The following is a 56,518-nucleotide window of genomic DNA, read 5'->3' as shown; positions in this document are numbered from 1 at the left end:
CGACACCGTGGTCTGCGTGATGCATCCACGCGAGTTCATGGCCTGCCACTACCTGATCCCCGACATCGTCGGCGCCGGTCTTGCGGCGTGGTCGCAAGGGGCGCGCTCGGTCGGCAACGATCTCAGGCTGGAACACGAACAGGCGCTGCAGGACGTGGCCGCCGGCCTGCGCTTCCTGCGCGAACAGGGCTTCAAGAAAATCGTGCTGCTGGGCAATTCCGGCGGCGCCGGCCTGTACGCGTTCTATGCGCAGCAGGCCGGCCTGCCCGCTGGCGAGCGCGTCGCCCGCACACCGGGCGGCAAGTCCAGCGGGCTGGATGAACTGGACATGCCCGAAGTGCACGGCCTGGTGCTGGTGGGCCCGCACCCGGGCCAGGGCTCGCTGCTGCTGAACTGCATCGATCCGTCCATCGCCGACGAGAACGACGCGCTATCGGTAACGCCGGACCTGGATCCGCTGGCGCCCGAGAACGGTTATCGGCCCAAGGGCCAGGCGCGCTATGCGCCGGAGTTCGTCGCCCGCTACCGCCAGGCGCAGCGCGACCGCGTGGCGCGCCTGGACGCGCAGGCGCGGCAGATGATCGCCGACCGCCTCGCGGCCCGCGCCGACGTCAAGAGCGGCGCCGACGCCTCGGCCGAACGCCGGCGCCAGGCCGCGCACACGCCGGTGCTGGTGGTCTGGCGCACCGACGCCGACCTGCGTTGCCTGGACCTCAGCCTGGATCCTTCGGACCGCCACCCGGGCTCGCTCTGGGGCAAGGATCCGTACGCGTCGAACTACGGCGCCGTCGGCTTCGCCCGCTTCTGCACGCCCGAGAGCTGGCTGTCGACCTGGTCCGGCCTGTCTTCCCACGCCAGCATGGCGCGCACCGCCGGCGGCATCAGTCAGCCCACCCTGATCGTCGAATACACGGGCGACCAGGCCTGTTTCCCTTCCGACGTGCGCGCCATCCACGACGCCATCCCCGCGCCGGACAAGACCCACCTGCGCATCCGCGGCGATCACCACGGCCGCGCGCTGGTTGAAGGCGAAGAACCCGGGCGCTACGCGGCCGGCCGCGAACTGGCCGCCTGGCTGCGCCAACGTTTCCTGTAATCCGAATGCCGACGGAGCAAGTCATGACTGCAACTCCCAAGACCCCCGCCCCCCTGCGCCTGCACGGCGTGGACCATACGGCGCGGCCCACCTGGCGCCTGCGCGAAACCGTCGCCTTCTATCGCGACATCCTCGGCCTGCCGCTGGTGCATGTGATCTCGGCGCGCGGCTGGGGTCCCGCCACGCACCCGGACTTCCTGCATTTCTTCTTCGACAGCGGCCAGGGCAGCACCATCGCCTTCTTCTACTACCTGGGTTCCGACGAACCCGAGGCGCTGCGCGGACGCAGCCGCATGCGGCCGCTGCCGGAAGACCACGTGTTCGACGCCACGCATACCGCCTGGCTGGTGGAAAGCGAGGACGAGCTCAAGGCCTGGAAGCAGAAGTTGCAGGATGCCGGGCTGGAAGTCTCGGTCGAAACCCGCCATGAAGTGATCGAATCCATCTACGTGCGCGATCCGAACGGCTATTTCATCGAATTCACGCGCAAGCTGCGGCCGCTGGGCGAAGTCGACTCGATCGACGCCGCCCTGACGCTGCAGGCGGCCATGCAGGCCGAGGCCGATGCGGAATCAGCCGGCGGGCGCATCCAGCACATCGACGACGTCTGGGCGCGCAAGGCGGCGCTGCTGGAAGACCGGCTGGAGCTGGCGGATGGCGGCGTCGAACCGTCCGTGCGGATCTTCGTGCCGCGCGTCGAAGAGTTTTCATCCCTGGTCGAGGACGCCTCGGGTCGCGAAAACTGCACCGTGGTGCCGGGCGAGCATTTCGACTGCATCGTCTCCGACGGCCCGGTGGAATTCCAGCGCAAGGCCCTGGGACTCAAGCCCGCCGTCTGGTATGGCTTGTTCACCGGCGGCGTCAGCGGCACGATCGACGTACTGGACCGGGACCGCGTGCGGATCTCGGCCGCGCGGCACTGAGACACGGGCCTGGAGGAGACCATCATGCGAGATATACGCCACCCCATAGAGGGCGTGATCTACCACCACCCCGAGCGGGCGCGCCAGTACTTCGCCAGCGGCGCCTGGGAACCTTCGACCGTCGGCGCGGCGCTGCACGCCACCGCCCAGCGCTGCCCCGAGCGCACCGCGCTGATCATCGACGAAGGCAGCCTGAGCTTTCGCGAGCTGGACGAACAGACCGACCGGCTGGCCGCCGCGCTGCTGAAGCTGGGCCTCGCGCCCGCGGACCGCGCCATCTTCCAGATGGGCACCACGCTGGAAACGGCGTTGGCCCTGCTTGCCTGCTACAAGGCGGGGATCGTCCCCGTCTGTTCCCTGCCGCAGCACCGCGAACTGGAGATCGGCCAGTTGTCGCGCCAGACCCGCGCCCGCGGCTATTTCGTGCAGGCCGACTTCGGCAAGTTCGATCTGCCCGCCTTCGCCGCCGGCATGCTGGCCGCCAGCGACACGCTGGAGCACCTGGTCGTGGCGCGCGGCGACTCGCCGCATGGCGTGTCCCTGCACGCGCTGCTGGATGCGATGCCGCTGGCCGAGGCCCGCCTCATCCTCGCCGAGCAAGGCCCCGGCTGCGAGGACGTGCTGAGCTTCCAGCTGTCGGGCGGCACGACCGGCATGCCCAAGATCATCCCGCGCTTCCATGCCGAGTACCTGGGCCATTCACTGGCATGCGCCCGGCGCTACAAGATGCAGGACGACGACCGCATCATCTGGGCCCTGCCCTTGCTGCACAACGCGGCCCAGGTCTATGTGCTGATTCCCGTCATCGCCATGGGCGTTTCCGCGGTGCTGATGCCGCGGGTCGACGTGCCACGCATGCTGGAACTGATCGAGCGCCACCGCGTCACCCGCGCCATGTCCATCGGGCCGATAGCGCCGCAGATCATGGCCTTCGCCGACCTGGCGAACTACGACCTGTCGTCCCTGCGCCTGTTCATCACCATGAGCGCCGCGGACCGGCTTGAAGCGCACCTGAACGTGCCCTGCTCCAACCTGTTCGGCATCACGGAAGGATTGCTGCTGGGCTCGCCCGCCGACGCGTCCGAGTACGAACGGCACCATACGCAAGGCCGCTCGGGCTGTCCCGAGGACGACATCCGCCTGCTCGCGCCGGGCACCGAGGAACCAGTGGCCGAAGGCCAGATGGGCGAACTCTGCTTCCGCGGCCCCGCCACGCTGCCCGGGTTCTTCGACGCTCCCGCGGCCAACGCCTCCGCGTACACCTCGGACGGCTATTACCGCACCGGAGACATGATGACGGCGCGCGTGGTCGATGGCGCAACCTGCTACGCCTTCGAAGGCCGCCTGCGCGACAACATCAACCGCGGCGGCGAGAAGATCGGCTGCGAGGAAGTCGAGGCGCTGGTGGGCGCGCATCCCGCCATTTCCGAAGCGCGCCTGGTGGCCATGCCCGACCCCTTCTATGGCGAAAAAGGCTGCATCTTCATCATCGTCCGGCCCGGCCACACGGCGCCCGGCCTGACGGAGCTGGCGGACTTCCTCACCGGCCAGGGGCTCGCCAAATACAAGTGTCCGGAACGCATCGAGCAGATCGAAGCCTTCCCCGTCACCAAGGTCGGCAAGCTCGACAAGGCGGCCCTGCGCCATAGCGTCGCGGAAATGCTCAACCAGGAAGCCGCCAAGGCCCGGGAGAACGGCAATGACCAGCACTGAATACGTCCTGAGCGAAACGCCTTTCATCGTGCGCCGCCGCGTCAAATGGGGCGACTGCGATCCCGCGGGCGTGGTCTACACCGTCACGTTCGGCGAATACGTGCTATCGGCCGCCGAACTGTTCTACGGCCACCTGTTCAATGGCACGCCGCAGCGCATCAAGGATGAGCACGGCTTCGGCACGCCGACGCGCGCGCTGTCGTTCGACTTCCAGGCCTCGCTGTGGCCGGACGAGGAATTCGACATGTGCGTCAGGGTCGAGGAAATCCGCACCCGCACCTACACCCTGCACGTCGCCGGCAGCGTGCGGGGCCAGCCCGCGTTCGACGCCAGGCTGACCCCGATCTGCGTGGCGCGCGGCGAACGGCGCGCCATCGAAGTACCCGCCGCGCTGCGCGGCGCGCTGCAGTCATATCGGCAAGCCTGCGCGCAGGCCGAAGCAAACAGGAGTGAAGCCAAATGAAGATCGCTGTCATCGGAGCGGGCCCCGCCGGCCTGTACTTTTCGCTGCTTGCCAAGAAGCATGCGCCGCAACATGAAATCACCGTTTACGAACGGAACCCGCGCGGCGCCACCTACGGCTGGGGCGTGGTGTTCTCGGACATCGGCCTGGCCTTCCTGCGCGAAGCCGACCCCGAATTCTTCAAGGCCTTCGTCGCGCACCACGAACGCTGCGACTACATGGAGATCATCCACCAAGGCGCCCGCGTCCAGGTCCAGGGCAACCATTTCTCGCGCACGGCCCGCATCGACATGCTGGAAGTCCTGGAAAAAGCCTGCCTGGAGGCCGGCGTCCAGATCCTGCACGAACAGCAGATCGACGACGTGGAGCGGCTGGCCGCGGAAGTGGACATGGTCGTGGCCGCGGACGGCAGCAACAGCGCCGTGCGCAAGCAGTACGCCGAACACTTCCGGCCCAGCTTCGAACGCCGCCGCAACAAGTTCGCCTGGTACGGCACACGCCAGCGCTTTCATCCGGTATCGCTGATCTTCCGCGAAACGGACCACGGTATCTTCATCGCGCACAGCTACCAGTACAGCAAGGACCTCAGCACCTTCCTGGTGGAAGTGGACCCGGACACCTGGCAGCGCGCCGGCCTGGACACGGCCAGCGAGGACGCAAGCCGCCAATATTGCGCCGAGGTGTTCCGCGCCGACCTGGGCGCCAACGAACTGCTGGGCAACCGTTCCCTCTGGTTCGAGGCCAACATCGTGCGCAACGAACGCTGGTCGCATCGCAACATCGTCCTGCTGGGCGATGCGCTGCGCACCGTGCATTTCTCGCTCGGCTCCGGCACCCGCATGGCGATGCAGGATGCGATCGCGCTGCACCAGGGGCTCACGCAACATCCCGACGACACGCAGACCGCGTTCGCGCACTTCGAGGCGCAGCGCCGTCCGGCATCGGCCAATTTCCAGACCGCCGCCGCGCGCAGCCTGGACTGGTACGAGAACGTTGCCGACAAGATGCACCTGGACCCCGTGTCCTTCGCCTACGACTACATGCGCCGCACGGGCCAGGTCAGCCACGACGACCTGCGCCAGCGCGACCCCGGCTTCGCCGCCGCCTACGAGGCGCTGCACCCGGAGGCGGCAGCGGTGTCCTGAGCCACGCACCCTTTTGCTGTAAGTACCCGGCCGCGGCGCATCCGCGCATGCGGCCCCGACGATAAGCGGCGCGGGGAAGCGCCGCAAAAACCATCCATGGAAAGTGGAGGAGACATGAAAAATACTCTCTGGTGCATGGCGCTGACCGGCGCCCTGGCCTGCGCCTCGGCACAGGCCCAATCCGACAAGTACCCCGAACGGCCGGTGCGCATCGTGCTGCCGTATTCGGTGGGCAGCGGCCCCGACGCCGTCGCCCGCATGCTGGGCGAACAGCTCACGGCGGCCTGGAAGCAGCCGCTTATCGTGGAGAACAAGCCCGGCGCCAACGGCTGGCTGGCGATCGGCGAGGTCAAGCGCGCCACGCCCGACGGCTACTCGCTGGCCGTGGTGGACAACACCCACATGACGCTGCAGCCGCAGCTCTACCGCAATCTGCCCTTCGATCCGGTCAAGGATTTCGTCCCTGTGGCGCCGATCTACACCACGCATTTCTTCATGGTGGTGTCGGCCTCGTCCCCCTGGAACAACGTCACCGACCTGATCGCCGCGGCCAAGGCCCAGCCCGGCAAGCTGACCTACGGCACCTGGGGCATGGGCAGCGTGGCGCATGTGGGCACCTCCATGTTCCAGACCGCCACGCAGACCAGCATGACGCACGTGCCTTTCAAGGACCTGGCCCAGCTCTACACGGCGGTGGCCAATGGCGAGGTCGACTGGGCTTTCGGCACGGCCGCCACCGTGCAGAACCTGTACCAGGCCAAGCGGGTCAAGCTGCTGGCGCTGGCGGCGCCGTCCCGCCTCGGTTCCTACGCCGACGTGCCCACGGTCAGCGAGGCCGGCGGCCCCAAGGACTTCGAGTTGAAGACCTGGGTCGCGGCCTTCGCGCCCAAAGGCACGCCGGATGCCGTGGTCAAGCACATCAACGCCGCCATTGCCCAGGCCGTGGTCACGCCCGCGGTGCGCAAGCGCTTCGAGACCTATGGCTTCGACGCCTGGCCGCAGGATGCCGCCGCGCTGGCCCAGGCCCGCGACGCGGATTCGGCGCGCTTCGCGGCCGTGGTCAAAGAGGCCAATATCTCGCTGGACTGAAGCGCAATCCCGGAGCCGCCCGCGGCGGCCCCGCTACCCTTCCGGCGCCTTGGGCGTGGCCGTCAGCCGCTGCGCCATGAACTCCAGGAACTCGCGCGCCAGCGCCGGCAAGGTCCGGCCCTGCAAGGTCAGGACCTGGATGCTCCGCTGCCGCATTTCCGGATTGCTGAACGGCACCGCGACCAGGCCTTCGCCGTCGCGTTGTCCCAGCACCGTCAGGTAGCCCGACAGCGCCACGATGTCGCTGCCCGGCAGCATGGGCAGGAAGGCCGCGGAATGATTGGACACGTAGGCCGGCTCGATGTGCAGCCCGGCGTTGGCGCAGGCCGCGTCAAACAGCTGCCGCACCGTAGTGCCATGGTCGCCCAGCGACAGCGGCACCTTGGTCAGGTCGCGCACGCCAAGGCTGCGGCGGCTGGCCAGCGGATGGTTGCGGCACATGACCGCATAGACCGGCGCGCGCACCAGCAGTTCGGTCTTGAGCCGGTCGTCCTGCGCGGTGGTGTAGCGCAGCGCCAGCTGCGACAGGCCCTCCAGGATCTGGCGGCTGACCTCCTCGGGGCGCTCCACGTGCAAATGGAAACGGGCCTCGGGCCTGACCCGCTTGAACTCGGCCATGCACATAGGCAGGAAGCGGTGGGCGAAACCCTCGGTGCAGGCCAGGCGTATGGTCACGTCGCCCAGGTGGCCGCGCTGGCGGATCTCGGTGGTGACGCGCTCGGCTTCCAGGGCGGCGGCATTGGCGTAGGCCGCCAATTGGCGGCCGGCTTCGCTCAGTTCCATGCCGCGCGCCTGCCGCTCGAACAGCGCGATACCCAGCCCGTCCTCCAGCTTGGCGATCTGCCGGCTTACGGCAGAAGCCGCCACGTGCTGTGCCGCCGCGGCGCCCGCGATGGAACCGCAGCGCGCGACCTCCAGGAAATACCTCAAGCCCAGCGAAATCATGGCGGCCCCTCTTATCCATGCCTTTATGGCAATGAAAGAATGCTAATTATCTAATTGTGGCATGTAGCGAAGCGTAATAACTTTGTGCCTCCCTCTGCATCCCATCCCAGGCACCGAAGTGACACGCGAACAAGCCCTGCTCCAAGCCGTTCAAGCCTACGACAACGGCGACCTGCATGCCGCGCTGGCCCGCCGCGTCGCCTACGCGACGGAAAGCGAAGTGCCCGACCAGGCGCCGGCCCAGCATGCCTACCTGAACGAAGAACTGGTTCCGCTGCTCCAGCAACTGGACTTCGCCTGTGAGGTGCACCCCAACCCCTCGGGCGCCGACCTGCCCATCCTGGTGGCGCGCCGCAACGAGCAGGCCGGTCTGCCCACGGTGCTGATGTACGGCCACGGCGACGTGGTGCGCGGCAACGCCGCCAAGTGGGAAGCCGGCCGCGATCCCTGGCGCCTGCAGGTCGAAGGCGACCGCTGGTACGGACGCGGCACCGCCGACAACAAGGGCCAGCACAGCATCAATCTGGAAGCCTTGCGCCAGGTCATCGCCGCGCGCGGCGGCAGGCTCGGTTTCAACACGACCTGGCTGATCGAGACCGGCGAAGAAGCGGGCTCCCCCGGACTGGCCGCCTTCTGCGAGGCACAGCGCGAGGCGCTGGCGGCGGATGTCTTCATCGCCAGCGACGGCCCGCGGCTGAGCGCGCAGCGTCCCACCCTGTTCATGGGCTCGCGCGGCGCGGTGAACTTCGAACTGAAACTGCGCGCGCGCGAACGCGGCTACCACTCGGGCAACTGGGGCGGCCTGCTGGCCAACCCCGCCATCGTGCTGGCGCACGCCATCGCCACGCTGGTCGATGCGCGCGGCCGAATCACGGTGCCCGGCCTGCGCCCGCCCCCCATCCCGGAGGCGGTGGCCGGGGCGCTGGCCGACCTGGAAGTCGGCGGCGGCGAAGACGACCCCGACATCAACGCGTGGTGGGGCGAACCCGGGCTGAGCGCGCCCGAAAAAGTGTTCGGCTGGAACAGCCTGGACGTCCTGACCTTTGGCGCCGGCGATCCGGCCAAGCCGGTCAACGCTATACCGCCCGAGGCCGTGGCCTGGTGCCAGCTGCGTTTCGTGGTCGGCACGGACTGGCGCGCGCTGGAAACGCACGTGCGGGAACACCTGCGCGCGGCGGGCTTCGAGGACGTGCAGGTGCGCATCGGCATGCAGGCCGGCGCCACCCGCCTATCCCCCGACAATCCCTGGGTGCGCTGGGCCGCGGCCTCGCTGGAACGCAGCACCGGCAAGCGGCCGGCGCTGCTGCCCAACCTGGGCGGCTCGCTGCCCAACGACATCTTCGCCGACCAATTGGGACTGCCCACATTGTGGGTGCCGCATTCCTATCCCGCTTGCGCCCAGCACGCGCCCAACGAACACCTGCTGGGCAGCGTCGCCCGCGAGGGGCTGGCCATCATGGCTGGCCTGTACTGGGACCTGGGCGATCAGGGCAGCGCCCTGCGCCAGGCGGCTGCGCGCCCGTCTTCCAACGCCAACTGACCGGAATCTCCGACATGAACGTCAAACTCCGCGCCGCCCTGGCCGCCGCAAGCCTTGCCGCCGCCGCGCATGCGGGCGGCGTCCAAGCCGCCTATCCTGAACAGGCAATCAAGATCGTCGTACCCTTCACGCCGGGCGGAGCGACCGACGCCGTGGCGCGTCTGCTGGCCAACAAGCTGTCCGGCAAGTTCGGCCAGCCGGTCATCGTGGAGAACCGCCCCGGCGCATCCACCGTGATCGGCGCGGAAGCGGCGGCGCGCGCGCAGCCTGACGGCTACACCCTGATGCTGTCGGGCAGCACCACCTATACCGTGCTGCCGGCGCTCAAGCCCGGGCTGCCCTACGACCCGCAAAAGAGCTATGAACACATCGCCATCGTCGCCATGGCGCCCGTGGTGCTGCTGGCCAAGAACGGCCTTGCGGCCAGCACTGCGCAGGAAGCGGCGGCGCTGGCCCGGCAGCAAAGCGCCAAGGGCGGCCTGATGTACGGCACCTTCGGTCCCGGATCCGCGCCACACCTGGCGGGCGAGATGTACGCCGAGGCCGCGGGCGCCAAGATGTTGCCGGTGCCCTACAAGGGCAGCGCGCAGCTGGTCACGGCCATGATAGGCGGCGAGGTCGACCTGGGCGTGGACACCGTGTCTTCCGCCGCGCCGCAGGTCCGCGCCGGCAAGATCCGCGCGCTGGCCGTGACGGGCGAACGCCGCATGCCGCAACTGCCCGACGTGCCGACCTTCGCGGAAGCCGGCATGGCGGACGTTTCTTTCGTGGGCTGGTACGCGCTGGTGGCGCCGGCGCGCACGCCGGCCCCTGTGGTGGATACCCTGAGCCGCGCCGTGGCGGAAATCATGGAGGATCCGCAGGTCCGCAAATCGGTGGCGGACCTGGCGCTGGATCCGGTCTATCTGCCCGGGCCGGCATTCAAGGCGCAGATCACGAAGGAACTGCACACCTTTTCCGAAGTAGCGGCCCGCGCCGGCATCACGCTGGACTAACCGCGGCAGCTTGACGCCTGGCCTCAGTCCGGTTGGGTGCGGGTGATCTTGGACCCTTCCAGGCCCATGCCCGCCATCAGCCCCTGTCCGCCGAATGGCACGGCATAGACATCCTGGCTCAGGGTGGTGGTGGTAATGCTGGCGGCATAGCTGTCATCCACCACGACCAGGCTGGGGCCGGCGCCAAGCGACCAGCCGTCGCTCTGGTCCAGGTACCGCATCGCCGGCTCGTTCATGAAGAACAGCGCATAGCTGAACTCCTGCGCGCCGGCCTGAAGACCGAACGATACGGCCGATATGTTGTAGTAGGCCTGGACCTTGCCGCGACGGATGAGCGCGCCGTCGCCGGTTTCCGCGCCGACCAGCAGGCCGCCCTTCAGAATGCGGGGAAACACCAGCACGCCCACCGCCTTGTTGCCCAGTACACGCGTCTTGGGTTCCTGCTGGTACAGGCGATCCAGCGCACTCTGCGCTTCACGGCTGAGCTCGGCCGCGGACTCCGCCCTGGCCTGCGGGGCCAGGAAGATACAGGCGACCCACAAAAAAAGGCTGGCCCAAAGCCAGCCGCGGATACTCATAGGCAAAACGGACGCGCGACGCATACAGCCCCCTGATCTCAAAAGGAAAAGGACGGCAAGCGCCCGACGCGCTCGCCCCGACTTGCCGGATCAGTATTGGCAGGCGCCGATGCCTTGTCAAGATACACATGCACCTGGCCACAGCGGCGGCATCAAACCCTGGGCGGCGTGGTCTCCCTTTCCGGGTGGCGATGCCGGCCCAGGGCTTCGATGAAGGCGGTCACGCTCTTGGCGGCGGCCGCCGCGTCCATCCTTAGCAGTCCGCCATCCGCCGTATCGGCGGACAGGCCCGCCGCGGCAAACAGCTGCACGCCCTCGCCCATGCCCATCAAAGTCTTCCCGTGGCGATAGGCGTCGCGCAGGAACTCCAGCGCGCGTCCGTCCGATTCCAGGCGGGCCACCGCAGCCTCGCCGCCCGCCGCAACCACGCCATCGAACAGCGCCGAAGGATGGTTGTCCAGGGAAGCATCGGCATCCAGCGTGCCGCCCCCGGCAGCCGGGACGGGCCCGATGCGCTGCCCGACGAGCCGCACGATGGCGCCCGCCGCGATCAGCCCCTGGGCTACGGCGGACACGCTCTTGCCATCCGCGCCCTCCGCCACCAGGATTGCGACCTTGCGCGTGGCGATGCCGCCATCCCCAGGGCGCGCGGCCAATGACAATGCCGGCGACACCTCGACTTCCGGCTTGGGCGGACGCTCGATCGCCCGCGGCAAGGGCGCGGGCAAGGCCATGCCCAACTGGTCGGCCACGCCCTGCGCCAGTTCTTCGGACACGTTGCGCAGCGACGCGACCATGCGCTGGCGCACCGCCGGCACCGTGACCTTGCTCAATTCAAAGGCATAGGCGTCGGCGATGTGGCGTTTTTCCCAGTCTGCCTGACTGTCGTAGAACAGCGTCGCCTGGTTGTAATGCTCGGCAAATTTTTCAGGATGCCCTCGCAGTTCGTCGCCCGTCTCCGGCTCCGGAAACGACACGAAGCCATCCATGCCGGCCTGGAACGGACAGCCGCCGGCAAGCGAGTTGGGCTCGTAGGCCACGCGGCCGCGATGGATGGCCTGGCGATGCATGCCGTCGCGCTGGTTGTTGTGCACGGGCGCAAGCGGCGCATTGATCGGGATTTCATGGAAGTTGGGACCGCCCAGCCGCGAAATCTGCGTGTCCACGTAGGAATGGATGCGCCCGGCCAATAGCGGGTCATTGGTGAAGTCCAGGCCCGGCACGATGTGGGCAGCGCAAAAAGCGACCTGCTCGGTCTCGGCGAAGAAGTTGTCGGGATTACGGTCCAGCACCATCCGCCCCACCGGCACGACGGGCACCAGTTCCTCCGGCACGATCTTGGTGGCGTCCAGCACGTCGAAGCTGAAGCCTTCGGCCTGCTCCTCGGTGAATACCTGCACGCCCAGCTCCCACTGCGGGCCATTGCCGGCGTCGATCGCCTCCCAAAGATCGCGGCGGTGGAAGTCAGGATCCGCGCCGGATACCTTCACGGCTTCATTCCAGACCTGCGAATGCGTGCCAAGTAGCGGATTCCAATGGAATTTCACCAGCCGCGACTCGCCCGCGGCGTTGACGAAGCGGAAGGTGTGCACGCCAAAGCCCTGCATCATCCGGTAGCTGCGCGGGATGGCACGGTCCGACATCAGCCACATCAGCATGTGGGTGGATTCCGGCATCAGCGACACGAAGTCCCAGAAGGTGTCGTGCGCGGACGCGGCCTGGGGCATGCCATGATGCGGCTCGGGCTTGACGGCGTGCACCAGGTCCGGAAACTTCATCGCGTCCTGGATGAAGAAGACCGGCATGTTGTTGCCGACCAGATCCCAGTTGCCCTCGTCGGTATAGAACTTCACGGCGAAACCGCGCACGTCCCGCGCCGTGTCCTTGGAGCCGCGCTCACCTGCCACCGTCGAAAAACGCACGAACACCGGCGTGCGCTTGCCGGCTTCGGCGAACAAAGAGGCCGCGGTCAGGTCGGTCAGCGGCTTGTAGCATTCGAAGTAGCCGTGAGCCGCCGAACCGCGCGCATGCACGATGCGCTCGGGAATCCGCTCGTGGTCGAAATGCGTGATCTTCTCGCGCAGGATGAAGTCCTTGAGCAGCGCCGGCCCGCGCAAACCCGCCTTCAGCGAGTGCTGGTTGTCGCTGACGCGCACGCCCTGGTTGGTGGTCAGCATCTGTCCGCTTGAATCCGCACGCACGCGTTCCAGCCGGCCGTCGGCCGCGTTGATGCCGGCCGCGGCCGCGCCCCCGGTCTTGGCCGAGGTCTCGGCTTCGGACAGCGAACTGGCCGTCGCGGAAGGATCCGCTGCCGCGACGTGCGCGCCGGCATAGGGGCACCGCGCCCCTGCTTCACCGTACTCCGCCGCCTTGCCGGCATTGTGGGGAATCGCGGCGGCCGTATCACCCACGGCCGCGGCGCGCTTGAGCGCCGGATGGCTGGGCTTGCCCGCGGGTCCGGACGCGGGGCCGCTGTCCGTATTCAGGTAGGCCGTGTCCACGGCCGCGCCTGCGCCGCCCTTGCCTGCTGCTTTCTTGGCTGGCATCGCAATCTCCTAGTGGCTCAACATCTTGCCGCGCGCCTGCTCGGCCCGCGATGCGCCGATGGCGGTCTCCACCTGCTTGACCTCTTCGGGAGGCGGCAGCACCGCCGGCAATCCCAGCGACTGGATCCACAGTTCGCGCGACCAGCCCTGCGTGTGATAAAGGTGGTGGTCCTCGTCGGTGGCCACGGCGTCATACGCCTGCTTCAATACCTTGGCCTCGTCGCCGCTGTGCTGCTCGGCAATCACGCCGATCAGGGACCAGTTCGCGTGGTCCTTGGTCTCGGCCAGCACCACGCATTCGGTGGCGACCAGTTGGGCCGCGTCCGGATCGCCCGCGCTGATCGCCATCTTCATGGCCTTGACCAATGCCTCGCCGATATGGCGCACGACCTGGCGGCCCGGCGGCTGCGCCTGCGGATCCAGCCGCAGCTGCTCGAATACGGTCAATAGCACCCGGCGATGCGTGCGGGTTTCTTCCAGGTAGCCGAGCCATTCCTTTTTCAGGTCCTCGTTCACCGCGCAGGACACGGCGGTTTCGTACACGGCCAGGCCGCCTATTTCGGTTTCCAAGGCCTGGTACAGCAATTCCTCGATCTGCGAGGCGTTTGCAGCTTTGCGTTTCATGTGGCGCTCCTCTTTCATGTCTTGCGGGCATCCGCGCATGCCCGCGGCGGATATGCGGATGGAGCGCCTACCCAGCAATCGCCGTGCCCGGCCCGCGCGATGGCAGTTGCCTGCGGCAGCTCGGAGCGGATGCCGCTTGCGCGGCAAAAAATACAAGGCCGACGGCAGGGACAACCTCGTCCCCATTTAGACTAGAATTGGAACCATTCTCAATAAAATCAGACCGCCCGGCTCGCGGCGGCGCCAACAAGAAAGAGGCTCGTCCTGAAATCCGGTTTCCGCCTATCCATGGCCTGGCTCCATACCTGGGTCGGCCTGTGGTTTTCCTGGCTGCTGTTCGCCATCTTCCTGACGGGATCGCTGGCCGTCTTCTCCGAACCCATCACGCACTGGATGACGCCCGAGCACCGGGAGGCGGAAGCGCAGGCTGCGCAAAAGGAAAGCGTTCCGGTGGACCGCGCGCGCCGGCTGGAACTGGCGGTGGACTATATGGCGCGCAACCATGCGGGCGCCGGCATGTGGGAAATCTGGCCGGTGGACCGCTTTCACGACAACGGCCTGACGGCCTATTGGTTCGACCAGAACGGCCAGTACGCGGATGCCGAACTCGACCCCGACACGGGCGCCGAACTGGCGGACCACCACGACGCCGAAGGCCGCGCGACGATGGGCGGCACGCATTTCGTGAACTTCCACTACACGCTGCACGACGCCGGCCTGGGGCTGTGGATCGTTGCCTTCGCCAGCATGGCGATGCTGGTCGCGCTGATTTCCGGCGTGGTCACGCACAAGCGCATCTTCAAGGACTTCTTCACCTTCCGCGCCAAGAAGGGCCAACGGTCCTGGCTGGATGCGCACAACGCCGTGGCGGTGCTGACCCTGCCTTTCCAATTCATGATCGCCTACACGGGCATCGTGATTTCGAGCGCGATACTGATGCCCGCCCCCGTCACGGCCACCTACGGCCCGGGTCCCCAGGCCAGCCGCCTTTATCTGGCCGAACTGTCCGGCGAGGAGCGTCCCTCGCGCACGGGTGTGACGCTGGCCATGCCGGCGCTCGAACCCATCGTGGCCCGAGGCGAACAGTTGATCGGACAGACGGCGCGCGCCATCGTCATCAACAATCCCGAAGACAGCTCCATGCGGATCGGCGTCTACGGCTGGAACGAAGACGCCGACACCTTCCACAACATCAGCGCCACCACGGGCATGGCGGAGTTCTCCGCCAGCGGCGAACTGCTGCGCCTGCGCCCGGCGGGCGGCGTGCACGGCGGCGCGCCGGCGCTGGCGTTCCAGGTGATGAGCGACCTGCACATGTCCAGGTTCGGCGGGCTGGCCGTCAGCTGGCTGTACTTCGTCTGCGGCCTGGCGGGCGCGGCCATGATGGGTACCGGCGCGCTGCTGTTCATGGTCAAGCGCCGCGCCAAGCATGGCGGAGAATTCGGCAGCGCGACGGCGCGCATGTACCGGCTGATAGAAGGCCTGAACGTGGCCGCGCTGGCCGGGCTGGCGATCGCCTGCATCAGCTACCTCTGGGCCAACCGCCTGCTGCCCGTGGCGCTGGAAAACCGCGCGCTATGGGAGTTGCGCTGCTTCTTCCTGGTGTGGGCGCTGACCCTGGCGCATGCCTGGCTGTGCAGCCCGCGCCGCGCCTGGATCTCGCAACTGGTCCTGCTGTCCGCGCTGTGCCTGCTGCTGCCGGCGCTATCGTTCGTCACATTGGGCGACCATCCGGCAGCGCAGATCGCACGCGGCGATTGGGAGAGCGCGGGCGTCGAACTGACGTCCGCCGCATTCGGCGTACTATCGGGCTGGGCGGCCCTGCTGTTGTGGCGACGGCCCGCATCCGCGCCCATCCGGCGCAATCCCCGCAGTGACGCAGAGGCGGCCGCATGAACACCAACGACCTGTACGCGATTTCCATGGCGCTGCTGCTGACCTATTCAGGCATGGCCTGCCTGAGCCTGGCCATGCCGCGCCATTACGACCAGGTCTGGGGACGCGATCCCTCCGCCGGCCATACCCGCGTGCTGCGCGGCGCCGGCGTGCTGCTGCTGGCGCTGGCGCTACTGCCCTGCGTGGGACTCTGGGGCAACACCGTAGGCGTGGTGGCCTGGCTGGGCTGGCTGTCGGCCGGCGCGCTGCTCTGGGTCGGCATGCTGTCGTGGGCGCCGCGTCCGGCAGCCCGCACCGCGGCGCTGGCCGTGGCGATATCCCTGGCCGGGGTCGGCATCGGCTTCTGAAGCGCAGGTTTGACGCGCATCAAGCAAGCCTGATATCCAGGCGGTGCCGGGCGGCGCCCGCACCATATGTGGTGGTAGAGTTTTCACACCCTACTACATATGGTGTCAGTCATGCATATCCAGCACATCCTCAAGCGCGACGGCCGGGTCGCGGAGTTCGACCGCGACAAGATCGCCCAAGCCATGGCGGCGGCCGGCAACAGCACGGGAGAACTGGACCTGGCAGGCGCACAGGCCTTGACCGACACCGTCATCGCCGCACTGGAAGGCAACCCCTGCCCGGGCGTCGAGACCATCCAGAACCGCGTGGAAGAAGCCCTGGTGCAGGCCGGCCATTGGCGCACAGCGCGCGCCTACATCGTGCACCGCGAACAGCACGCCCGGCTGCGCGCGCTGCGCCACACGCTGGTGGACGTGGAAAGCGCGATGGAGGAATACCTGGACCAGCGCGACTGGCGCGTCAACGCCAACGCCAACCAGGGCTACAGCCTGGGCGGCCTGATCCTGAACGTGGCGGGCAAGGTCACCGCCAACTACTGGCTGTCCAACGTGTTCGCGCCCGAGGCCGGCCGCGCCCACCGCGAAGGCGACATCCACATCCATGACCTGGACATGCTGAGCGGCTATTGCGCCGGCTGGTCACTGCGCCAGCTGTTGACCGAAGGCTTCAACGGCATCCCCGGCAAGGTCGAAGCCACGCCGCCACGCCACATGTCCGCGGCCATCGGCCAGATCGTCAACTTCCTGGGTACGTTGCAAAACGAATGGGCCGGCGCGCAGGCCTTCAGCTCCTTCGACACCTACATGGCGCCCTTCATCCGCCGCGACGCCATGACGTACGCGGACGTGAAGCAGTCCATGCAGGAACTCATCTACAACCTGAACGTGCCCAGCCGCTGGGGCACGCAGACGCCCTTCACCAACCTAACGTTCGACTGGACCTGCCCGCCGGACCTGAAGGACCAGATCCCGTATATCGGCGGCGAGGAAATGCCCTTCTCCTACGGCGACCTGCAGACCGAGATGGACATGATCAACCGCGCCTACATCGAAGTCATGATGGCCGGCGACGCCAAGGGCCGCGTGTTCACTTTCCCCATCCCGACCTACAACATCACGCCCGACTTCGACTGGGACCACCCCAACACCGAGCGCCTGTTCGAGATGACAGCGCGCTACGGCCTGCCCTATTTCCAGAACTTCCTGAACTCGGACCTGGAGCCGCACATGGTGCGCTCGATGTGCTGCCGCCTCCAGCTGGACCTGCGCGAACTGCTCAAGCGCGGCAACGGCCTGTTCGGATCGGCCGAGCAGACGGGGTCGGTCGGCGTGGTGACGGTCAATTGCGCGCGCCTGGGCTACACCTGCCGCGGCGACGAAGCACGGCTGATGCAGCGGCTGGACCACCTGCTGGAACTGGGCCGCGACGTGCTGGAAACCAAGCGCAAGGTGGTGCAGCGCTACATCGATCAAGGCCTCTACCCCTATACCCGCCGCTACCTGGGCACCTTGCGCAATCACTTCAGCACGCTGGGCGTGAACGGCATCAACGAGATGGTCCGCAACTTCACGGCCGACGCCGAGGACATCACCACCGCCGCGGGCCATGCCCTGGCCGTGCGCTTGCTGGACCGCGTGCGCGACCGCATGACCGAGTTCCAGGAAGAAACCGGCCACCTGTACAACCTGGAAGCCACGCCCGCCGAAGGCACCACCTACCGCTTCGCCCGCGAAGACAGGAAGCGCTATCCCGCCATCCTGCAGGCGGGCAGCGAGACGCAGCCCTACTACACCAATTCCAGCCAGCTGCCGGTCGGCCACACCGACGATCCTTTCCATGCGCTGGAACTGCAGGAAACGCTGCAGGGCAAGTACACCGGCGGCACCGTGCTGCATCTGTACATGAACGAAGCGGTTTCTTCTTCCGCCGCGTGCAAGCAGCTGGTGCGCCGCGCGCTGTCGAACTTCCGGCTGCCCTACATCACGGTCACGCCGACCTTCTCCATCTGCCCCAACCATGGCTATCTGGCGGGGCACCACGAGTTCTGCCCGAAATGCGATGCCGAACTGCTGGCCAAGCAAGCGGCATGCTGCACCCCGGCCTAGGACCTGTAAACGACAGGCCCCGGACCGGACCGCCGGGCAACCGCCCGGCATCCACTCCATAAGGAACCGCCATGCAAACCTTGATCGCTCCCGAAGTCACCACCGCTCCCGCCGCGCAATTGGACGACAGCCAGCGCGTGCGCTGCGAGATCTGGACCCGCGTCATGGGCTACCACCGCCCCGTCACTTCCTTCAACACCGGCAAACAGGGCGAATTCAATGAACGCCGCTTCTTCGTCGAACGCCGCGCCTGAGGGCGCCACGCGAGCCGCCGCGTCAGCCACGGGCTGCGGCCCGGGCACGCGGCGGCTGACGGCGCGCCCGGCCTACCCGGCCGCGCCGCAACCGGTGGCCCAGCCCTTGCCCCGGCATTCGCATGCCGTCGGCGGGCTGGTGCCGTTTTCCACCGTGGACTGGCCCGGGCAACTGGCGGCGGTCGTATTCATTTCGGGCTGCCCCTGGCGCTGCCACTATTGCCATAACGTCGAGCTCCAGACCCGCGCCGCCCGCTACGACTGGCGCGAGGTCCGCGCCTTCCTGGAGACGCGCAAGGGCCTGCTCGACGCCATTGTTTTCTCCGGCGGCGAGCCCTTGAGCGAACCGCGCCTGCCGCAGATGATCCGCGACGTCAGGCGCATGGGCTACCGCGTCGGCATGCATACCGCCGGCATCTATCCGCTACGCCTGGCCGACGTGCTGCGCCATCTGGACTGGATCGGCCTGGACATCAAGGCCGACGCCCAGGGCTATGACGACATCACCGGCCGCCGCGATTCCCAGCGCCCCGCGCTGGCCTGCCTGACGCAACTGCTGGCGGCCGACATCGACTTCGAGTGCCGCATCACCTGGCACCCGGACTGGCTGGACGAGACCCGGCTGCTGACCCTGGCCCGCGAGCTGGCGCGTCGCGGCGTGCGCCGCTTTGCCGTGCAAGGCGCGCGCCGCTCGCCCGATGCGCCGCCGGTACGCGCGCTAAGCTCGCCTGCCCTGGCGCTGCTGATGCAATGGTTCGAGGAGTTCGCCTATCGCTGAGCCAGGTGCTGCCGCATGGTGGCCAGAAAACGAGGCGATCCCACCGCGCCCACGTTGCAGCGGGACCACGGCGACACCGCCGTGGGATCCACGCTGAACACGCGTCCCGGCGCCATGGTGACCTTCTCGGGTATCAAGTCGGCCGCCAGCTTGAGGGAGTCCTCTACACCCGGAAAGGTCGACCACAGGTACAGCGAACTGGTCGGCCGGGTGTATACCCCGGCGCCGAGCGCGTCCAGCACCTGCAAGGCATGGCCGGTCGCCGCCTCCAGCCGCTGGCGCAGCCTGACCAGATGCCGTTCGTAGTGCCCTTCGCGCAGCATCACGTCCACCATGCGTTCGCAATACTCTGAGCTGCTGACATGCACCAGCGCCTTCAGGTCGGCCAGATCGCTGGCCAGGGCCGCGTTGCATGCGATAAAGCCCACCCGCAGCGCAGCCGAAAAGGACTTTGAAAAACTGCCTATGTAGATCGTGCGTTCCAGCTGATCCAGCGCCGACAGGCGCACGGCCGAGGTGGGCTTGAAATCGGCCAGCGGATCGTTCTCTACCACCGTCAGGTTGTAGCGTTCGGATAGTTGCAGGACCCTGTAGGCCTTGGCGAGCGAGATGTCCGAGCCAGTGGGGTTGTGCGCCAGCGACTGGGTGAAGAACAGGCGCGGCTTTTCGCGTTGCAGCAGCGCTTCCAGTGCAGCCACGTCGGGGCCGTCCGCCAGGCGCGGCACGCCCAGCATGCGCGCGCCGGCCAGCTTCAGTTTGCCGAACAGAGGGTAGTAGCCGGGGTTGTCCACCAGCACGGCGGCGCCCGGCGGCACGAAATAGCGGATCACCAGATCCATGGCTTCGTTCGCCCCATGTGTCAGCACCAATTGCGGCGGCGCCGCGTTGATGCCCACGTCGCCCAGTTTGCGCACCAGGCTCTCGCGTAGCGGCGCATAGCCGAAGCGGCTGCCGTATCGGAACAAGGCGCCCAACCCGGTGCGCACCACCTTCTGGTGATAGCGGTCCATGCGCATGTCCGCCAGCCATTCCACGGGCGGAAAGCCGTCCCCCACGGCCACGGCGTCGGGCTGGGTCTTGAGCTGTTCGCGCATCAGCCACACGATGTCCATGGCGCGGCTCAACTGCCCTGGCTCTTCTTCCGCAGCCTGGCGCGCGAACTTCGTCTCCAGCACGAAAAAGCCCGAGCCCCGCCGCGGTTCCACCAAGCCTTGCGCCACCAGCATTTCAAACGCCACCACCACCGTGTTCTTCGCATAGCGATGCAACTGCGCCAGTTCGCGCAGGGACGGCAGCTTGTCGCCCGGCCGGTAGAGGCCATCGGCAATCTGCTGGCCGATCAACTTGGCCAGGCTTTCGGCGATGGGCGCGGCGCGCTGGGGCCTGCCGCCGGTGTGTGCTGCTTCCACGCGCGTATTCCTGTTGGCTGGACTATCAGAATTGGTGCAGTGCAATGGTACTGTTTGCCAAAACTGTACCTCTCAATAGCGGTACAGTTTACCTAGAATCAGGCCACTTGATTCTTATACGGAGACACCTCATCGTGGCCGATTCACGCCTGCCCAACTTCCGCGCCCTGACCCCCGCGCAACGCCTGACAGCCATCGCCGACGCCGCCGCGCTCACGCCCGCGGAGCGCGCGCTGCTTGCCCAACCGGGCGCGCTTGGTCTGGACCGCGCCGACGGCATGATCGAGAACGTCATCGGTTCGTTCGAGCTGCCGCTGGGCGTAGCCGGCAATTTCCAGGTCAATGGCCGCGACGTGCTGGTGCCCATGGCGGTCGAAGAGCCCTCGGTGGTGGCGGCCGCATCCTACATGGCCAAGCTGGCGCGCGAATGCGGCGGCTTCGAAACCTCCAGTACCCGCCCGCTGATGCGCGCGCAGGTGCAGGTGCTGGGACTGGGCGACCCGCAAGGGGCGCGCCTGGCGTTGCTGCGCGAGCGCGAACGCATCGTCACGCTGGCCAACAGCCGCGACAAGGTGCTGATCGAGCTGGGCGGCGGCTGCCAGGACATCGAGGTCCATGTATTCCCCGACACGCCGCGCGGTCCCATGATCGTGATGCATCTGATCGTGGATGTGCGCGACGCCATGGGCGCCAATACGGTCAATACCATGGCCGAGGCCGTGGCGCCGCTGGTCGAACAAATCACCGGCGGCTCGGTGCGGCTGCGCATCCTGTCCAACCTGGCGGACCTGCGCCTGGCCCGCGCCCGCGTGCGTCTCACGCCGCAAGTCCTGGACACCAAAGAGCGCAGCGGCGCCGAGATCATCGAGGGCGTGCTGGACGCCTACACCTTCGCCGCCGTCGATCCCTACCGCGCCGCCACGCACAACAAGGGCATCATGAACGGCATCGACCCCGTCATCGTTGCCACCGGCAACGATTGGCGCGCGGTCGAAGCCGGCGCCCACGCCTATGCCAGCCGCTCGGGACGCTACACCTCGCTGACGCAATGGGAGAAAGACAATTCGGGCGCGCTGGTCGGCACGATAGAAATGCCGATGCCGGTGGGCCTGGTGGGCGGCGCGACCAAGACGCATCCGCTGGCGCAGGTAGCGCTGAAGATCATGGACCTGCGCTCCGCCCAGGAATTGGGCGAAATCGCCGTGGCTGTGGGCCTGGCGCAGAACCTGGGCGCGCTGCGCGCGCTGGCCACCGAAGGCATACAGCGCGGCCATATGGCCTTGCACGCCCGCAATATCGCGCTGGTGGCCGGCGCGACGGGCGCGGAGATCGACGCGGTCGCCAAGCGGATGGCGGCGGAAAAAGACGTCCGCACCGACCGCGCGCTGGCCTTGCTGGAGGAACTGCGCAACCCGCGATGAGTTTGTCCCGCAAGGTCAGGCGGCTTTGCATGCAGCGACAGGCGCCCCTCGCGGGCCCTGGACAACGACAGAGGCGGCGCACGGACTCCCCGGATGCCGCCCGACCACAGAGGAGAGAGACATGAAACCAAGCACCCCGGCGCCCTCCTGGCGCCTGGCGGAAGTGTGGAGCGACACGGTGGACCTGCGCCAGTTGGCCTGGGCCATCGGCCTCGGCATCGTCATCAGCGTGGCGGGCTTCTACGCCGCCAGCCGCTGGCTGCGCGGCATCGTGGCATCGCCCGAACTTGCGCACGCCTACGCCATGCTGGCCGGCCTGGCCGGCTGCGTGCTGGCGGGCGTGATCTGCGCCCGGCTGTTTCCGCCCAAGCGCGAAGTCATCGAACACAGCGCCGCCCATGATCCTGCCTGGCGCGCCGAAGTCCTGGCTGAACTGGCCGAGCAACCGGGCGGCCTGGGCTCCCTGGCGGACCTGCCTGAACCCACCAAGCGCGAACTGAAGGAACTGGGTCTGTACGAACTGTTCGCCGAAGCCGCCGCCCAACCCGCGCAACCGCAACCCGCCGCGGCAGCGCAGGCCGGCCCAAGCAAGGAGGCGCTGGCATGAGCGACCCCATCCTGCTTGAACAAATCATGGTGGCCGCCGCGATGGGGCTGCTGGGCGCGGTGGTGTTCGCGGCCATCGGCCTGGTGTCCGGCACCGACGAAACCACCACGCTGGCGCCGCTGACCCTGCTGGTGGTGCTGCTGGGCGTGCCGCCCGCTGGCGTATTCACTTTCTTCCTGGCCGGCGCGGTCGCCAAACACATGACGCACGCAGTGCCCACGGCCCTGCTCGGCATCCCGGGCGACACGCTGGCCACGCCGCTGCTGCAGGACGCGAACATGCTGCGCAAGCTGGGCGTGCCGCACATCGCTCTGCGCAAGATGGTGTCCGGCGCCATCGTCGCGGCCTTCGTGGCCGTGCCCCTGGCCGTGCTGTTCGCGGTGCTGCTGGCTCCGTTCGGCGCCGCCATCACCAAGTCCGCGCCCTGGATCTTCCTGGCCGCCGCGGTGCTGATCGCCTATTTCTCGGCCGGACGCTGGGCCGCCGTGGCGCTGCTGGTGCCCTTCGTGGTGGTCATCATCGCGCTGCAAAGCCTCACGGCCAAGTACGGCGTCAAGCTGAGCATCAGTTACTTCCTGGGCATCGCCATCGGCCCGTTGATCGCGGATCTGTTCACGGTGATCTCGCCCCAGGGCCGCTCGCGCATGATGCGCGACAAGGTGCGCACGTTCTCGCTGGCGCCCGACGTCAAGGGCTGGTCGGGCTATTTTCCCAACCCGCTGAAGGTCATGGACCGCACGCAGACACGCTGGACCCTGGCCACGGCCGCGATCTCCAGCGCCACTTTCGTGTTCAGTCCCGTGGCCATGACCGTGGTGCTGGGGGAACTGGTCGGCTCGCGCATCAAGCATGCCTACCACCGCCTGACGACGGTGCTGAGCGCGCGCAACGGCGTGACCGAGGCCACCTACATCGCCGAGGCGCTGATCCCGCTGATCGCCTTCGGCCTGCCGCTAAGCCCGGTTGCCGCCGGCCCGGCCGCGCCGCTCTTCAACGCGCCGCCGCGCTTCACGGTGGATGCCGCATCGGGCCAGACCCACAACCTGCACAATCTGCTCAACCACTGGGAATTCCTGGGTTACGGCATGCTGGCGGTGCTGCTGGCCGCGGTCGTGTCCTATCCGTTCGCGATGAATTTCGCACGCCGCGCCGCGCTCTTCGTGTCGCGCAAGGTCAGCCATGAAGCCATCATCGCCACCTTCGTCGGCCTGATCATCGTCATCAGCATCTGGGAAGGCCAGTTCCTCGGCCTGCTGGTGATCCTGACCATGGGCTTGATCGGCGGCCTGCTGTCGCGCCTGTTCGGCTTCAATACGGGCGTGCAGTTCATGGGCTATTACACCTCCGTGCTGTCGGTGCCGGCAATCGTCAAGCTGCTAGGCTAATGGCCCCCACGCCGCGCCCCTGCGGGGCTAGCTGCCCCCCGAGGGGGCTGGCCCACCTTGGGGCGGCCCGGCGGTGGGCCTGCGCCTGGGAGGACCCCCACGCCGCGCCCCTGCGGGGCTAGCTGCCCCCCGAGGGGGCTGGCCCACCTTGGGGCGGCCCGGCGGTGGGCCTGCGCCTAAGCCGGGCCCTCCATTGTTCGCCGCTTGATCCTGCGCAAGGCGACGCGAACTCCCTTGCTCTAGCCTCTTTCCACTTGAAAAGAGGAAAGACTCATCATGACGTGGTTCAAATCACTCACCCTCGCCGGACGCGAATTGCTGCCCATTGTCCAGGGCGGCATGGGCGTCGGCGTATCTGCCCATCGCCTGGCCGGCGCGGTCGCCAGCCAGAACGCCATGGGCACCATCGCCAGTGTGGATTTGCGCCACCACCATCCCGACCTGCTGGAAAAAACCGAACGCTGCCATGATCGCGACGTCATCGACAGCGCCAACCAGGTCGCGCTGGACCGCGAGGTACGCGCCGCGCTGGACACCGCGCAAGGCCGCGGCCTGGTGGCCGTGAACGTCATGAAGGCGGTGCGCGACCATCCCGCCCTGGTGCGCCAGGCCTGCGAAAGCGGCGCCCACGCCATCGTGATGGGCGCGGGCCTGCCGCTGGACCTGCCCGAGATGACGGCCGACTACCCGAAGGTAGCGCTGGTGCCCATTCTGTCCGAGGCGCGCGGCGTGGCGGTGGTGCTGAAGAAATGGATGAAAAAGGGCCGCATGGCCGATGCCGTGGTGATCGAACACCCTGGCTACGCCGGCGGCCATCTGGGCGCGGCCCGGCTGGATGACGTGCATAGCGAGCGCTTCGACTTCCAGCATGTGCTGGCCGATTGCCACAAGCTGTTCCAGGAACTGGCGCTGGGCTCGGATGCGCCCCGCCTGATCGTGGCGGGCGGCGTGGGCAGCCACGAGCAGGTGCGCCATTGGCTGGCCAACGGCGCCGACGGCGTGCAGGTCGGCACGGCCTTTGCCGTCACCAGCGAAGGCGACGCGCATGAGAACTTCAAGCGGGTGCTGATTGACGCCGATCCGGACAAGCTGGCCGAATTCACCAGCGTGGCCGGCCTGCCCGCCCGCGCCGTGGAAACGCCCTGGCTGACGCGCTATCTGCGGCAGGAAAAGACCCTGCAAGCCAACACCCGCTGCGATGCGCGCCGCTGCAGCCAGCGCATGGACTGCCTGACGCAATGCGGATTGCGCGACGGCCTGGCGCGCTTCGGACAATTCTGCATCGACCTGAAGCTGGCGGCCGCCATGCGCGGCGAGGTCAGCCGCGGCCTGTTCTTCCGCGGCGCGTCCAAGCTGCCGTTCGGCAGCGCCATGCGCTCGGTGCGTGAATTGATGGACTATCTGCTGCACGGCGAGATGCCCGCCTCCGCCTGAGACAGGTCGGCCCAAACGCGGGGGCTTCCTAAACTAATTGAACGACGTACAATATTATTCGTCGTTCAATTATTTCCACCCATGGATACCTCCGCCCTATCTCCATCCGAATCCGCCGCACCCGAAGCCGGGCGCCGCGAACGCAAGCGCTTGCAGACCCTGGACCACCTGGCGCAAACCGCCTGGCGCCTGTTCGAGACCCTGGGCTATGACGTGGTCACCATGGAACAGATCGCCGCGCAGGCGGATGTTTCCAAGGGCACGCTGTACAACCATTTTCCCGTCAAGGAAGCCCTGCTTGCGCACCGCTTCCATGGCGAACTGGCGGCAAGCCAGCGGGAACTGCAGCCCGCGCTGCGCGCCCTGCCCACCCTCGCACAGCGCCTGACGCGGATACTGCATGCTTCGGCACATTGGTCCGAATCGCATCGGACCTATCTGGGGCCGTACCTGCGCTACCGGCTATCCACGCTGCAACCCGGCGCGCGCGACGATGGCCGCTACCCGCGCAGCGGCATGCAGGCGCTGTACACCGCGCTGATCGAAGAGGCGCAGGCGGCAGGCCAGGCGCGGACCGATCTGGACGCCGGACGACTGGCCCATCAGCTGCAATTCCTGTACCTGGGCGCGATGCTGCGCTGGCTGGACCAGCCCCGCAGCAGCCTGAAGGCAGAGTTCGATGCCGCCATCAGCCTCTTCGTGCGCGGCGTGACGCCCGAGGCGGCGGCATGAGCGCCGCCGCGCTGGACTGGGCCGCCGCCGCCCTGGCCGGCCCGCAGGTGGCCGGCGGCAAGGGCTGGCAGCTGGGCCGCATGTCGCAGCTGGGCGTGCCGGTGCCCGACGGCTTCGTGCTGCCGGCAGCGTTGAGCCTGGCTCGCGAACCGGGCCAGGCATTGCCGCCCGCTGTATCCCAGGCGCTGCGCGATGAACTGGCCGCGCGCGGCTGGCTCGAACGGCCGCTGGCCTTGCGCTCGTCCGCGCCACAGGAAGATTCCGCGGGCGCCTCGTTCGCGGGGATCCATCTTTCCTGCCTGAACGTGCGCGGCGCGGATGCGGCGATCGACGCGGTCCGGCAGGTCTGGGATTCGCAATGGACGCCGCAGGCCTGCGCCTACCGGCAGAAGCTCGGCTTGAACCCGGCCGGAATGGCCGTGGTCGTCATGCCGCTGATCGACGCGGTCGCCTCGGGCATCGCCTTCACCCTCGATCCCGTGTCGGGGCGGCATGACGAGATGGTCATCCACGCCAACTGGGGCTTGGGCGAGTCGCTGGTCGACGGCGCGGCGCAAGGCGACGAGTACCGCCTGCGCGAAGACTATCTGCGCCAGGCTTGGCCGCTGGCCGGCCGGCGCATCGGCGCCAAGCGCCACGCCAGCCAGGCCGCGGAAGGCGCCGGCACCTTGCTTGCTCCGACGCCGGCCGCGCGCGCTGCCCAGGCCGTGCTGAGCGACGCGCAGGCCGAAACCCTGGGCGATATCGTGCGCGACGCGGCGCGCGCGCTGGACTATGCCGGCGGCGGCTACGACATCGAATGGGTCTGGGATGGGCGGCGCTTCTGTATCGTGCAGGCCCGTCCCATCACCGCGGCGGCGCGCCACACCTATCCGGCGCTGCGCGCGCAGCCAGCCTATTGGTCGCGCGGCAACACCCGCGAAGTGCTGCCGCTGGCCATGTCGGCGCTGGAATGGGATACGGGGCGCGTCATGGCGCAGCGCATGCTGACCACGGGCTTTGAACTGAGCGGCTATTCCACCCTGCCGGGCGTGCGGCTGGCGGCGCTGTTCCAGGGCCGGGTCTATCTGGACGCCTCGGTCATCCAATGGCTGGGTTACGACGCGCTGGGCGTGCCGCCGAAAGCCATGAACGCGCTGCTGGGCGGTCCCCAGCCCGAAATCGCAGTGACGCCCCTGACGCTGGCGCAACGCCTGCGGCATGGCGCGCGCATCCTGCGCTACCTGCGCCGCGCAGCCCCCTTGCGCAAGCAGGCGGAACAGGATCTGCCGCGCCTGTTCGCCCGCGCCCAGGCCTGGCTGGACGAGCCCGCGCCCGCGTCCAACGCCGCGCTGGGCGCGCGCCTGCGGGAACAGTTCCACACGGTGCTGGCGGCGGATCAATTGTTCTTCCTGCAGGGCTCGGGCGGCGGCGCGCTGCACAAGCTGCTGGAACTGGTGGAGAAAGCCTGCCCGGGCGAAGGCCATGCGCTCACGGCCGCGTTGATGGCTGGCGGCGAACCCAGCGTGACCGCGGCGCAAAGCTATGCCCTCATGGCGTTGGCCAAGCTGGCCGCCGGCGACGCAAGCGTGATGGAGTGGCTGCGCGATCCCCAGCGCGACAGCGCCGGCTGGCAGCGCGCCTTGCCGGATGGAGCTCCCTTCAAGCAAGCCTTCGCGGACTTCCTGCGCCAATACGGCCATCGCGCCGTTTATGAAACCTATCTGCGCAACCCGCGCTGGCGCGAGGACCCCGGCTATCTGCTGGACAGCGTGCTGCAGTTGACCGACGCCGACCCTGCCGCGTTGCGCGCCCGGCAGGACAGCGCCGCAAGCCAGGCCCGGTTGCGCCTGCGCGCGGCGCTACCTTTCTGGCAGCGCCCGCTGATCGCCCGTCTGCTGGCCGCTGCCCGCATCGAGGGCAGGCAGCGCGAGGCCGCGCGCAGCGTACTGGTGGCCTATCTTGCCGCCGCGCGCCAGAACGCCTTGGCGCTGGGGCGCCGCTACGTCCACGCCGACGGCCTGGCCGCCGCGGACGACATCTTCCACCTGAATGCGGCCGAACTCTTCGCCCTGGCCGACGCCAGGCTGACGCCCGCCGCCGCGGGCCGCCGCGCCGCCCTCCGCCGCGCTCAATTGGAGTCCTGGGCCGCGGCCCCCGATCAGGACGTCATCGCCGAAGATGCCGCAGGCGCCGCCACGGACATGCCGCCCCCCGCGCCTGCCGATGCCGGCGCCGCCGGATCCTGGCGCGGCACGCCTGCCGCGGGCGGCCATGCGCGGGCCGGCGCTTTCGTCGCCCGCTCGCCCTCCGAAGGACTGGCCATGCCGGCCGGCGGCATCCTGGTCGCCGCGTCCACCGACCCGGCCTGGACGCCGCTGTTCCTGCGGGCCGGGGCCCTGGTCATGGAGGCGGGTGGCTACCTGTCGCACGGCGCCATCGTGGCGCGCGAGTTCGGCATACCGGCTATCGTCAATGTGCAAGGCATCATGCGGCAGGTCGCCACAGGCGACGTCCTGGAAGTGGACGCGTCGCGCGGCACGGTGCGGCGGCTGGCAGCCGCTTCCAGCCTGGGCGCATCCGACTCGTAGAAGCCCGCTAGCGCGCCGCGGCCAGGTCGAACTGGAACACCGCGCCCGATCCGGCGCGGTCCACAAGCCTGATCTCGCTGTGGTGCAGCTGCAGGATGCGCTGCACGATCACCAGCCCCAGCCCGCCGCCGTCGCTAGGGCCTCGATTCAAGGCGCTGGCCCGCGTGAAAAGTCCCGCGCGCAGCGCCTGCGGAATGCCCTCGCCCGTGTCGCTGACCTGCACCTGCACCAGGTCATGCGCGCTGCCCAGCCGCAGTTCGATCAGGCCGCCGGGCGGGCTGTGGCGGATGGCGTTGTCCAGCAGGTTGGTCAGCACGCGTTCGATCAGCCCAAGGTCCGCGCGCACCGGCGGCAGTTCGCGCGGGATGTCGGTGGTCAGGCGTTGCTGGCGCGCCTCGGCCGCCAGCTCGAACTTCTGGATCACGTCCTGCACCAATTCCGGCAACGAAAAGGTCTCGGGCTCCAGCCGCACCAGCCCGGACTCCAGCCGCGCCAGTTCGAAGAGTTCCTGCGCCAGGCGGCCGACCTTGCGGCTCTGGGCCAGCGCAATGTCCAGGTAGCGGCGGCGCTCGTCCGGGTCCAGCGTCTGGTCCTTCAACCTCAGGGTTTCCAGATAGCCGTGCAGCGAGGTCAGCGGCGTGCGCAGATCGTGCGAGATGTTGGCGACCAGGTCGCGCCGCTGCTGGTCCTGCCGGGTCAGTTCGCGCCATTGGTCGGATATGCGCTTGCCCATCTGCACGAAGCTGCGCCGCAGCACCGCGATCTCGTCGCCATTGCGCTCCGAGGCGTCGCCCGGACGCTCCAGCGCGGCCAGGGCCTGCCCGTCGTCGCCGTCGAAGGCGCGCACCGCGCGCGTCAGCCCGCGCAGCGGCCGCGTGATCAAGGCGAACGCCGCCAGGCCAGCCACCAGGCCCAGCAACGCGACCAGCGCGATCGACCACAAGGTCGTGCGCAGCACGGAGCTGCGCGACACGGCCATCGCCAGCGCGTCGTGCGCCTGCCCCTGCAACACCACGTAGACGTAGCCCTTGTCCTGCCCGCCCACGCGCACCGGCGCGGCGCTGAAGACTTTCTGCGCGTCCAGGCTGCGCGGGTCGTCGCCGGTGATGGGCAGCATCTCGCCGGCCAACAGGCGCTTGACCGGCCCCAGGTCGACACGCTCGCGCTTGATCTGGCCGGCGGGCGCGGCATCGCCCACGATGTGGCCGTCGTTGGACAGCAAGTAGACCTCGACCGCCGGATTCACCGCCATCAGCATGTCGAACAGCGAGCGCACCGCAGCGGGCTTCCAGCCGTTGGTGTCCATCAATTCGTTGGCGCCGGCGATATGCTGCGCCAGTCCGCTGGACAGGCGCTGGACGACCTCCTGCTCGTAGCGGGAATTGGCCGCGATCTGCAGCCAGGCCGAGGCGCCGCAGCTGGCGAGCAACAGCAACGCAAACACGGCGGACAGCCGTTGGGTAAGCGTGAACCGCTTCATGATGCGCCTCCCGCGCCGCCCGGCCCCGCGGCGAATTTATAGCCCTTGCCCCAGACCGTCAGAATGCGCTGCGGATCCGACGGGTCCGCTTCGATCTTCACCCGCAGCCGGTTGATGTGGGTATTGACCGTGTGTTCATAGCCTTCGTGCTGGTAGCCCCATACCTGGTTCAGCAGATCCATCCGCGAAAAAACCTTGTCCGGGTGCCGCGCGAAGAAATGCAGCAGATCGAACTCGCGCGGGGTCAGGTCCAGCCGGCGGCCGTCGACCTCGGCCGTGCGCGCCACCGGGTCGATGGCCACGCCGTGCAGGGCCAGACTGCCGGCGTCGATGCGCGCGTTGCGCTCAAGCGCGTCGCTGCGGCGCAGGAGCGCCCGCACCCGCGCCACCAGTTCCAGCATCGAGAACGGCTTGGCCAGGTAGTCGTCCGCGCCCAGTTCCAGGCCCAGGATGCGGTGCACTTCGCTGGAGCGCGCGCTGGTGATGATGATGGGCGTATAGCGCGCCATGGCGCGGGCGCGCTTGCAGATTTCAAGGCCATCGATGCCGGGCAACATCAGGTCCAGCACCAGGGCGTCCCAGCCGCCTTCCTCCAGCCTGCGCATGCCTTCGTTGCCGTCGGCGGCATGCTCGACCGCGTAGCCTTCGTCCCGCAGATGCAGGCGCAGCAGTTCGGCGATGTGGGCGTCGTCTTCGACGATGAGTACGCGTCGGGGCGTGTCCATGGGCAGCAAACTCTAAAGGGGCTATGCGCCTATTGTCGCCAATCCGCGCCGCCGAGTTATCACAATTAATTTAAGTTTGCGTGAGGACTTCGGTATCGGCCCCGGGGAAGAATGGCTCCAACGACAACAAGCCCCCCCGGAGTCCCGCCATGCTGGCCCCTCCCGCAAGCCACGACGTTCCGGCCCCGCCGGCCAATGTACCCATCCATCCCGGCTGGCTGCGCGCCATGCACTGGCTCAACGCCCTGGCCGTGGTGGTCATGGTAATGAGCGGCTGGCGCATCTACAACGCCTCGCCCTTGTTCGACTTCGTGTTTCCACGGGAGATCACGCTGGGCGGCTGGCTGGGCGGCGCCCTGCAATGGCATTTCGCCGGCATGTGGCTGCTGTTCTTCAACGGCATCCTGTACCTGGCCATGAATCTGGCCACCGGCCGCCTCTGGCGCAAGTTCTTCCCCTTGAGCATCCGCGGCATTGCCGCCGACCTGGGCGCGGCGCTGCGCGGCAAGCTCGCCCACGCCGATCCGCGCCGCTACAACCAGGTGCAGCGGCTGGCTTATCTGTTCGTGATGCTCGACATCGCGGTGCTGGTGCTGTCCGGGCTGGTGCTGTGGAAGTCGGTGCAGTTCGAACTGCTGCGCGAACTGATGGGCGGATACGAGACCGCGCGCCGCGTGCACTTCATTGCCATGGCCTTGCTGACGGCGTTCGTGGCGGTCCACCTGGTGATGGTTGCATTGGTGCCGCGCAGCCTGATCGCCATGATCCGCGGCAAATAAGGAGCCATCCGTGAACAAGCACAAGCGCCCCTCCCTGCCCGGCCTGGACGGCCCGGCCATCCTCAAGGAAGCCGGCAGGATCCTGGAAAAGCGGGTCGAACAGCCCTCGCGCCGCGCCTTCCTGCGCAGCAGCCTGACCCTGGGCGGACTGGCCATGCTGTCGGGCTGCTCGCTGTCGGACGACGAAAGCGTAGAGAAAGCGCTGACCGCGGTTTCGCGCTTCAACGACCGGGTGCAGGGCTGGATCTTCGACCCCGACCAGTTGGCGCCGACCTATCCCGAATCGATGATCACGCGGCCCTTCCCCTTCAATGCCTACTACGGCATTGACGAGGTGCGGCATGTGGACGAGGAATCGTTCCGCCTGGAAGTCAGCGGACTGGTCGCAGACAAGCGCCGCTGGCGGCTGGAGGAACTGCGCGCCATGGCGCAGATCGACCAGGTGACGCGGCACATCTGCGTCGAAGGCTGGAGCGCCATCGGCAAATGGGGCGGCGTGCCGTTCTCCGCCTTCCTCAAGCGCGTGGGCGCGGACCTGAGCGCCAGGTACGTGGGCTTCAAGTGCGCCGACGACTACTACACCAGCATCGACATGCCCACCGCATTGCACCCCCAGACCATCCTGGCGCTGACCTATGACGGCCAGACGCTGCCACCAGAGTACGGCTTCCCCATGAAGCTGCGCATGCCTACCAAGCTTGGCTACAAGAACCCCAAGCACATACAGGCAATTTTCGTCACCAACACCTACCCGGGCGGTTACTGGGAGGACCAGGGCTACAACTGGTTCGGCGGCAGCTAGGTGGAATCTTTCACGCTTTCACTCTCCATAAAGGAACGCATCATGAAGAAAATCGCTACCACCGCCGCGCTGTCCCTGTGCCTGGCTTTCGGCGCCGCGGCAGTCCATGCCGCCGACAGCATGAGCAAGGACGCCATGGGCGGCGGCTCGATGGCCAAGGACGGAATGGCCAAGAGCGGGATGTCCAAGGATTCCATGTCCAAGGACGGCATGTCGAAGGAAGGCATGTCGAAGGATTCGATGTCCAAGAACAGCATGTCGAAGGACTCGATGTCCAAGGATGGCATGTCAAAGGATGGCATGTCCAAGGATTCGATGTCCAAGGACGGCATGTCGAAAGGCGGCATGTCCAAGGATGGCATGAAGCAATAGCGCCCACCCGGCCCGCCCCTGATCCGGAGCATGTCATGAAACTAGACCGCAGGCATTTCCTGGGCCTGGGCAGCGCGGCGGCCATCGCCGCCGGCCTGGCCCCGGTCCTGGCGGCGCGCGGCGGCCCGGCCGCCGCCGCCCAGGCCTTCCCCTACACGCTGAGCGACGCGCAATGGCGCGAACGGCTCACGCGCGAACAATACGAAGTGCTGCGCCGCGAAGGCACCGAGCGTCCCTACTCCAGCCCGCTGGACAAGGAGTATCGCAAGGGCGCCTACGCCTGCGCCGGCTGCGCCCATCCGCTGTTCTCTTCTTCCACCAAGTTCGACAGCGGCACCGGCTGGCCCAGCTTCTGGCAGCCGCTGGACGGCGCCGTGGGCGAAACCAAGGACCGCAGCTTCGGCATGACGCGCGTCGCCGTGCATTGCGCCAATTGCGGCGGCCATCTGGGCCACGTCTTCGACGACGGCCCGCGTCCGACCGGGCTACGCTACTGCATGAATGGCGTGGCCCTGGCGTTCACCCCGCAGGCCTGAACTCCGGCCGCCCCATCCATCAGGAGACACCATGTCCGCCATCCACCTGCCCCGCAAACTTTGCGCCGCGCTGGCCGTCGCCTGCGGCCTGCTGGGCGCCGCCTCGGCCAGCGCCGCGGAAACCGCCTTCATCATTCCGCCCCCGGCCATGGACCAGCCCGCGGCCGCCGCACCGCAAAAAGCCGTCATCGCCGGCGGCTGCTTCTGGGGCGTGCAAGCCGTGTTCCAGCACGTCAAGGGGGTCAGCTCCGCCGTCTCCGGCTACGCCGGCGGCCAGGCGTCCACCGCCAATTACGACACCGTCAGCGGCGGGCGCAGCGGCCACGCCGAAGCGGTCGAGATCACCTACGACCCCGCCCAGGTCAGCTACGGCCAGCTGCTGCAGATCTATTTCTCGGTGGCCCACGATCCCACCCAGCTCAACCGCCAGGGTCCGGACAGCGGCACCCAGTACCGTTCAACGGTCTTTCCTGCGGACGACGGCCAGCGCAAAGTGGCCGAAGCCTACATCGCGCAGCTGAACAAGACAGGTGTGTACCCCAAGGCGCTTGCCACGACGATAGAACCGCTGAAAGCCTTCTATCCTGCCGAGGACTACCACCAGGACTATCTCGTGCGCCATCCGTACAGCATGTACATCATGGTCAACGACGTGCCCAAGGTCGAAAACCTGGCCAAGACGTTTCCGCAGCAGTATCGGGACAAGCCTGTGCTGGTGAACTGAAGACGATAAATGGAGCCGGCCGCGCTGAATAAAGTCGGCCGCGCTCTAAACCCTTGCGTAGCAACGAAGGCTCGCTTACGGAGCCTTTATCTCCTTCTTTTCCGCTTTCTCCTTTTTTTCTCCATCGTAATGGGACTTGATGGCGAGAAACATGCCCGTGCCCAACACCAGAAGCTTGAACGTACCGAAGACTACAGGGACCCAAAAATTCATCATTTCCTCAAAACGCTGCTTCAGCAGCTTCATTTACGACTCGCGGGCCAGGCAACGACAAACGACCTCAGCGCCGCCGAGCGCTATCAGCAGGTACCGCAAATAGGAACCGGAGATTTTTCCCCATGCCTTCCTCTGACGCTTGCTTAAAAATGGCAACGCAAAAAGAGGTTGGAAATGGGCAGAGCGAGCGCCATACGCCCTGCAAACAATCGGAGTTTACCGTCGAACTTCATGCAATTTGCTGCACCGGAAACTGCTACGTATCCGCGACCGTATCAGTTCGGCCACGGCGGCTCATGCCTGTCCCGTACATCGCCATGCGCAGTAGCGGCATGTAGTTTTCCCAGCAGATCACGGCACCCAGTTTTCCGCGGGGTGTATCGAACACGGGCATGGTGGAGCCGTCGCCATAGCCCCAGATCAACCGTTCCACGACGGTCGGCATCAATTTGCGTTGCTTGCTGCGCCAGCCGAGCCCAGCACCGGCGCATGCGGTTCGATGCCTTCGGGGTGTCATGCCTGCCCGCGGCCTGAGCTGGCCAAGGGCGCCCGCTATGCCTGAACCGCCCGTCTTGGACCGGAAGTACACTCGGCAGCAGACAGCCACCTGCACACAGGCCCACCCAGCACAACCGCGTACCCACATGTTCCAACTACGACAGCTGAAGATCTTCGTCGCGGCGATGGAAACGTTGAGCTTCACGAAAGCCGCCAAACAGGTGCATCTGTCGCAACCCAGCGTTACGGAACAGATACGGGCGCTGGAAGAGAGCGTCGGCCAGGCGCTCTTCATCCGCCAGAACAATCGCCTGCAACCCACCCCGGCCGCAGAGAGACTGGCCATTCGAGCACGCGAATTGCTTGCCCGGGCCGATGACGCCTTCCGGGAAGTTCGCGACAACGTCGACGATTCAGGAGGCACGATCCGGGTCGCCGCGCCGCAGACCTTGTGCACCAGTGTGCTGGTTCCGCAACTGTTGCGCTTTGCCGGCATGCACCCCGGAACGCAGGTTGCAGTTCAAGAAAGAAACTCCCTGGCGACGGCTCAGGCGGTGCTCGATGGGACGGCCGACCTCGGTCTGGTGCACGGATGGCCGGCAAGCGACGCCAAGCTCCGGGCGCAAGCCATTGCGCGGGACATGCCGGTGGTCGTAATGCCCCCTGGGCATCCGCTATCCGAGGCTGTAGACATCAAGGCCGACGCGCTTGCCGCATTCCCGCTGGTCGTCACGATGGACGGCTGCCGATACCGGGAATACCTGGAGGCCGTGTTGCAGGAAGCCCCGGTGCAGCCGCGTATCCGCGGTGTCGCCGACAGCGTACCGGCCTTGATACAGATGGTGTCCGCGGGCCTCGGGGTATCGATCCTGCCGCGGATGGCCATGGATCCCGCAGCGACAACGGCTTGCGTCCGGTGGCGGCCGTTGTCGACCGCGGGAGCAGGTCTTCCCATCTGCCTGCTCACCCTGCACCGGACGCCTACGCGCCAGGTGGCCGCCTTCATCGAGATGATCCGCCTCGCGGCGACTGGCTCAGACCAGCCGATGGCCGCCATCGACATGAAGCACGGTGCCGGTGGTGTAGCCATTGCCGATCAGGAAGCCGATGGCATCGGCGATATCGCTGCCGGCGCCGACCCGGCCCACCGGTAGCCGCTCGGCCATCGATGCCAAAAGCGGTCCGCTGTCGGCGCCGGCTACGTCATTCCAGATGGGCGTATCCACCCAGCCCGGCGATACGGCATTGATCCGCAGCGGCGCAAGCTCGACCGCCATGGCGCGCACGACACCCTCCAACGCGGCATTGATCGCCGCCACGGCGATGCCCTTCGGCCGGGGCCGGTAGGCGGCAATGCCCGACGTCAGGGTGATGGAACCGTGCGCCGGCATGCGCGGGGCGCCATGTTTGGCCAGCAGGATGGGCGCGACGACCTTGGAGCGGATGGCTCGGTCCAGCGCGTCCAGCGAGAGTTGCGGCAGCAGCTCGTAGGCGCCGCGTATGTCGGCAGCCGTGCAGACCAGATGATCCACCGGGCCTGATTCTTCAAACAGCCGCTGCACTTGCGCTTCACTCGTCACATCCGCCTGGTGCAGGCGAGGCGCGCCAAACGCGCGCAACTGCTCGCGCGCCGCGTCGAGCTTGTCGCGGGACCTGCCCACGATCAGTACCTCGCAGTGCATGCCCAGCAATCGCTCGCTGACGGCCAACCCCATGCCCGAGCTACCGCCGACCACCACCACCCGTTGTCCTGCAAGACCATTGTCCATGCTCATTTCCTTGAAACACGTGTTTGGAGCAGGCGATGGTGGCGCTACGAAGTGCCGGGCGCCAGCAGGAATGTCCGATCGGGGTATCGGCTTGCCCGATGCGGGCGTGTCCAGGTTCCGGCGCTTTGCGTGAATGACGAAAACGGAAAAGCAATGCTGCATCCTGCGCCATCGGCCGCGGCGCGACGCTGGGCGGTATCATGCTGGCCAAGACCGGCGTTGCCGGCACCCTATTGTCGGCAGGCGGAATTGCCGCCATCGCGATGGCGTTCGCGCTGCGGCAACGGTTTCCGGCAACAGCCGGAAGCTGCGATGCCCGCCAATCGCGGGCCTGCCGGCAAACGAGTCCAGGAGAAGTACAGCAGTGAACGATACCCACATACCGGAAACGGAAACCCCCGAAGACCGCAAAGAACAGCTGCCCACGCTGTGGCGCGACGATGGCTGGACCGCCAGGATCATCAAGAACGAGGAAGACGACGGCTGGGCCGTGGAAATGACCATGGACGGCGAGGCCGAGCCGGCCCTGGTCGGTCCATGGACCATGGGCCGCGACAAGAAAAACCCCAAGCCGCTCGACTCCCCGGCCTTCATCACCCTGGTCAAGACCGCCCGGGAAGTCCTGCGCCGCCACGAGCAGCAATTGCACGCGACGCTACACAAAAGCGTGAAGATCGACGCCGCCGCCGGCCGCCTGACCGTCAAGCTGGATATCGTTCCCGACGAAGACGAGCCGTATGCCGTATTGAGCGCCTACGATGAATCCGGCGAACAACTGGCCCAGACCCATGTCGCGCCGACCTACAAGCTGAGCGTGCAGCGCGCCTCGGAGTGGGCCAGCGGCGGCTTCGGCAAGCACGGCTGACCTGAAACCCCGGCCTCGGCCGCGCCTTAGCGCCGCGCGCGGACCTGCCCCGGCGGCACGCCGAAGCGGCGCCGGAATGCGGTGGCGAAGTTGGCTGCGCTGCCGTAGCCGGCGATGCAAGCCGCTTGCGCGACGCTGATGCCATCGCGCTCCAGCGCCAACCGCGCGCGCGACAGCCTGCCCTCGCGCAGGTATTGCGCCACCGTGGTGCCCCACATGGCGCGAAAGTGCCGCTGCAGCGTGTTCACGCTGACGCACGCCCGCGCGGCAATTTCCGCCAGCGGCAAGGCATCGGCGCCGCCCTGATCTATCCATTCCCGCAACGCGGCCATGCGGCGGCGGTCGCGCGGGCTGAGCGGCGCGGCCTCCTCAGTGGCCGTGCCGTGCGCATGCGCCAGCGCCTCGACCACGATGTCGAGCGCGCGCGACTTCTGGTACAGGCGCCACAAAGGCGGCGGCAGCACGGGCGGACGCAACATCTGCTGCGCGGCGGCCACGGCCTGGTCCGATGCCTTCCAGGTCTGCAACGCCAGATGGCGCTGCGCGAACGCGCGCAGCGCCAGTCCCTCTTCGCCGGGAAGATGCCGATCCAGCCATTGCGGCTGCAAGGTCAGCATCACCGTGCGCTCGATATGGCCACGGCATGACTCGCGCAGGAAGGCGTCCGGCCGCAGCGCGGAAAGCATCACCCCTTGCACGCTACCATCGGCGCCGGGCCCCAGGGTGAGCCTGTGTTCCCCCAGCGTCACGTTCACGCGGCCGCCGACCACCAGGGCCAGGTGCAGGCCTGGCCGCACCGCCGCACGCATGCGCGCACCTTGCAGATCGCGCGCGTCCAGCCGCCACAACACCATGCCAGGGTCCAGTTCGGCCAGGTCAGACCAGCCTTCCATGACGGTCTGCGCGCGCGCAGGGACCACAGGCGCCATCCCGTAATGGACGACCCGATGTGCTGATTCCGCAACGGCTACGGGCCGAAGCTCGTCCATGCCGGATTCCGGAGGATTGGCGATGCCGCAAAGCATTGTGGTGCCGGCGCAAAACCCGGCGTGCACTCCCGCTGACATAATTCTGAACGCTTCAAATAGAAATCGTTCTCAATTAAATCATGCACATCCGGCTTTGGGTTGAGCATCTGCGGCGGGCGTTGTGAAAACCCCACCCTGCCCGCCCGGTCCGCATGCTGCGTTGCCTGTGGAGTAGAACTTCGTGCTGTCCCTGTCCAACCAACGCCTGAACTACGCCGCAGCGGCGCTGTTCTGCGCGCTTCATACCGCCGGCGCCGCCGCGCAGACGACCTCGACGCAGGATGATCACATCCAGCAGTTCCCCACCGTGCAGGTGCTCGGCACCGCCGAAGAGGAAGTGAAGGAAGCGCTGGGCGTCTCGGTGATCACGGCCGAGGAAATCGCCCGCCGTCCTCCCACCAACGACCTGTCCGACATCATCCGGCGCGAACCTGGGGTCAACCTGACCGGCAACAGCGCCAGCGGCTCACGCGGCAATAGCCGGCAGGTCGACATCCGCGGCATGGGGCCGGAAAACACCTTGATCTTGATCGACGGCAAGCCCGCCACCTCCCGCAACGCCATCCGCTATGGCTGGAGCGGAGACCGCGACACCCGCGGCGACACCAACTGGGTGCCCGCCGAGGAAGTCGAGCGCATCGAAGTATTGCGCGGCCCCGCCGCCGCGCGCTATGGCTCGGGCGCGATGGGCGGGGTGGTGAACATCATCACCAAGCGGCCCACGGACAAGCTCAGCGGTTCGCTGACCTACTATCTGAACCAGCCCGAGAACAGCGACGAAGGCAATACCAACCGGGTCGGCATTCGCCTGAGCGGCCCCATCAGCGACACCCTCAGCTTCCGGCTCTATGGCAACTACAACAAGACCAACCCCGACGCCCGCAACATCAACGCCGGCCGCTCGCTGCTCAACGGCGACGGCCAGGCGGAATCGGCCGGCCGCGAAGGCGTGATCAACCAGGACCTGAACACGGTCTTCTCCTGGCGTCCCGACAACCGTAACACGCTGGACCTGGAAGCCGCCTTCAGCCGCCAGGGCAACCTCTATGCCGGCGACACGATGCTGAACTCCACCACCAAGTTCACCGACAGCCTGTACGGCAAAGAAACCAACGTGCTCTACCGCGAGAGCCTGAGCCTGACGCATCGCGGCACCTGGGACTGGGGTACCTCGCGCGCCTCGATAGGCTATGACTACACCCGCAACGCGCGCCAGAACGAAGGCCTGGCCGGCAGCGGCGAAGGCAGCCCGATGGACCTGGGCTGGTCCACCTCGCGCTTGAAGAACCTGCGCGCGGCGGGCGAGGTCAACGTCCCGTTCAAGCTCGGCTTCGAGCAGGTCGCGACGGTAGGCGTGGAATGGCTGCGCGAATCCCTGGACGATCCCGCCAGCCTGCGCCAGACCTACACGGGCGGCGTCATCGGCGGCGTGGCGCCTGGCAACCGCGATCCCAAGACCACGCAGAACAGCTACGCGCTGTTCGTCGAGGACAATATCGAGGCCGGGGAACGCACCACCCTGACGCCGGGCGTACGCCTGGACCACAACGAGAAGTTCGGCAACAACTGGAGCCCCAGCCTGAATGCCGCCTACAAGGTCACAGAGGCCTTCAGGCTCAAGGGCGGCATCGCGCGGGCATACAAGGCGCCGAACCTGTACCAGTCGAATCCGAACTACCTGATGTACAGCCGCGGCTTCGGCTGCCTGGCCTCGCAGGCGAATCAGAACGGCTGCTACCTGGTGGGCAATGAAAACCTGTCGCCCGAAACCAGCGTCAACAAGGAAATCGGCTTCGAGTACGACCCCGGCAGCTGGCGCATGAGCGCGGCCTACTTCCGCAACGACTACAAGAACAAGATCGTGGCCGGCACGGACATCGCCTATCGCCTGGCCAACGGCGCGCGCGTGCTGCAATGGAGCAACTCGGGCAAGGCCGTGGTCGAGGGGCTGGAAGGCAATCTCTTCATTCCGCTGGCGCCCAGCCTGGACTGGAACACCAACTTCACCTACATGATCCAGAGCGAGAGCAAGGACAATGGCCAGCCGCTGAGCATCATCCCGAAGTACACGATCAATTCCACGCTGGATTGGTTCGCCACGGAAAAGCTGTCGTTCCAGGCCAACCTGACCTACTACGGCAAGCAGGAAGCCCCGACGTTGAACCCGCGCCGCGGCGAAACCATCACGGGCCAGGGGTTGCAAAGCGTCAGCCCCTACGCCCTGGTCGGGTTGAGCACGGGCTACGAGCTCAACAAGAACCTGCGCTTGCGCGTCGGCGTCAGCAACCTGCTGGACAAGAAGCTCTACCGCGAAGGCAACGCGGGCGAAGCGGGCGCCGCCACCTATAACGAACCGGGCCGCGCCTACTACGCGACGGTCACCGCGTCGTTCTAAGGCGGGCAAGCCAGCCGCGCGGCCCGGTGGACAGGGCGCGCGGGGCTCGCCTGCGGCCTCAATGGCCGGTCGAATCCCCTTCCCGGCTGGCTTCGAAAAGGAACCAGGTGCGCCGTTCGGTCTCGTCGATCCAGTTCTCGATCAGGCTGGAGCTGGCGATGTCGCGGTGCTCGTCGGTGATGTTGTGCGCTTCGCGCAGCGCCGCGGCCAGGACCTTGTTGTCCTCGCGCAGCTCGGCCAGCATATCCAGCGGCTGCACGTAGTCCGCGTCGTTATCCGAGATGCGCTGCGAACGCGCGATGTGGCCGATGGAACGCAGCGTCGTGCCGCCGATCTTGCGGATGCGTTCGGCGATGGGATCCGTCATGGCGAACAGCTGGTCGCCCTGCTCGTCCAGCAGCAGGTGGTAGTCGCGGAAATGGGGGCCGCTGACGTGCCAATGAAAGTTCTTTGTCTTGAGATACAGCGCGAACACGTCGGCGAGTATCTGGTTCAGCGCGGCGGAAATATCCCTGGTGGCCGCCGACGCCAGGTCGGTCGGCGTCGCCAGCGGGCGCTTGCGCCGCTCTTTCAGGGCTTTGGTGGTCTTCTCATCCAGTTTCTTGGCCATGGGTCGCAACTCCTAGGAATGATGGTGAAAACACACGCGCGGCGCGAGGCTTGCTTGCGCCGCGACTTCGCTAGCGTAAATCCGCACGCGTTCTTTTGCCAATGTCCGGGATCAAGGCGCCCTCCCTTCTCAAATCCGGTCCGGCTAGGAGTATGCTACGGCGCGTCAATTCAGCCGGATCCCTCCATCGCTATGCGCGGCAACCCCGACCCCAGGCAAGGCGCCATCGCCCTGCACGGGTTTTACTTCCTGTATTACGGCCTGCAGGGAGTCAGCATCCCTTTTCTGCCCTTGTGGTTCGCCAGCCGCGGACTGGATCCCGCCGTCATCGGCCTGATCGTCGCCACGTCCTTCCTGCCCAAGATCCTGTCCACGCCCGTGGTCGCCCACGTCGCCGACCAGACCGGCCGCGCCCATGCGCTGATTGCGGCGGCGCTGGCGGCGTCGCTGGCGCTGTTCGTCTGCTATCCGTTCAGCAGCGCGCCCGGCTGGCTGTTGGCCATCACGCTGTTGCTCAATGCCGTGTTCCCGGCGGTGCTGCCGCTGATGGACCGCATGGCCATCGCCAGCGGCCGGGGCCAGGGGAGTTCCTACACCGTCATGCGCGCCTGCGGCTCGCTGGGTTTTGCCGTGGTCACCCTGGCGGGCGGCTACCTGATCAAGACGTTCGACGCCGACTGGGTAATGTGGCTGTCCATCGTCCTCATCATCGCCTGCCTGGCCTGCGTGCGGCTGCTGCCTCGGGCGGCGCGCCCCGCTGCGGGCGAAGCGCCCGCGCCGGCGGTCCGCCTGCCCATGCTCGAAGTCCTGGGCGACCGCCCGCTGCTGATGTGCATCGCTGCGGCCTCGCTGGTCCAGGCCAGCAACGGCTTCCTCTATTCCTATTCCACGCTGTACTGGACCGCCAGCGGCCTGTCGACCGCGTTGATTTCCATGCTGTGGGTGGTAGGCGTTGCCAGCGAGGTCCTGTTCTTTTTCCTGGCGCCCCGCATCCTGGCCCGCACGGGCGCGCAATGGCTGATCCTGGCGTCCGCCGTCATGACCGCGATCCGCTGGGCCGGTCTGTCCGCCACCACCGATCCGGCGCTGATCGCGGGCCTGCAACTGCTGCAGTGCTTCACGCTGGCGGGCAATAACGCAGCGATCATGTGGTACATCACGCGCCACGTGCCCGCCGCCATCAAGACGTCGGCCATCGCGCTCTACGCGCTGCTGTCGGGAGGGGTCTTCATGTTCGCCAGCATCCAGCTGGGCGGCGCGTTGTACCGCAGCTATGCGCCGGGGGGATTTCTGGTGATGTCGCTGTGCGCGATCGGGGCGGCGCCTTTGGTGGTCTACGCCGAAAGGGTACGCAGAAAGTCGGTATAACCCGTCGCCGCCTGCGCCCAACGAAAAAAAGGCCTCGCAAGCGAGGCCTTTCCTGTCAGCAGCAACCGATCCGCTTCTTCCCGCCATAACGCGCGTCCTGGCGCTCGCGGAAGAATGCTTCGTAAGTCATCGGCTCCTGGTCAGGGTGCGTGCGCCGCATGTGCGCCACATACGTTTCGTAGTCCGGCACGCCGACCATCAGCCGGAGCGTCTGCCCCAGGTAGCGGCCGGCGGCGCCGGCCGCGGAACTCATGTTGGTGAACAGCATGCGTCGTCTCCCTGTTGCGCTCAGTCCGCGCCGGCGGCGGCCGGCAGCGTTTCGTACGGCATTTCGCGGGCGGTGGGCTTGTTCTCGTTGCGCGCGCGCTGCACCGAGCGCAGGCCGAACACCACGATGCTCACCACCACGAAGATGAAGATCGCGCACAGGCCGGCGTTGATGTAGTCGTTGAAGACCACGCGCGACATTTCGCCCAGGGACTTGGCCGGAGCCAGGACCTTGCCTTCGGCGATGGCCGCGTTGTACTTGTCGGCATGGGCCAGGAAGCTCACGCGCGGGTCGGCGTGGAACAGCTTCTGCCAGCCGGCGGTCAGCGTGCATGCCAGCAGCCACAGGGTCGGCAGCACCGTGACCCAGGCGTAGCGGTCACGCTTCATCTTGAACAGCACCACGGTGCCCAGCGTCAGCGCAATCGCGGCCAGCATCTGGTTGGCGATGCCGAACAGCGGCCACAGCGTGTTGATGCCGCCCAGCGGATCGACCACGCCCTGATACAGGAAGTAGCCCCAGGCCGCCACGCACAGGCCGGTGGCAATCAGGTTGGCAGGCAGCGAGTCAGTGCGCTTGAGCGACGGGGCGAAGGTGCCCAGCAGGTCTTGCAGCATGAAACGGCCCGCACGGGTGCCGGCGTCGACAGCGGTCAGGATGAAGAGCGCTTCGAACAGGATGGCGAAGTGGTACCAGAAGGCCATCATGCCCGGGCCGCCGATGGCCTGGTGCAGGATGTGCGCCATGCCCACGGCCAGCGTCGGAGCGCCGCCGGCGCGCGAGATGATGGTGCTTTCGCCCACGTCCTTGGCGGTCTGGATCAGGTCCGCGGGCGTCACCACGAAGCCCCAGCTGGAGACCACCTGGGCCACCTGGTCGGGCGTGGTGCCGATCACGGCCGCCGGGCTGTTCATGGCGTAGTAGATGCCCGGCTCGATCACGCAAGCCGCCACCAGCGCCATGATGGCCACGAAGGATTCCATCAGCATGCCGCCGTAACCGATGTAGCGGGCCTGGGTTTCGTTCTCGATCAGCTTGGGCGTGGTGCCCGAGGAGATCAGGGCGTGGAAGCCCGACACCGCGCCGCAGGCGATGGTGATGAAGAGGAACGGGAACAGGTTGCCCGACCACACCGGACCGGTGCCGTCGACGAACTGGGTCAGCGCGGGCATCTTCAGCTCGGGCGCGACCACGACGATGCCGATGGCCAGGCCGACGATGGTGCCGATCTTCAGGAAGGTCGACAGGTAGTCGCGCGGGGCCAGCAGCAGCCACACCGGCAGCACCGAAGCGATGAAGCCGTAGATGATCAGGATCCAGGTCAGGCCCTTGCCGTCGAAGTCGAACATGGGGCCGATCACCGGGTGCGCGGCCACGTCCTGACCGAAGGTGATGGCGGCCATCAGGCCGACGAAGCCGATGATGGACACTTCGCCGATCTTGCCCGGGCGGATGTAGCGCAGGTACACGCCCATGAACAGCGCAATGGGAATGGTCGCGGCCACCGTGAAGGTGCCCCAGGGCGAATGCGTCAGCGCCTTGACCACGATCAGCGCCAGCACGGCCAGGATGATGACCATGATCATGAAGGCGCCGAACAGCGCGATCACGCCCGGGATCTTGCCCAGCTCGGACTTGACCAGGTCACCCAGCGAACGGCCGTCGCGGCGGGTCGAGATGAAGAGGATCGTAAAGTCCTGCACGGCGCCGGCGAACACCACGCCGGCCAGGATCCACAGCATGCCCGGCAGATAGCCCATCTGCGCGGCCAGCACCGGGCCCACCAGGGGGCCAGCGCCAGCGATGGCGGCGAAGTGGTGGCCGAACAGCACGTGCTTGTTGGTGGGCACGTAGTCCAGGCCGTCGTTGTGCTTCCAGGCCGGCGTCATGCGCGTCGGATCCAGCTGGAACACGTTCTTGGCGATGAAGCGGCTGTAATAACGGTATGCGATCAAATACACGCATACGGCGGCGATCACCACCCATAGCGCATTGATGGTCTCCCCTCTGGCCAGCGCCACGGTGCCCAGCGCGAACGCGCCCAGTACCGCAACCGCCAGCCAGACCAGGTGCTGACCCAGTCCCTTACTGCTGGTTTGCATAAGTGCTCCTCTAGCCTCCCGCCATGCTTTTGGCGTGAAACGCTTTTATCGTCCCGCGGAAGGCAGACTCATTGTTGTGGGGTGGCGGACGCGCGCGTCCACGCAGCGCCGTGTCGACGCGGACGCTAGTATTTCGTTTTGACTACGCAGCAACAAGCGCGAAACTACGCAATTCCGCTACGTGTTACTACGCAATGCGCCGCAGCATGATTTGGCGAAAACCGTAAAATCACGGCTGAAATTTCCCGATCCTGACTGCGGCAAGCAAAATGCTGCGCCGCAATATTCGCGTTCGCGCTGATACAAATCCTTCATGAAGCTGCGCCTGAAAATCCTGCTGCTCGCCGCGGTGCCCTTGCTGGTGGCCGTCGCCGCCATCACGGTGGCCGTCTACGTGCAGGGCCTGCAGCTGGCGCAGCGCGAAAAGCAGGTCGTGGAAAACGCCTGGCTGGCCAGCAAGGAAGGCGAGCTGCGCCACTACGTCAACCTGGCCTACAGCGCCATCGCCCCCCTGCAGGCGGCGGCCGACGATGACGCCACCCGCCAGCGCGCGCTGGACCTGCTGGCGCAAATGGAATTCGGCCACGATGGCTACTTTTTCGTCTACGACCTGAAGGGCAGGAACCTGATGCACCCGCGCCAGCCGGAGCTGGTTGGGCAGGACCTTTGGGAACTGCGCGACACCAAGGGCCAGCCCGTCATCCAGAATCTGCTGACCGCCGCCCGGCGCGGCGGCCAGGACGGCGAAGCGGTGCACTACCTTTGGGAAAAGCCGTCCACCCACCAGACCGAGGAAAAGCTGGGCTACGTGGTGGTGCTGGAGCGCTGGGGCTGGATGCTGGGCACCGGCATCTACCTGGACGACGTGCAGCAGGCGCTGGAGCGCATCGACGCCGCCGCCCAGGCCAATATCCGCAGCATGTTCGCCTGGGTGGCCGGGATTGCCGCCGTGTCCATCCTGGGCGTGGCGGCCTGCGGCCTGGCCTTGAATATCAGCGACCACCGCCAGTCCGACGCCAAGCTGCGGCTGATGGCGCGCCAGCTGGTGCGTTCGCAGGAAGACGAGCGCGCACGGCTCTCGCGCGAGCTGCATGACGGCATCAGCCAGGTGCTGGTGTCGATCAAGCTGTCGCTGGAAGCGGCGCGGGAACGGCTGCGGCAGACGCTGCCGGACGAGCCACGCGTCCTCGCTCATATCGACACCCCCTTGGGCGGCGCGCTGGACCGATTGAATACCGCCGTGGGCGAAGTCCGCCGCATTTCGCACAACCTGCGGCCGACGCTGCTGGACGACCTGGGCCTGCCGGCCGCACTCGAACATCTGGGCCGGGAATTCGCCATTCCCAGCCAGGATGGCGCCCCGCCTCTGGCCGTGCGCCTGCACACCGCCGGGCAGCCGGTGAAGCTGCCCGAGGCCTATGCCACCGCCCTGTTCCGGGTCACCCAGGAAGCCCTGACCAACGTCATCCGCCATGCCGGCGCCACCCGCGCCGACATGACGCTGGCTTATTCGCCGCGCGACCTGCGCCTGACCATCGCCGACGACGGCCGCGGCTTCGACTATGCCGAGGTGCAGCAGGATCCGCGCCGCGGCATCGGCCTGCGCAATATGCGCGAACGCATGAACGCGCTGTCCGGCACGCTGACTTTCCGCTCCACTTCCCACGGCACGGTGCTGCAGGCCTGGCTGCCGCTGCCCGCCGCCCCTCTCCCCGCGAGTTCCGACGCATGAACCACAAGCCCGACGCCATCCGGCTGCTGCTGATCGACGACCACCCGCTGGTGCGGGACGGGCTGCGGCTGCGCCTGGAAACCGTGCCGCAACTGCGGGTGGTGGGCGAAGCCGGCAACGCCGCCGCCGCCCAGGCCTTCCTGGCCGCCTGCCTGGCCCAGGACCCGCAAGGAGGCACCTTGCCGCACTTGGCGCTGATGGACCTGAACATGCCCGGCGTGGGCGGGCTGGAACTGACCGCCCTGCTGCACGAGCGCTACCCGCAGATCGCGGTGCTGGTGCTGTCCATGCACGACAACCCCGAATACATGGTGCAGGCGGTCAAGGCCGGCGCGCGCGGCTATCTGCTGAAGGACGAACCGGCGCATGAGATCGTCACCGCCATCGACGCGGTCATGGCAGGCCGCAGCTATTTCAGCGCTGCGGTCGCGGTGCGCCTGTCGCAGGCCACGGCGCCGGCCACCATGCTGACGCAGCGCGAACGCGACGTGCTGCGCCACATCGCCAGCGGCGAGGCCAACAAGCAGATCGCGCAGGCGCTGGGATTGTCGGTGCGCACGGTGGAGACCCATCGCCTGAACATCAAGCGCAAGCTGGGCATAGACGGCCAGGCCGAGCTGATCAAGTACGCCGTCGAGAACCGCGGGGTCTGACCCGGGCCTGGACCTGAGCCCGGCCTGATCGTTTTCCCGCGCTGCGGTAGACTTGCAGCACTACGCTACACAGTAAAGCGCCGCAACCAGCGCCGCCCCCAGGAGTCCCCGATGTCATTGGAAAAGAACTACACCGCCATTCTTCAAGAACTAGGGGAAGATCCGTCCCGCGAAGGGCTGGCCGATACGCCCGCCCGCGCCGCCAAGGCCATGCGCCACCTGTGCCGCGGCTACGGCCAGAACCTGGACGAAATCGTCAATGGCGCGCTGTTCACCTCCGACACGCGCGAGATCGTGCTGGTCAAGAACATCGAGCTGTACTCGCTCTGTGAACACCACATGCTGCCCTTCATCGGCAAGGCGCACGTGGCCTACCTGCCCAACGGCAAGGTGCTGGGTCTGTCCAAGGTCGCCCGCATCGTCGAAATGTACGCGCGCCGCCTGCAGATCCAGGAAAACCTCAGCCGCCAGGTGGCCGAGGCCGTGCAGTCCGTGACCGGCGCGGCCGGCGTGGCCGTGGTGATCGAGGCCCAGCACATGTGCATGATGATGCGCGGCGTGGAAAAGCAGAACTCGTCCATGGTCACCTCGGTCATGCTGGGCGAATTCCACGACAATCCGTCGACCCGGGCCGAGTTCCTGAGCCTCATCCGCTAGGCCGATCCCCTCTCCCCCTTTTGGCGCATATCGCGGGCCCGCCCGCCGCGCCGGCCGCGCCAGGACTGGCGTTGCCGGCGCGGCGGGCGGGCCCGGGCCTTTTTGGCTCCTACTGATTAGGGCATCTGGCCCTAGCGTTCTGGCTCCATCCGGGCAAACTGGCTCCAGCATGCCGGTCGCGCCGGAGCGCGGCCGTTCCCTCCCGGAGATCTCCATGAACGCGATATTCCGCCTCATCCGCCGCTGCACCCTGGCCGGCCTGGCCGCCGCGCTGTTGGCCGCTCCCGCCTATGCCCAGACCAAGCTGGTGGTCGGCTACCAGTTGATCGTGGGGCCATTCCTGACAGCGATCGCCGACGGCAGTTTCGACAAGGCCTTGAAGGACGCCGGCTACCAGGTGGACTGGCGCCAGTTCACCTCCGGCGGCGACATTTCCACCGCGCTGGCTTCCGGCAACGTGCCGGTCGGTGTGCTGGGCTCCACCGGCATCACCGCGGCCGCCACCCGCGGCGTCGACATGGAACTGTTCTGGATCCTGGACAACATCGGCAAATCCGAGGCGCTGGTGGCGCGCAACGGTTCCGGCATCAACAGCACGGCGGACCTGAAGGGCAAGCGCGTCGCCACGCCCTTCGTGTCCACCTCGCACTTCCATCTGCTGGTCGGGCTGGAACAGGTCTGGAAGATCAATCCGCGCGACGTGCGCATCCTGAACATGCAGCCGCCGCAGATCGTGGCCGCCTGGCAGCGCGGCGACATCGACGCCGCCTACGTCTGGCCGCCCGCCCTGACCGAGATCGCCAAGAGCGGCAAGATCATTGCAGACTCGGAACAGATCGGCAAAGCCAGCGTGCCAACCTTCGACGGCATCGTGGTCGATCGCGCCTGGGCCGCCAAGAATCCGAAGTTCATGGCCGCCTTCACCAGCGTTTTGGCCAAGTCCTATGCGGACTACCGCGCCAACAGCGCCAAGTGGACCGCCGATTCCCCGCAGGTCAAGAGCATCGTCAAGCTGATCGGCGGCAAGCCCGAGGACATGGTCGAAGCGCTCCAGCTGCTGGTCTTCCCGACCGTGCAGGAACAGGCCTCCAATGTCTGGCTGGGCGGCGGCAAGGAATCGGGCGCCGCGCGCGCCTTCGCGGCCAGCGCCCAATTCCTGAAGGACCAGAAGCAGATCGACCGCGCCCTGGCCGACTACAGCCCGCACGTCACCGACAAGTACGCCAAGGCGGCCGAGAAGTAAGGAGCGCTTGCGGCCAAGGCGGCCCGTCCGGCGCCGCCTGCCCAGCGCCACGCAGGGCTGCGCGCAGCCCGTCGCAACCAGGGGAGCCGGCATGACCATGCAGTCCTCGTCCGCCACGCATAGCCTGTGCGCGGAAAAAGTAAGCGTCACCTATCCCGGCCTGCACGAAAGCGGTCCGGTCATCGCGTTGCAGAACGTCAACCTGACCATCCAGCCTGGCGAGTTCGTCGTGGCGCTGGGCGCCTCGGGCTGCGGCAAGACCACCTTGCTCAGCCTGCTGGCCGGCTTCCTGTCGCCCACCGAGGGCGAGATCACGCTGGGCGGCCGGCCTATCGTGGGTCCCGGCGCCGACCGCGGCGTGGTGTTCCAGAAGCATGCCCTGCTGCCCTGGTTGAACGTGCTGGAGAACACCGAGTTCGGCCTGAAGCTGCAAGGCGTGGACAAGGAAACCCGCCGCGCCCGCGCGCGCCGCAATCTGGAGCTGGTGGGCCTGCGGGACTTCCACCGCCACATGATCTACCAGCTGTCCGGCGGCATGCAGCAGCGCGTGGGCATCGCGCGCGCGCTGACCTGCAACCCCGCCATGCTGCTGATGGACGAACCCATGGCGGCGCTGGACGCGCTGACGCGCGAGACCATCCAGGAGCTGCTGCTGGACATCTGGCGGCAGACCAACAAGATGTTCTTCTTCATCACGCACAGCGTCGAAGAAGCGCTGTTTCTGGGTTCGCGGCTGATCGTCATGTCGCCCCGCCCGGGCCGCATCACGCATACCTTCACGCCGGACTTCAACCGGCGCTACCTGGAGACCCGCGATGGCCGCAGCATCAAATCCAGTCCCGACTTCATCGCCATGCGCGAACAAGTCCTTGGCATCATCTATGGCGACGAGCGAGCCTCCTCCCCCCAAGGCTTCCATGGCTAGCAGCCGCCCGGGACACAAGCCCGCCGCGCCGGGCAAGGTCTACGGCGCGCCGGGCGCGGGCTACAGCGGCCACATCAGCCTGATCACCAGCCTGGCGCTCATCGGGCTATGGTTCCTGGTGACCAGCGCCGGCTGGGTGCGGCCATTGTTCCTGCCCTCGCCCCTGGCGGTGTACGACAAGTTCGTCTCGGCCATGACCGACGGCGTGGCCAACTCCACGCTGACCGAACATGCGCTGGCCAGCCTGTCGCGGGTGTTCGGGGCCTTCTTCCTGGCCTGCGTGACCGCCATTCCCGTCGGCATCCTGATGGGCGTGAACCGGTACGCGCGCGGCATCTTCGATCCGCCCATCGAGTTCTACCGCCCGCTGCCGCCGCTGGCCTACCTGCCGCTCATCATCATCTGGTTCGGCATCGGCGAGTTCCCCAAGGTCCTGCTGATCTACCTGGCTATCTTCGCGCCCATGGCGATCGCGGCGCGCGCCGGCGTGCGCTCGGTGTCGATCGAACAGATCCACGCGGCCTACGCCATGGGCGGCACGCCTGCGCAGGTGGTCTGGCACGTGATCCTGAAGGCCGCCATGCCGGAGATCTTCACGGGCATGCGCATCGGCATCGGCGTGGGCTGGACCACGCTGGTGGCCGCCGAAATGGTGGCCGCCGACCGCGGCCTGGGCTTCATGGTGCTGAACGCCGCCCAGTTCCTGGCCAGCGACACCGTCATCATGGGCATCATCGTGATCGGCGTGTTCGCCTTCGCCTTCGACCTGCTGGTCCGCTATCTGGAGAAGTTCGCCATTCCATGGAAGGGACGGGTCTGAAACGCGCCCGGGCAATCCCTCATTTCGTCCCCCATCCGGCTCCTCTATCCTCAAGAGCGGCGCCTGCGCAGCGGCTACCGGCTGCGCGGCCTAGACAAGGAGCCGTCATGTCCAGCCAGGCCTCGATGCTCAAGCCTGTGTTGTGGGAGCGCCTGTTCGAACGCGAAAGCGCGCCCAACCTCAGCCTGCAGGGCTGCGTGCGCCAGATGCTGGTGTCCGCCATCCTCAGCGGCCACCTGCCGCCCGGCACGCCGGTGCCGTCCAGCCGGCATCTGGCCGACCAGCTGCGCATCGCGCGCAACACCGTCGTGTTCGCCTACCAGCAACTGGTGAGCGAGGGTTATCTGGTGTCGCGCGAACGCAGCGGCCACTTCGTCAGCGACACGGTCATGCGCGGCCATTCCGGGCCCGCTTCCGACGCCCCGCCCGCCGACGGCGGCGAGCCGGACGTGCGCTGGGACGAAAGGCTGCGCTTCCGCCCGTCCCGGCAACGCAACATCACCAAGCCGCGCGACTGGCAGAAGCAGCCCTATCCCTTTGTCTACGCCCAGTTCGACCAGGACCTGTTCCCCACCGCGGAATGGCGCGAATGTTGCATCAAAGCGCTGTCGGTGCTGGACATCCGCAGCTGGGCGCCGGACCTGATCACCCACGACGACCCCGCGCTGATCGAGCAGATCCGCACCCAGGTGCTGCCCCGGCGCGGCGTCTGGGCCGACGCCGAGGAAATCGTCATCACCGTGGGCGCGCAGCATGCGCTCTACCTGTTGGCCGACCTGCTGGTCAACGAGGACACCGTGGTCGGCATGGAAGACCCCGGCTATCCCGACGCCCGCAACATCTTCGCCAGCCACACGCGCAACCTGCTGCCGCTGCCGGTGGACGAACAAGGGCTATGCACCGGCACCCATCTGCTGGGCTGCGACTACCTCTTCGTCACGCCGGGCCACCAGTGCCCCACCACGGTCACGCTATCTCCGGAGCGCCGCCAGAACCTGCTGACGCTGGCGCGCCAGGCCGACAGCCTGATCATCGAGGACGACTTCGAAAGCGAAAGCCGCTGGGGCGAAGGCGCGATTCCCGCCTTGAAGAGCCTGGACCGCGACGGCCGCGTGATCTACGTGGGCAGCCTGGCCAAGTCCTTCGCGCCCGGCCTGCGCATCGGCTACATCGTGGCGCCACGCGAACTCACCGCGGAACTGCGCGCCCTGCGCCGGCTCATGCTGCGCCACCCTTCGGCCTACATCCAGCGGGCGTTTTCGCTGTTCATTTCGCTGGGGCACCACCATTCGCTGCTGCGCAGGCAATCGCAGGCCTACCAGGAGCGCGGCACCGAACTGGCCCGCGCGCTGGCGCGGCACCTGCCCGATTTCAAGGTCATACCCATTACCGGATCCTCGTCCTGCTGGCTGCAAGGCCCGCCCTGGCTCAATGCCTGCGAGCTATCCGAGGCCGCGCTGGCCGAGGGCGTGGTGGTGGAGCCCGGCGACGTCTTCTTCATGAACGGAGCCGACGCGCCGCGCAACTTCCTGCGGGTCGGCTTCACATCGATCCGACCCGAACACTCGAGCCGGGGATTGCCCGGCTGGCCAAGGTGGTCGACCGCTACCGCGGCCGCGCCGCGGACGGCAAGCAGGCCCCGCAGGGCCCGGACTTGCACGCGCTAGAGCACTTCGTCTCTTAGGTAGTACCAGCGGTACAGCAGGCCCTGGCCCAGCCTGCGGAACGGCGCGAACATATGCCCCGGCAAGGGCGAGTCGTAGATCGGCAGGTCCCAGGCCACGCCGTCCTTGCCCATCATGCGTTGCGCCAGGCGCTTGCCCGCGTGGGCCGAGAACGCCACGCCATTGCCCCCGTAGCCGAAGGCGTAATAGACCGGCTGCGCCGGGTCGGGCTGGGTCACGCGCGGCATCATGTCGTGGCTCACGTCCACCCAGCCCCACCAGGAATAGTCCACGTCCACGCCCGCCAGCGTGGGGAACTTGCGCGCCAGCCCTTCCCGCAGCAGAGCCAGATGGCGCGGATGCTGCGCGTCGGCGCCGCGCAAGGCGCTACGGCTGCCGATCTGCATGCGGCCGTCGGGCAGCAGGCGGTAGTAGAAGCGCAGGGTCCGCGTGTCGGTGATGAACACCGTGCTCTTGAGGCCCGCGGCATCGCGTTCCGCCGGCGTCAGCACCCGCGTCACCAGCGAGTTCGACAGCACCGGCATGATGCGGTTGTCCAGCAGGCGGTTGACGCCCTGCGCGGTATAGCCGCCAGTGGCGAACGCCACGCGCCGCGCGCGCACGTAGCCGTTGGGCGTCTGCAGCCGCACGCCGCCGTTCTCGGCGCGCCAGCCCAGCACCGGGCTGCCCGGATGGATGCGAACGCCCAGGGCCCGCGCCTGCCGCATATAGCCATAGGCGAGCTTCAACGGATGCACGCCCACGCCATCCGGCTCGTGCATCGCGCCCACCGCCTCGCGGTCGTACACGTAGCGTTCGCGCAATTCCTCCCGGCTCAACATCCGGGCGTCATAGCCGAACACCTCGCGCATCACGCGGGCTTCGTTTTCCAGGAACGCCATCTTCTTCTGGCGGTGCGCCGTGTACAGATGGCCGCCAGGTTGCGCGTCGCAATCCACCTGGGCCACCAGGCTCTTCCAATATTCGAATCCTTCGCGGATCTCGGCGTCCAGGCGCTTGGCGGTCGCCAGGCCCCAGCGCGCTATCCATTGCGAACGGTACAGGCGTCCGGACGCATTCTGTCCCTGTCCGCCGTTGCGGCTGGTGCAGCCCCACACCGCGCGATTGGCCTCGAGCACCACGGCCTTCACGCCGAAGTCGCGCGCCAGCGTCAACGCCGCCGACAGCCCGGTAAAGCCCGAGCCCACGATCACCACGTCGGCGTCGATATCGCCGTTGACGGGGCCGTCATCCTCGGGCGGTTCGCCGGCGGTCGCGACCCAGTAGGTGGGCGCGTAGTCCTGCCCGCGGCCGGGCGGGGACACCAGCGGATCGTAGGCCGGGTTGTAGGCGCTGATCGCCGTCCGGCCAGCGGGGGCCGGACCTACAGGTTGGAAGGACATTTGAGTATCCATGCTGCGTTCCGGTTGCTGGATGCGGGTGCGTGTTCAACCGCGGGCCGGCAATACCGGACGCTGCTTGCGGTAGGCGTTCTTCACGCGGATCTTGCCGTCCCGGAAGGTGAAGACGTCCACCATGTCCGCCTCCACGCGGGAGCCGTCGGCGGCGGTGCCGGTAAAGGTCGATTGGGACACGCCGCGGTCGCCTGCGACCCAATGCGTGCCGTTCCGCCACTGCGCATCGGGGAAATTCGCCCAGGCCGCCGCGAAAGCCGCCCGCACCGCCTCGCGGCCTTCGTGCCGCGCGCCCCATCGCTCGGGGCCGGCCACGGTCTCGAACACGCAGTCGTCGCTCATGAAGGACATCAAGGCGTCGATATCGTGGCGGTTCCAGGCCGCCGCGAATTCGGCCAGCATGTCCGCGGTGACGGTCTTCTGCATTGCATACCTCCGGTAGACGCGGGCGCAACACGCGCCAGCATTCAGGACCAAAGGTAAGTGAGCCCCCAGGCAGGGTCTAGAACCAGAAACGGGAAATCGCTTGCACCAGAAGCGACATCGGGTGGCAGGCCGCGCAATGCGCAACCGGCCACCCGGTTGGGCGTCCCGCCGTGTTGCGGACGGCGCCGGCTACAGCGTCATCCCGCCATCGGCAGTCAGGCTGGCCCCCGTCATGTATCCTGATTCCGCGCCGGCAAGCCATGCCACCAGCGACGCGATTTCATCGGCGCTGCCGGCGCGCTGCAACGGGATCAGCGGAACGACCGCATCAAGATGGTTGACCGTCATATCGGTCTGGATCGGCCCGGGCTGCACGTTGTTGATGGTGATGCCGCGGGGTGCAAGGTCGATCGCGATGCCTTTGACCATCGTCGCCACCGCCGCCTTCGTCATCGCATAGACGCTCACGGCCGGCCCGCCGATGCGCGCGGCCAAATTGCTGCCGATGGTAACGATGCGGCCGCCGCGCGCAAGGTGCGCAGCGCCGGCCTGGATCGCCAGGAACACGCCGCGCACATTGACGGCCAGCATCTGGTCGAGATCCGCCACGCTCACGTCGGCCACCCCGCCCAACTTCAGGATGCCGGCGTTGACCACCACGATGTCGAGCCGTCCGAAATGCTCGGCCGCGCGCGCGGCGGCCAGCCGAATCGCCTCCGAGTTCGCGCTGTCGGCATGAATGGCCAGCGCCCTCGCCCCGCCCGCTTCGATCGCGGCCGCGGTCTCGCGCGCGCTCTCGGGCGCGGAAACATAGGTGAACGCCACGTCCGCGCCGTCGGCCGCCGGACAATGGCGGCGCCGATGCCGCGCGAGCCGCCGAATACGATTGCGGCCTTGCGCAAGCCCCCGGAAATGTCTGTCATGATTCGCTCCTTGTAAGCCGATAGGTCAGTAAGCAGCCGGGAGAAGGGCCGGCTATCGAACCGGCGAATTCTCCCGTTTGCCTCGAATCGGTCAACAAGGAAAAAATTGACAAGCAATCCAATAAATCTATACCTATCTACGCCCGCCCCTCACGCCGCCGCCGGCGCCAGCCAGGCGTCGACGTCCGCGGGATCAACGGCGCCGCGCATGCCGATCAGCACCAGCGACGGCTCGTCCAGATCCTCGGGCGGCCTGGCCTGCGTGTCGTAGCGCACGCGCCGGCCCGCCAGTTGCACCAGCACCAGGCCGTGGCGATCGGTGCGCACCCAGCCCTTTGCCCGCAGCAGCTGCCTGGGCGCGTCGCGCAACCGGCTGGCGAGCCGGTCGGCGTCCAGCAGCGCGGGCGCGCGCCACAGCCAGCTCTGGAATGGATGGTCGGGGTCGTCGGGCATCGCGGCGTGGACGTGTCCCGCATGGTTGCAAGCGCCGCTGGCGCATGCCTGCGCAAGGCCGCAAGACCCGCCTTCGCCCAGCAGATGGCGCAGGTCCACGCGCCCTTCGCGCGTCTCGACCATCGCGGCCCCGCATGTCGCCGCTTGCAGCCATGAACGCAACGACGCCAGTTCGGCGGCGGACGCCAGATCGGTCTTGTTCAACACCAGCAGATCCGCAGCCTTGAGCTGGCGTTCCACGGTATCGGCCAGCAAGGGATCCGCCGCCAGCGTGCGCACGTTCGCGGCATCTACCAGCACCACCACGCCCTCAAGCTGCAGCATGGGATCCGACATGCCGACCTGCGCGATGCGGCCCGGATCCGACACGCCGCTGGCCTCGATCACGATCCATTCCGGCAAGGGGTCCAGCGCCAGCACGCGCGCCAGGGCATCGTCCAGGCCGCCCGCCATGGAACAGCAGACGCAGCCGTT

At 67.2% G+C, this 56,518-nt stretch carries 51 protein-coding genes and 2 pseudogenes (2 of these 53 running past the window's edge); 35 read left to right on the top strand and 18 right to left on the bottom strand.

The genetic code is table 11. The features are described 5' to 3' along the window. The 6 genes from HV766_RS07050 to HV766_RS07025 all read left to right on the top strand — a co-directional run. A protein-coding gene (locus HV766_RS07050) for an alpha/beta fold hydrolase (RefSeq protein ID WP_175180843.1) crosses the window boundary here: on the top strand, positions 1-1,096 show its 3' portion. Its footprint begins 164 nt before the window's first position; the window shows 1,096 of its 1,260 coding nt (coding positions 165-1,260); its start codon lies off the left edge, out of view; its stop codon occupies positions 1,094-1,096. Between the two features lie 23 nt (positions 1,097-1,119). Beyond that, on the top strand, positions 1,120-2,019 hold the full coding sequence (locus HV766_RS07045) for a VOC family protein (protein ID WP_125470346.1): 900 nt from the start codon (positions 1,120-1,122) through the stop codon (positions 2,017-2,019). Positions 2,020-2,043: 24 nt separating this feature from the next. Next, complete coding sequence (locus tag HV766_RS07040) at positions 2,044-3,732, top strand: AMP-binding protein (protein ID WP_054456831.1); 1,689 nt, start codon at positions 2,044-2,046, stop codon at positions 3,730-3,732. Further along, positions 3,719-4,195 (top strand): acyl-CoA thioesterase, encoded by a 477-nt coding sequence (locus tag HV766_RS07035; protein WP_054456830.1) that lies wholly within the window; start codon positions 3,719-3,721, stop codon positions 4,193-4,195. The genes HV766_RS07040 and HV766_RS07035 overlap by 14 nt, the downstream gene beginning before the upstream one ends. Next, positions 4,192-5,340, top strand: a complete 1,149-nt coding sequence (locus HV766_RS07030) for an FAD-dependent monooxygenase (RefSeq protein WP_175180842.1) — start codon at positions 4,192-4,194, stop codon at positions 5,338-5,340. The genes HV766_RS07035 and HV766_RS07030 overlap by 4 nt, the downstream gene beginning before the upstream one ends. 114 nt (positions 5,341-5,454) lie before the next feature. Further along, on the top strand, positions 5,455-6,429 hold the full coding sequence (locus tag HV766_RS07025; protein ID WP_175180841.1) for a Bug family tripartite tricarboxylate transporter substrate binding protein: 975 nt from the start codon (positions 5,455-5,457) through the stop codon (positions 6,427-6,429). Between the two features lie 33 nt (positions 6,430-6,462). Here the strand turns inward: HV766_RS07025 and HV766_RS07020 are convergent, their stop codons facing one another. Continuing rightward, a complete protein-coding gene (locus tag HV766_RS07020; protein WP_054456827.1) occupies positions 6,463-7,374 on the bottom strand; it encodes a LysR family transcriptional regulator in 912 nt (303 codons plus the stop codon). A gap of 118 nt (positions 7,375-7,492) precedes the next feature. On the opposite strand from HV766_RS07020, the gene HV766_RS07015 reads away from it, so the two are divergent. After that, positions 7,493-8,914 carry a M20 family metallopeptidase gene (locus HV766_RS07015; RefSeq protein WP_175180840.1) on the top strand — a complete coding sequence of 474 codons (1,422 nt, stop codon included), beginning with the start codon at positions 7,493-7,495 and terminating at the stop codon, positions 8,912-8,914. A 14-nt stretch (positions 8,915-8,928) separates the two neighbouring features. Further along, positions 8,929-9,909: a Bug family tripartite tricarboxylate transporter substrate binding protein gene (locus HV766_RS07010; RefSeq protein ID WP_119451129.1), complete on the top strand. Its 981-nt coding sequence runs from the start codon at positions 8,929-8,931 to the stop codon at positions 9,907-9,909. Between the two features lie 23 nt (positions 9,910-9,932). Here the strand turns inward: HV766_RS07010 and HV766_RS07005 are convergent, their stop codons facing one another. The 3 genes from HV766_RS07005 to HV766_RS06995 form a co-directional block, all read right to left on the bottom strand. Next, a complete protein-coding gene (locus tag HV766_RS07005; RefSeq protein ID WP_225588717.1) occupies positions 9,933-10,487 on the bottom strand; it encodes a lipid-binding SYLF domain-containing protein in 555 nt (184 codons plus the stop codon). Positions 10,488-10,639: 152 nt separating this feature from the next. Further along, positions 10,640-13,033: a catalase gene (locus tag HV766_RS07000; RefSeq protein WP_175180839.1), complete on the bottom strand. Its 2,394-nt coding sequence runs from the start codon at positions 13,031-13,033 to the stop codon at positions 10,640-10,642. Between the two features lie 9 nt (positions 13,034-13,042). After that, positions 13,043-13,657: a hypothetical protein gene (locus HV766_RS06995; RefSeq protein WP_054456822.1), complete on the bottom strand. Its 615-nt coding sequence runs from the start codon at positions 13,655-13,657 to the stop codon at positions 13,043-13,045. A gap of 288 nt (positions 13,658-13,945) precedes the next feature. Here HV766_RS06995 and HV766_RS06990 point away from each other — a divergent pair, with 288 nt between their 5' ends. From HV766_RS06990 to HV766_RS06970, 5 genes are all read left to right on the top strand, one after another. Next, the gene (locus HV766_RS06990; RefSeq protein WP_175180838.1) at positions 13,946-15,553 is read left to right on the top strand and encodes a PepSY-associated TM helix domain-containing protein; all 1,608 of its coding nucleotides are present in this window, start codon (positions 13,946-13,948) and stop codon (positions 15,551-15,553) included. Then, a complete protein-coding gene (locus HV766_RS06985) occupies positions 15,550-15,900 on the top strand; it encodes a DUF3325 domain-containing protein (RefSeq protein WP_042793406.1) in 351 nt (116 codons plus the stop codon). Before HV766_RS06990 ends, HV766_RS06985 begins: the two co-directional genes overlap by 4 nt. Before the next feature lie 111 nt (positions 15,901-16,011). Next, positions 16,012-18,006 (top strand): ribonucleoside triphosphate reductase, encoded by a 1,995-nt coding sequence (locus HV766_RS06980; RefSeq protein ID WP_054456883.1) that lies wholly within the window; start codon positions 16,012-16,014, stop codon positions 18,004-18,006. A gap of 71 nt (positions 18,007-18,077) precedes the next feature. Then, positions 18,078-18,260 carry an anaerobic ribonucleoside-triphosphate reductase gene (gene nrdD, locus HV766_RS06975; protein ID WP_054456820.1) on the top strand — a complete coding sequence of 61 codons (183 nt, stop codon included), beginning with the start codon at positions 18,078-18,080 and terminating at the stop codon, positions 18,258-18,260. Next, the gene (locus tag HV766_RS06970; RefSeq protein WP_175180837.1) at positions 18,226-19,038 is read left to right on the top strand and encodes an anaerobic ribonucleoside-triphosphate reductase activating protein; all 813 of its coding nucleotides are present in this window, start codon (positions 18,226-18,228) and stop codon (positions 19,036-19,038) included. The genes nrdD and HV766_RS06970 overlap by 35 nt, the downstream gene beginning before the upstream one ends. Here HV766_RS06970 and HV766_RS06965 read toward each other — a convergent pair. Further along, positions 19,029-20,447, bottom strand: a complete 1,419-nt coding sequence (locus HV766_RS06965; RefSeq protein WP_175180836.1) for an aminotransferase-like domain-containing protein — start codon at positions 20,445-20,447, stop codon at positions 19,029-19,031. The genes HV766_RS06970 and HV766_RS06965 overlap by 10 nt on opposite strands. A gap of 131 nt (positions 20,448-20,578) precedes the next feature. Here HV766_RS06965 and HV766_RS06960 point away from each other — a divergent pair, with 131 nt between their 5' ends. The 6 genes from HV766_RS06960 (at position 20,579) to HV766_RS06935 (ending at position 28,596) form a co-directional block, all read left to right on the top strand. Beyond that, entirely contained in the window at positions 20,579-21,868 is a 1,290-nt protein-coding gene (locus HV766_RS06960; RefSeq protein WP_175160763.1) for a hydroxymethylglutaryl-CoA reductase, degradative, read from the top strand. 121 nt (positions 21,869-21,989) lie between these two features. After that, complete coding sequence (locus HV766_RS06955; protein WP_054456818.1) at positions 21,990-22,475, top strand: hypothetical protein; 486 nt, start codon at positions 21,990-21,992, stop codon at positions 22,473-22,475. Continuing rightward, complete coding sequence (locus HV766_RS06950; RefSeq protein ID WP_175180835.1) at positions 22,472-23,860, top strand: tripartite tricarboxylate transporter permease; 1,389 nt, start codon at positions 22,472-22,474, stop codon at positions 23,858-23,860. The genes HV766_RS06955 and HV766_RS06950 overlap by 4 nt, the downstream gene beginning before the upstream one ends. Positions 23,861-24,136: 276 nt before the next feature. Next, entirely contained in the window at positions 24,137-25,294 is a 1,158-nt protein-coding gene (locus HV766_RS06945; protein ID WP_054456816.1) for an NAD(P)H-dependent flavin oxidoreductase, read from the top strand. Positions 25,295-25,375: 81 nt separating this feature from the next. After that, positions 25,376-26,026, top strand: a complete 651-nt coding sequence (locus HV766_RS06940; RefSeq protein ID WP_175180834.1) for a TetR/AcrR family transcriptional regulator — start codon at positions 25,376-25,378, stop codon at positions 26,024-26,026. Beyond that, positions 26,023-28,596 (top strand): PEP/pyruvate-binding domain-containing protein, encoded by a 2,574-nt coding sequence (locus tag HV766_RS06935; RefSeq protein ID WP_175180833.1) that lies wholly within the window; start codon positions 26,023-26,025, stop codon positions 28,594-28,596. Before HV766_RS06940 ends, HV766_RS06935 begins: the two co-directional genes overlap by 4 nt. A 7-nt stretch (positions 28,597-28,603) precedes the next feature. On the opposite strand, the gene HV766_RS06930 is transcribed toward HV766_RS06935, so the two are convergent. Beyond that, positions 28,604-30,076 carry a sensor histidine kinase gene (locus HV766_RS06930; protein ID WP_175180832.1) on the bottom strand — a complete coding sequence of 491 codons (1,473 nt, stop codon included), beginning with the start codon at positions 30,074-30,076 and terminating at the stop codon, positions 28,604-28,606. Beyond that, positions 30,073-30,801, bottom strand: a complete 729-nt coding sequence (locus HV766_RS06925; RefSeq protein ID WP_054456812.1) for a response regulator transcription factor — start codon at positions 30,799-30,801, stop codon at positions 30,073-30,075. The genes HV766_RS06930 and HV766_RS06925 overlap by 4 nt, the downstream gene beginning before the upstream one ends. 149 nt (positions 30,802-30,950) lie before the next feature. On the opposite strand from HV766_RS06925, the gene HV766_RS06920 reads away from it, so the two are divergent. From HV766_RS06920 to msrA, 5 genes are read left to right on the top strand one after another with little or no spacing between them, the layout of a single operon-like run. Beyond that, a complete protein-coding gene (locus HV766_RS06920) occupies positions 30,951-31,580 on the top strand; it encodes a cytochrome b/b6 domain-containing protein (protein ID WP_175164558.1) in 630 nt (209 codons plus the stop codon). A 10-nt stretch (positions 31,581-31,590) separates the two neighbouring features. After that, a complete protein-coding gene (locus HV766_RS06915) occupies positions 31,591-32,382 on the top strand; it encodes a molybdopterin-binding protein (RefSeq protein WP_119451119.1) in 792 nt (263 codons plus the stop codon). A 42-nt stretch (positions 32,383-32,424) separates the two neighbouring features. After that, positions 32,425-32,754 carry a pentapeptide MXKDX repeat protein gene (locus HV766_RS06910; RefSeq protein WP_119451118.1) on the top strand — a complete coding sequence of 110 codons (330 nt, stop codon included), beginning with the start codon at positions 32,425-32,427 and terminating at the stop codon, positions 32,752-32,754. 35 nt (positions 32,755-32,789) lie between these two features. After that, a complete protein-coding gene (msrB, locus tag HV766_RS06905) occupies positions 32,790-33,290 on the top strand; it encodes a peptide-methionine (R)-S-oxide reductase MsrB (RefSeq protein ID WP_119451117.1) in 501 nt (166 codons plus the stop codon). Between the two features lie 31 nt (positions 33,291-33,321). Beyond that, the gene (gene msrA, locus HV766_RS06900) at positions 33,322-34,014 is read left to right on the top strand and encodes a peptide-methionine (S)-S-oxide reductase MsrA (protein WP_175163738.1); all 693 of its coding nucleotides are present in this window, start codon (positions 33,322-33,324) and stop codon (positions 34,012-34,014) included. Between the two features lie 75 nt (positions 34,015-34,089). On the opposite strand, the gene HV766_RS06895 is transcribed toward msrA, so the two are convergent. Continuing rightward, positions 34,090-34,260, bottom strand: a complete 171-nt coding sequence (locus HV766_RS06895; RefSeq protein ID WP_175163740.1) for a hypothetical protein — start codon at positions 34,258-34,260, stop codon at positions 34,090-34,092. Between the two features lie 274 nt (positions 34,261-34,534). Then, positions 34,535-34,690 (bottom strand): annotated as a pseudogene (locus tag HV766_RS06890) (nitrilase-related carbon-nitrogen hydrolase); the annotation flags it as partial. A 184-nt stretch (positions 34,691-34,874) separates the two neighbouring features. Here HV766_RS06890 and HV766_RS06885 point away from each other — a divergent pair. Further along, complete coding sequence (locus HV766_RS06885) at positions 34,875-35,882, top strand: LysR family transcriptional regulator (protein ID WP_175180831.1); 1,008 nt, start codon at positions 34,875-34,877, stop codon at positions 35,880-35,882. Here HV766_RS06885 and HV766_RS06880 read toward each other — a convergent pair. Beyond that, positions 35,763-36,497: an SDR family oxidoreductase gene (locus HV766_RS06880; RefSeq protein WP_175163744.1), complete on the bottom strand. Its 735-nt coding sequence runs from the start codon at positions 36,495-36,497 to the stop codon at positions 35,763-35,765. The two genes, HV766_RS06885 and HV766_RS06880, sit on opposite strands and share 120 nt — an antisense overlap. 364 nt (positions 36,498-36,861) lie before the next feature. On the opposite strand from HV766_RS06880, the gene HV766_RS06875 reads away from it, so the two are divergent. Continuing rightward, positions 36,862-37,362, top strand: a complete 501-nt coding sequence (locus tag HV766_RS06875) for a hypothetical protein (RefSeq protein ID WP_054456804.1) — start codon at positions 36,862-36,864, stop codon at positions 37,360-37,362. Positions 37,363-37,388: 26 nt separating this feature from the next. On the opposite strand, the gene HV766_RS06870 is transcribed toward HV766_RS06875, so the two are convergent. Further along, the gene (locus HV766_RS06870) at positions 37,389-38,255 is read right to left on the bottom strand and encodes a helix-turn-helix domain-containing protein (protein ID WP_175180830.1); all 867 of its coding nucleotides are present in this window, start codon (positions 38,253-38,255) and stop codon (positions 37,389-37,391) included. A gap of 325 nt (positions 38,256-38,580) precedes the next feature. Here HV766_RS06870 and HV766_RS06865 point away from each other — a divergent pair, with 325 nt between their 5' ends. Continuing rightward, positions 38,581-40,785 (top strand): TonB-dependent siderophore receptor, encoded by a 2,205-nt coding sequence (locus HV766_RS06865; RefSeq protein WP_217472151.1) that lies wholly within the window; start codon positions 38,581-38,583, stop codon positions 40,783-40,785. Positions 40,786-40,843: 58 nt separating this feature from the next. Here the strand turns inward: HV766_RS06865 and HV766_RS06860 are convergent, their stop codons facing one another. Beyond that, a complete protein-coding gene (locus tag HV766_RS06860) occupies positions 40,844-41,395 on the bottom strand; it encodes a Dps family protein (protein WP_013393536.1) in 552 nt (183 codons plus the stop codon). A 192-nt stretch (positions 41,396-41,587) separates the two neighbouring features. Here HV766_RS06860 and HV766_RS06855 point away from each other — a divergent pair, with 192 nt between their 5' ends. Then, positions 41,588-42,763: an MFS transporter gene (locus tag HV766_RS06855; protein ID WP_175180829.1), complete on the top strand. Its 1,176-nt coding sequence runs from the start codon at positions 41,588-41,590 to the stop codon at positions 42,761-42,763. Positions 42,764-42,818: 55 nt separating this feature from the next. Here HV766_RS06855 and HV766_RS06850 read toward each other — a convergent pair whose 3' ends face one another. After that, a complete protein-coding gene (locus HV766_RS06850) occupies positions 42,819-43,031 on the bottom strand; it encodes a YbdD/YjiX family protein (protein ID WP_013393534.1) in 213 nt (70 codons plus the stop codon). A 20-nt stretch (positions 43,032-43,051) separates the two neighbouring features. Then, a complete protein-coding gene (locus tag HV766_RS06845; RefSeq protein WP_054456802.1) occupies positions 43,052-45,133 on the bottom strand; it encodes a carbon starvation CstA family protein in 2,082 nt (693 codons plus the stop codon). Positions 45,134-45,446: 313 nt separating this feature from the next. Here HV766_RS06845 and HV766_RS06840 point away from each other — a divergent pair, with 313 nt between their 5' ends. The 7 genes and pseudogenes from HV766_RS06840 to pdxR all read left to right on the top strand — a co-directional run bounded on the left by HV766_RS06840 (position 45,447) and on the right by pdxR (position 52,847). Beyond that, the gene (locus HV766_RS06840; RefSeq protein ID WP_054456801.1) at positions 45,447-46,865 is read left to right on the top strand and encodes a cache domain-containing protein; all 1,419 of its coding nucleotides are present in this window, start codon (positions 45,447-45,449) and stop codon (positions 46,863-46,865) included. Continuing rightward, on the top strand, positions 46,862-47,518 hold the full coding sequence (locus HV766_RS06835) for a response regulator (RefSeq protein WP_175180828.1): 657 nt from the start codon (positions 46,862-46,864) through the stop codon (positions 47,516-47,518). Before HV766_RS06840 ends, HV766_RS06835 begins: the two co-directional genes overlap by 4 nt. Before the next feature lie 111 nt (positions 47,519-47,629). Then, a complete protein-coding gene (gene folE / locus HV766_RS06830; protein WP_119451110.1) occupies positions 47,630-48,175 on the top strand; it encodes a GTP cyclohydrolase I FolE in 546 nt (181 codons plus the stop codon). Between the two features lie 214 nt (positions 48,176-48,389). Then, positions 48,390-49,418 carry a taurine ABC transporter substrate-binding protein gene (gene tauA / locus HV766_RS06825; protein WP_119451109.1) on the top strand — a complete coding sequence of 343 codons (1,029 nt, stop codon included), beginning with the start codon at positions 48,390-48,392 and terminating at the stop codon, positions 49,416-49,418. Positions 49,419-49,509: 91 nt separating this feature from the next. Then, positions 49,510-50,343, top strand: a complete 834-nt coding sequence (locus HV766_RS06820) for a taurine ABC transporter ATP-binding protein (RefSeq protein ID WP_175180827.1) — start codon at positions 49,510-49,512, stop codon at positions 50,341-50,343. Beyond that, a complete protein-coding gene (locus tag HV766_RS06815) occupies positions 50,336-51,163 on the top strand; it encodes an ABC transporter permease subunit (protein ID WP_054456796.1) in 828 nt (275 codons plus the stop codon). Before HV766_RS06820 ends, HV766_RS06815 begins: the two co-directional genes overlap by 8 nt. A gap of 107 nt (positions 51,164-51,270) precedes the next feature. Continuing rightward, positions 51,271-52,847: pseudogene (pdxR, locus tag HV766_RS06810) on the top strand (MocR-like pyridoxine biosynthesis transcription factor PdxR). Here the strand turns inward: pdxR and HV766_RS06805 are convergent. The 4 genes from HV766_RS06805 to HV766_RS06790 all read right to left on the bottom strand — a co-directional run. Beyond that, a complete protein-coding gene (locus tag HV766_RS06805) occupies positions 52,827-54,230 on the bottom strand; it encodes an NAD(P)/FAD-dependent oxidoreductase (protein ID WP_199728321.1) in 1,404 nt (467 codons plus the stop codon). The pseudogene pdxR and the gene HV766_RS06805 sit on opposite strands and share 21 nt — an antisense overlap. A 45-nt stretch (positions 54,231-54,275) precedes the next feature. Next, entirely contained in the window at positions 54,276-54,668 is a 393-nt protein-coding gene (locus HV766_RS06800; RefSeq protein ID WP_054456793.1) for a nuclear transport factor 2 family protein, read from the bottom strand. Between the two features lie 189 nt (positions 54,669-54,857). After that, the gene (locus tag HV766_RS06795) at positions 54,858-55,493 is read right to left on the bottom strand and encodes an SDR family oxidoreductase (protein WP_367648180.1); all 636 of its coding nucleotides are present in this window, start codon (positions 55,491-55,493) and stop codon (positions 54,858-54,860) included. A gap of 248 nt (positions 55,494-55,741) precedes the next feature. Then, positions 55,742-56,518, bottom strand: the 3' portion of a protein-coding gene (locus HV766_RS06790) for a CobW family GTP-binding protein (RefSeq protein ID WP_175180826.1). It continues 195 nt past the right edge of the window; only the last 777 of its 972 coding nucleotides appear in the window; its start codon lies beyond the right edge, outside the window — the gene reads right to left on this strand; the stop codon is at positions 55,742-55,744.

Source organism: Achromobacter aegrifaciens (genome assembly GCF_902859735.1).
Taxonomy (GTDB): Bacteria; Pseudomonadota; Gammaproteobacteria; order Burkholderiales; family Burkholderiaceae_B; genus Achromobacter; species Achromobacter aegrifaciens.
The sequence above is the reverse complement of the archived record's forward strand: the minus strand, read 5'-3'. Positions and strand labels throughout refer to the sequence as shown.

What these genes read in the sequence shown, in the direction of transcription:
- HV766_RS06820 (WP_175180827.1), top strand. Translation starts at nt 49,510, where the DNA reads ATGACCATGCAGTCCTCGTCCGCCACGCATAGCCTGTGCGCGGAAAAA.
- HV766_RS06920 (WP_175164558.1), top strand. Translation starts at nt 30,951, where the DNA reads ATGCTGGCCCCTCCCGCAAGCCACGACGTTCCGGCCCCGCCGGCCAAT.
- HV766_RS07025 (WP_175180841.1), top strand. Translation starts at nt 5,455, where the DNA reads ATGAAAAATACTCTCTGGTGCATGGCGCTGACCGGCGCCCTGGCCTGC.
- HV766_RS06805 (WP_199728321.1), bottom strand. Translation starts at nt 54,230, where the DNA reads ATGTCCTTCCAACCTGTAGGTCCGGCCCCCGCTGGCCGGACGGCGATC.
- HV766_RS06800 (WP_054456793.1), bottom strand. Translation starts at nt 54,668, where the DNA reads ATGCAGAAGACCGTCACCGCGGACATGCTGGCCGAATTCGCGGCGGCC.
- nrdD (WP_054456820.1), top strand. Translation starts at nt 18,078, where the DNA reads ATGCAAACCTTGATCGCTCCCGAAGTCACCACCGCTCCCGCCGCGCAA.
- HV766_RS07035 (WP_054456830.1), top strand. Translation starts at nt 3,719, where the DNA reads ATGACCAGCACTGAATACGTCCTGAGCGAAACGCCTTTCATCGTGCGC.
- HV766_RS06925 (WP_054456812.1), bottom strand. Translation starts at nt 30,801, where the DNA reads ATGGACACGCCCCGACGCGTACTCATCGTCGAAGACGACGCCCACATC.
- HV766_RS06870 (WP_175180830.1), bottom strand. Translation starts at nt 38,255, where the DNA reads ATGGAAGGCTGGTCTGACCTGGCCGAACTGGACCCTGGCATGGTGTTG.
- HV766_RS06985 (WP_042793406.1), top strand. Translation starts at nt 15,550, where the DNA reads ATGAACACCAACGACCTGTACGCGATTTCCATGGCGCTGCTGCTGACC.
- HV766_RS07030 (WP_175180842.1), top strand. Translation starts at nt 4,192, where the DNA reads ATGAAGATCGCTGTCATCGGAGCGGGCCCCGCCGGCCTGTACTTTTCG.
- HV766_RS07045 (WP_125470346.1), top strand. Translation starts at nt 1,120, where the DNA reads ATGACTGCAACTCCCAAGACCCCCGCCCCCCTGCGCCTGCACGGCGTG.
- HV766_RS06950 (WP_175180835.1), top strand. Translation starts at nt 22,472, where the DNA reads ATGAGCGACCCCATCCTGCTTGAACAAATCATGGTGGCCGCCGCGATG.
- HV766_RS06940 (WP_175180834.1), top strand. Translation starts at nt 25,376, where the DNA reads ATGGATACCTCCGCCCTATCTCCATCCGAATCCGCCGCACCCGAAGCC.
- HV766_RS06995 (WP_054456822.1), bottom strand. Translation starts at nt 13,657, where the DNA reads ATGAAACGCAAAGCTGCAAACGCCTCGCAGATCGAGGAATTGCTGTAC.
- HV766_RS06990 (WP_175180838.1), top strand. Translation starts at nt 13,946, where the DNA reads ATGGCCTGGCTCCATACCTGGGTCGGCCTGTGGTTTTCCTGGCTGCTG.
- HV766_RS07020 (WP_054456827.1), bottom strand. Translation starts at nt 7,374, where the DNA reads ATGATTTCGCTGGGCTTGAGGTATTTCCTGGAGGTCGCGCGCTGCGGT.
- HV766_RS06860 (WP_013393536.1), bottom strand. Translation starts at nt 41,395, where the DNA reads ATGGCCAAGAAACTGGATGAGAAGACCACCAAAGCCCTGAAAGAGCGG.
- HV766_RS06840 (WP_054456801.1), top strand. Translation starts at nt 45,447, where the DNA reads ATGAAGCTGCGCCTGAAAATCCTGCTGCTCGCCGCGGTGCCCTTGCTG.
- folE (WP_119451110.1), top strand. Translation starts at nt 47,630, where the DNA reads ATGTCATTGGAAAAGAACTACACCGCCATTCTTCAAGAACTAGGGGAA.
- HV766_RS06850 (WP_013393534.1), bottom strand. Translation starts at nt 43,031, where the DNA reads ATGCTGTTCACCAACATGAGTTCCGCGGCCGGCGCCGCCGGCCGCTAC.
- HV766_RS06935 (WP_175180833.1), top strand. Translation starts at nt 26,023, where the DNA reads ATGAGCGCCGCCGCGCTGGACTGGGCCGCCGCCGCCCTGGCCGGCCCG.
- HV766_RS06895 (WP_175163740.1), bottom strand. Translation starts at nt 34,260, where the DNA reads ATGAAGCTGCTGAAGCAGCGTTTTGAGGAAATGATGAATTTTTGGGTC.
- HV766_RS06980 (WP_054456883.1), top strand. Translation starts at nt 16,012, where the DNA reads ATGCATATCCAGCACATCCTCAAGCGCGACGGCCGGGTCGCGGAGTTC.
- msrA (WP_175163738.1), top strand. Translation starts at nt 33,322, where the DNA reads ATGTCCGCCATCCACCTGCCCCGCAAACTTTGCGCCGCGCTGGCCGTC.
- HV766_RS06815 (WP_054456796.1), top strand. Translation starts at nt 50,336, where the DNA reads ATGGCTAGCAGCCGCCCGGGACACAAGCCCGCCGCGCCGGGCAAGGTC.
- HV766_RS06845 (WP_054456802.1), bottom strand. Translation starts at nt 45,133, where the DNA reads ATGCAAACCAGCAGTAAGGGACTGGGTCAGCACCTGGTCTGGCTGGCG.
- HV766_RS06945 (WP_054456816.1), top strand. Translation starts at nt 24,137, where the DNA reads ATGACGTGGTTCAAATCACTCACCCTCGCCGGACGCGAATTGCTGCCC.
- HV766_RS06955 (WP_054456818.1), top strand. Translation starts at nt 21,990, where the DNA reads ATGAAACCAAGCACCCCGGCGCCCTCCTGGCGCCTGGCGGAAGTGTGG.
- HV766_RS06880 (WP_175163744.1), bottom strand. Translation starts at nt 36,497, where the DNA reads ATGGACAATGGTCTTGCAGGACAACGGGTGGTGGTGGTCGGCGGTAGC.
- HV766_RS06885 (WP_175180831.1), top strand. Translation starts at nt 34,875, where the DNA reads ATGTTCCAACTACGACAGCTGAAGATCTTCGTCGCGGCGATGGAAACG.
- HV766_RS06835 (WP_175180828.1), top strand. Translation starts at nt 46,862, where the DNA reads ATGAACCACAAGCCCGACGCCATCCGGCTGCTGCTGATCGACGACCAC.
- HV766_RS06855 (WP_175180829.1), top strand. Translation starts at nt 41,588, where the DNA reads ATGCGCGGCAACCCCGACCCCAGGCAAGGCGCCATCGCCCTGCACGGG.
- msrB (WP_119451117.1), top strand. Translation starts at nt 32,790, where the DNA reads ATGAAACTAGACCGCAGGCATTTCCTGGGCCTGGGCAGCGCGGCGGCC.
- HV766_RS06970 (WP_175180837.1), top strand. Translation starts at nt 18,226, where the DNA reads ATGAACGCCGCTTCTTCGTCGAACGCCGCGCCTGAGGGCGCCACGCGA.
- HV766_RS06930 (WP_175180832.1), bottom strand. Translation starts at nt 30,076, where the DNA reads ATGAAGCGGTTCACGCTTACCCAACGGCTGTCCGCCGTGTTTGCGTTG.
- HV766_RS07040 (WP_054456831.1), top strand. Translation starts at nt 2,044, where the DNA reads ATGCGAGATATACGCCACCCCATAGAGGGCGTGATCTACCACCACCCC.
- HV766_RS06910 (WP_119451118.1), top strand. Translation starts at nt 32,425, where the DNA reads ATGAAGAAAATCGCTACCACCGCCGCGCTGTCCCTGTGCCTGGCTTTC.
- HV766_RS07005 (WP_225588717.1), bottom strand. Translation starts at nt 10,487, where the DNA reads ATGAGTATCCGCGGCTGGCTTTGGGCCAGCCTTTTTTTGTGGGTCGCC.
- HV766_RS07010 (WP_119451129.1), top strand. Translation starts at nt 8,929, where the DNA reads ATGAACGTCAAACTCCGCGCCGCCCTGGCCGCCGCAAGCCTTGCCGCC.
- HV766_RS07000 (WP_175180839.1), bottom strand. Translation starts at nt 13,033, where the DNA reads ATGCCAGCCAAGAAAGCAGCAGGCAAGGGCGGCGCAGGCGCGGCCGTG.
- tauA (WP_119451109.1), top strand. Translation starts at nt 48,390, where the DNA reads ATGAACGCGATATTCCGCCTCATCCGCCGCTGCACCCTGGCCGGCCTG.